56 protein-coding genes and 3 tRNA genes (2 of these 59 only partly in view) are annotated in these 57671 nt (G+C 33.5%); 26 read left to right on the forward strand and 33 right to left on the reverse strand.

Annotation, left to right across the window (positions count from 1 at the left end; genetic code table 11):
- From murD to ASE21_RS16340, 10 genes are all read left to right on the forward strand, one after another.
- Positions 1–220, forward strand: the 3' end of a protein-coding gene (murD, locus tag ASE21_RS16295) for a UDP-N-acetylmuramoyl-L-alanine--D-glutamate ligase (protein WP_057123755.1). 1112 nt of this gene lie to the left of the window's left edge; 220 of the gene's 1332 nt are visible here — the last part of the coding sequence; its start codon lies off the left edge, out of view; the stop codon is at positions 218–220.
- Positions 221–310: 90 nt separating this feature from the next.
- The gene (locus ASE21_RS16300; protein WP_057123756.1) at positions 311–1630 is read left to right on the forward strand and encodes an FtsW/RodA/SpoVE family cell cycle protein; all 1320 of its coding nucleotides are present in this window, start codon (positions 311–313) and stop codon (positions 1628–1630) included.
- A 12-nt stretch (positions 1631–1642) separates the two neighbouring features.
- Positions 1643–2731, forward strand: a complete 1089-nt coding sequence (gene murG / locus ASE21_RS16305) for an undecaprenyldiphospho-muramoylpentapeptide beta-N-acetylglucosaminyltransferase (protein ID WP_057123757.1) — start codon at positions 1643–1645, stop codon at positions 2729–2731.
- Between the two features lie 194 nt (positions 2732–2925).
- Positions 2926–4275 (forward strand): UDP-N-acetylmuramate--L-alanine ligase, encoded by a 1350-nt coding sequence (murC, locus tag ASE21_RS16310; RefSeq protein ID WP_057123758.1) that lies wholly within the window; start codon positions 2926–2928, stop codon positions 4273–4275.
- Positions 4262–4984, forward strand: coding sequence for a cell division protein FtsQ/DivIB (locus tag ASE21_RS16315; protein WP_057123759.1), 723 nt, complete (start codon positions 4262–4264; stop codon positions 4982–4984). Before murC ends, ASE21_RS16315 begins: the two co-directional genes overlap by 14 nt.
- A gap of 6 nt (positions 4985–4990) precedes the next feature.
- Entirely contained in the window at positions 4991–6397 is a 1407-nt protein-coding gene (gene ftsA, locus ASE21_RS16320; protein ID WP_057123760.1) for a cell division protein FtsA, read from the forward strand.
- 80 nt (positions 6398–6477) lie between these two features.
- Positions 6478–8457 carry a cell division protein FtsZ gene (ftsZ, locus tag ASE21_RS16325; RefSeq protein WP_057123761.1) on the forward strand — a complete coding sequence of 660 codons (1980 nt, stop codon included), beginning with the start codon at positions 6478–6480 and terminating at the stop codon, positions 8455–8457.
- Between the two features lie 201 nt (positions 8458–8658).
- Positions 8659–9108 carry a GatB/YqeY domain-containing protein gene (locus ASE21_RS16330; RefSeq protein WP_057123762.1) on the forward strand — a complete coding sequence of 150 codons (450 nt, stop codon included), beginning with the start codon at positions 8659–8661 and terminating at the stop codon, positions 9106–9108.
- A 70-nt stretch (positions 9109–9178) separates the two neighbouring features.
- Positions 9179–9252, forward strand: a tRNA-Arg gene (locus ASE21_RS16335).
- A 122-nt stretch (positions 9253–9374) separates the two neighbouring features.
- Entirely contained in the window at positions 9375–9575 is a 201-nt protein-coding gene (locus ASE21_RS16340; RefSeq protein WP_199858513.1) for a YqaE/Pmp3 family membrane protein, read from the forward strand.
- 58 nt (positions 9576–9633) lie between these two features.
- Here ASE21_RS16340 and ASE21_RS16345 read toward each other — a convergent pair whose 3' ends face one another.
- The 15 genes from ASE21_RS16345 to ASE21_RS16415 all read right to left on the reverse strand — a co-directional run bounded on the left by ASE21_RS16345 (position 9634) and on the right by ASE21_RS16415 (position 21553).
- Positions 9634–9825: a hypothetical protein gene (locus tag ASE21_RS16345; RefSeq protein WP_057123764.1), complete on the reverse strand. Its 192-nt coding sequence runs from the start codon at positions 9823–9825 to the stop codon at positions 9634–9636.
- Positions 9826–9840: 15 nt separating this feature from the next.
- Positions 9841–10443, reverse strand: coding sequence for a dihydrofolate reductase family protein (locus ASE21_RS16350; protein WP_057123765.1), 603 nt, complete (start codon positions 10441–10443; stop codon positions 9841–9843).
- A gap of 61 nt (positions 10444–10504) precedes the next feature.
- On the reverse strand, positions 10505–11359 hold the full coding sequence (locus ASE21_RS16355; RefSeq protein ID WP_057123766.1) for a hypothetical protein: 855 nt from the start codon (positions 11357–11359) through the stop codon (positions 10505–10507).
- Positions 11360–11483: 124 nt separating this feature from the next.
- Entirely contained in the window at positions 11484–12332 is an 849-nt protein-coding gene (locus ASE21_RS16360) for an alpha/beta fold hydrolase (RefSeq protein ID WP_057123767.1), read from the reverse strand.
- Positions 12333–12481: 149 nt separating this feature from the next.
- On the reverse strand, positions 12482–13162 hold the full coding sequence (locus tag ASE21_RS16365) for a metal-dependent hydrolase (RefSeq protein WP_057123768.1): 681 nt from the start codon (positions 13160–13162) through the stop codon (positions 12482–12484).
- A 72-nt stretch (positions 13163–13234) separates the two neighbouring features.
- Positions 13235–13981 (reverse strand): hypothetical protein, encoded by a 747-nt coding sequence (locus tag ASE21_RS16370; RefSeq protein ID WP_057123769.1) that lies wholly within the window; start codon positions 13979–13981, stop codon positions 13235–13237.
- Positions 13982–14090: 109 nt separating this feature from the next.
- Complete coding sequence (locus ASE21_RS16375) at positions 14091–14555, reverse strand: DUF962 domain-containing protein (protein WP_057123770.1); 465 nt, start codon at positions 14553–14555, stop codon at positions 14091–14093.
- A 46-nt stretch (positions 14556–14601) separates the two neighbouring features.
- Positions 14602–15117, reverse strand: coding sequence for a DUF2199 domain-containing protein (locus tag ASE21_RS16380; protein ID WP_057123771.1), 516 nt, complete (start codon positions 15115–15117; stop codon positions 14602–14604).
- 29 nt (positions 15118–15146) lie between these two features.
- Positions 15147–16376, reverse strand: coding sequence for a TMEM143 family protein (locus tag ASE21_RS16385; RefSeq protein WP_057123772.1), 1230 nt, complete (start codon positions 16374–16376; stop codon positions 15147–15149).
- A 383-nt stretch (positions 16377–16759) separates the two neighbouring features.
- On the reverse strand, positions 16760–17224 hold the full coding sequence (locus tag ASE21_RS16390) for a hypothetical protein (RefSeq protein ID WP_057123773.1): 465 nt from the start codon (positions 17222–17224) through the stop codon (positions 16760–16762).
- A gap of 171 nt (positions 17225–17395) precedes the next feature.
- Entirely contained in the window at positions 17396–18619 is a 1224-nt protein-coding gene (locus ASE21_RS16395; RefSeq protein ID WP_057123774.1) for a hypothetical protein, read from the reverse strand.
- Between the two features lies 1 nt (position 18620).
- Complete coding sequence (locus ASE21_RS16400; RefSeq protein ID WP_057123775.1) at positions 18621–18998, reverse strand: hypothetical protein; 378 nt, start codon at positions 18996–18998, stop codon at positions 18621–18623.
- A gap of 66 nt (positions 18999–19064) precedes the next feature.
- A complete protein-coding gene (locus ASE21_RS16405; RefSeq protein ID WP_057123776.1) occupies positions 19065–19526 on the reverse strand; it encodes an energy transducer TonB in 462 nt (153 codons plus the stop codon).
- Positions 19527–19871: 345 nt separating this feature from the next.
- On the reverse strand, positions 19872–20582 hold the full coding sequence (locus ASE21_RS16410; RefSeq protein WP_057123777.1) for a LytR/AlgR family response regulator transcription factor: 711 nt from the start codon (positions 20580–20582) through the stop codon (positions 19872–19874).
- Entirely contained in the window at positions 20555–21553 is a 999-nt protein-coding gene (locus tag ASE21_RS16415) for a sensor histidine kinase (protein WP_057123778.1), read from the reverse strand. Before ASE21_RS16415 ends, ASE21_RS16410 begins: the two co-directional genes overlap by 28 nt.
- A 197-nt stretch (positions 21554–21750) precedes the next feature.
- On the opposite strand from ASE21_RS16415, the gene ASE21_RS16420 reads away from it, so the two are divergent.
- The 4 genes from ASE21_RS16420 to ASE21_RS16435 all read left to right on the forward strand — a co-directional run bounded on the left by ASE21_RS16420 (position 21751) and on the right by ASE21_RS16435 (position 25806).
- Positions 21751–21963 carry a hypothetical protein gene (locus ASE21_RS16420; protein WP_057123779.1) on the forward strand — a complete coding sequence of 71 codons (213 nt, stop codon included), beginning with the start codon at positions 21751–21753 and terminating at the stop codon, positions 21961–21963.
- Between the two features lie 241 nt (positions 21964–22204).
- Positions 22205–23734, forward strand: coding sequence for a SulP family inorganic anion transporter (locus ASE21_RS16425; protein WP_057123780.1), 1530 nt, complete (start codon positions 22205–22207; stop codon positions 23732–23734).
- Positions 23735–23966: 232 nt separating this feature from the next.
- Positions 23967–24875 carry a helix-turn-helix domain-containing protein gene (locus ASE21_RS16430; protein WP_057123781.1) on the forward strand — a complete coding sequence of 303 codons (909 nt, stop codon included), beginning with the start codon at positions 23967–23969 and terminating at the stop codon, positions 24873–24875.
- A gap of 91 nt (positions 24876–24966) precedes the next feature.
- Positions 24967–25806, forward strand: a complete 840-nt coding sequence (locus ASE21_RS16435) for an oxidoreductase (protein WP_057123782.1) — start codon at positions 24967–24969, stop codon at positions 25804–25806.
- A gap of 317 nt (positions 25807–26123) precedes the next feature.
- Here the strand turns inward: ASE21_RS16435 and ASE21_RS16440 are convergent, their stop codons facing one another.
- The 9 genes from ASE21_RS16440 to miaB all read right to left on the reverse strand — a co-directional run bounded on the left by ASE21_RS16440 (position 26124) and on the right by miaB (position 35805).
- On the reverse strand, positions 26124–27323 hold the full coding sequence (locus tag ASE21_RS16440) for an ectonucleotide pyrophosphatase/phosphodiesterase (RefSeq protein ID WP_057123783.1): 1200 nt from the start codon (positions 27321–27323) through the stop codon (positions 26124–26126).
- A 265-nt stretch (positions 27324–27588) separates the two neighbouring features.
- Positions 27589–29220, reverse strand: coding sequence for a chaperonin GroEL (groL, locus tag ASE21_RS16445; protein ID WP_057123785.1), 1632 nt, complete (start codon positions 29218–29220; stop codon positions 27589–27591).
- Between the two features lie 85 nt (positions 29221–29305).
- The gene (gene groES, locus ASE21_RS16450; protein ID WP_012023920.1) at positions 29306–29581 is read right to left on the reverse strand and encodes a co-chaperone GroES; all 276 of its coding nucleotides are present in this window, start codon (positions 29579–29581) and stop codon (positions 29306–29308) included.
- A gap of 146 nt (positions 29582–29727) precedes the next feature.
- On the reverse strand, positions 29728–30066 hold the full coding sequence (gene secG / locus ASE21_RS16455; protein ID WP_057123787.1) for a preprotein translocase subunit SecG: 339 nt from the start codon (positions 30064–30066) through the stop codon (positions 29728–29730).
- Between the two features lie 4 nt (positions 30067–30070).
- Positions 30071–31765 carry a tetratricopeptide repeat protein gene (locus ASE21_RS16460; RefSeq protein ID WP_057123788.1) on the reverse strand — a complete coding sequence of 565 codons (1695 nt, stop codon included), beginning with the start codon at positions 31763–31765 and terminating at the stop codon, positions 30071–30073.
- Positions 31766–31890: 125 nt separating this feature from the next.
- Positions 31891–32394: an LptE family protein gene (locus tag ASE21_RS16465; protein WP_057123789.1), complete on the reverse strand. Its 504-nt coding sequence runs from the start codon at positions 32392–32394 to the stop codon at positions 31891–31893.
- Between the two features lie 124 nt (positions 32395–32518).
- Complete coding sequence (locus ASE21_RS16470; RefSeq protein WP_057123790.1) at positions 32519–33778, reverse strand: sigma-54 interaction domain-containing protein; 1260 nt, start codon at positions 33776–33778, stop codon at positions 32519–32521.
- A 125-nt stretch (positions 33779–33903) separates the two neighbouring features.
- The gene (locus tag ASE21_RS16475; RefSeq protein WP_057123792.1) at positions 33904–34275 is read right to left on the reverse strand and encodes a GxxExxY protein; all 372 of its coding nucleotides are present in this window, start codon (positions 34273–34275) and stop codon (positions 33904–33906) included.
- Between the two features lie 84 nt (positions 34276–34359).
- Positions 34360–35805, reverse strand: a complete 1446-nt coding sequence (miaB, locus tag ASE21_RS16480) for a tRNA (N6-isopentenyl adenosine(37)-C2)-methylthiotransferase MiaB (protein ID WP_057123794.1) — start codon at positions 35803–35805, stop codon at positions 34360–34362.
- 315 nt (positions 35806–36120) lie between these two features.
- Between miaB and topA the strand changes: the two genes are divergently transcribed.
- From topA to ASE21_RS16520, 8 genes are all read left to right on the forward strand, one after another.
- The gene (gene topA, locus ASE21_RS16485) at positions 36121–38637 is read left to right on the forward strand and encodes a type I DNA topoisomerase (RefSeq protein WP_057123796.1); all 2517 of its coding nucleotides are present in this window, start codon (positions 36121–36123) and stop codon (positions 38635–38637) included.
- A 3-nt stretch (positions 38638–38640) separates the two neighbouring features.
- Entirely contained in the window at positions 38641–39792 is a 1152-nt protein-coding gene (locus ASE21_RS16490) for a formimidoylglutamase (RefSeq protein WP_057123797.1), read from the forward strand.
- A 263-nt stretch (positions 39793–40055) separates the two neighbouring features.
- Positions 40056–41453, forward strand: a complete 1398-nt coding sequence (gene gldK, locus ASE21_RS16495; RefSeq protein WP_057123798.1) for a gliding motility lipoprotein GldK — start codon at positions 40056–40058, stop codon at positions 41451–41453.
- Between the two features lie 72 nt (positions 41454–41525).
- Positions 41526–42170: a gliding motility protein GldL gene (gldL, locus tag ASE21_RS16500; protein ID WP_057123799.1), complete on the forward strand. Its 645-nt coding sequence runs from the start codon at positions 41526–41528 to the stop codon at positions 42168–42170.
- 52 nt (positions 42171–42222) lie between these two features.
- Entirely contained in the window at positions 42223–43764 is a 1542-nt protein-coding gene (gene gldM / locus ASE21_RS16505; RefSeq protein ID WP_057123800.1) for a gliding motility protein GldM, read from the forward strand.
- Positions 43765–43807: 43 nt separating this feature from the next.
- Positions 43808–44797 carry a gliding motility protein GldN gene (gldN, locus tag ASE21_RS16510; protein ID WP_057123802.1) on the forward strand — a complete coding sequence of 330 codons (990 nt, stop codon included), beginning with the start codon at positions 43808–43810 and terminating at the stop codon, positions 44795–44797.
- Between the two features lie 292 nt (positions 44798–45089).
- Positions 45090–46082, forward strand: a complete 993-nt coding sequence (gldN, locus tag ASE21_RS16515; RefSeq protein WP_410503569.1) for a gliding motility protein GldN — start codon at positions 45090–45092, stop codon at positions 46080–46082.
- A 75-nt stretch (positions 46083–46157) separates the two neighbouring features.
- Positions 46158–47231 carry an NAD(P)/FAD-dependent oxidoreductase gene (locus ASE21_RS16520; RefSeq protein WP_057123805.1) on the forward strand — a complete coding sequence of 358 codons (1074 nt, stop codon included), beginning with the start codon at positions 46158–46160 and terminating at the stop codon, positions 47229–47231.
- Here the strand turns inward: ASE21_RS16520 and ASE21_RS16525 are convergent.
- A complete protein-coding gene (locus tag ASE21_RS16525; RefSeq protein ID WP_057123806.1) occupies positions 47212–47595 on the reverse strand; it encodes a DUF983 domain-containing protein in 384 nt (127 codons plus the stop codon). The two genes, ASE21_RS16520 and ASE21_RS16525, sit on opposite strands and share 20 nt — an antisense overlap.
- Before the next feature lie 66 nt (positions 47596–47661).
- On the opposite strand from ASE21_RS16525, the gene ASE21_RS16530 reads away from it, so the two are divergent.
- Entirely contained in the window at positions 47662–49575 is a 1914-nt protein-coding gene (locus tag ASE21_RS16530) for an ABC-F family ATP-binding cassette domain-containing protein (protein WP_057123808.1), read from the forward strand.
- Between the two features lie 126 nt (positions 49576–49701).
- On the opposite strand, the gene ASE21_RS16535 is transcribed toward ASE21_RS16530, so the two are convergent.
- Positions 49702–50664: an App1 family protein gene (locus tag ASE21_RS16535; RefSeq protein WP_057123810.1), complete on the reverse strand. Its 963-nt coding sequence runs from the start codon at positions 50662–50664 to the stop codon at positions 49702–49704.
- Positions 50665–50729: 65 nt separating this feature from the next.
- Here ASE21_RS16535 and ASE21_RS16540 point away from each other — a divergent pair, with 65 nt between their 5' ends.
- On the forward strand, positions 50730–51599 hold the full coding sequence (locus tag ASE21_RS16540; protein ID WP_057123811.1) for a diacylglycerol/lipid kinase family protein: 870 nt from the start codon (positions 50730–50732) through the stop codon (positions 51597–51599).
- Between the two features lie 32 nt (positions 51600–51631).
- On the opposite strand, the gene ASE21_RS16545 is transcribed toward ASE21_RS16540, so the two are convergent.
- Together ASE21_RS16545 and ASE21_RS16550 are read right to left on the reverse strand one after the other, a co-directional pair.
- Positions 51632–52777 carry a GNAT family N-acetyltransferase gene (locus ASE21_RS16545; protein ID WP_057123812.1) on the reverse strand — a complete coding sequence of 382 codons (1146 nt, stop codon included), beginning with the start codon at positions 52775–52777 and terminating at the stop codon, positions 51632–51634.
- Positions 52778–52896: 119 nt separating this feature from the next.
- On the reverse strand, positions 52897–53385 hold the full coding sequence (locus ASE21_RS16550) for a DUF1761 domain-containing protein (protein WP_057123814.1): 489 nt from the start codon (positions 53383–53385) through the stop codon (positions 52897–52899).
- Positions 53386–53567: 182 nt separating this feature from the next.
- Here ASE21_RS16550 and ASE21_RS16555 point away from each other — a divergent pair, with 182 nt between their 5' ends.
- Both ASE21_RS16555 and ASE21_RS16560 read left to right on the forward strand, forming a co-directional pair.
- Complete coding sequence (locus ASE21_RS16555; RefSeq protein WP_057123816.1) at positions 53568–54425, forward strand: Two component regulator three Y domain protein; 858 nt, start codon at positions 53568–53570, stop codon at positions 54423–54425.
- A 158-nt stretch (positions 54426–54583) separates the two neighbouring features.
- Positions 54584–54889: a hypothetical protein gene (locus ASE21_RS16560; RefSeq protein ID WP_057123818.1), complete on the forward strand. Its 306-nt coding sequence runs from the start codon at positions 54584–54586 to the stop codon at positions 54887–54889.
- A 372-nt stretch (positions 54890–55261) separates the two neighbouring features.
- Here the strand turns inward: ASE21_RS16560 and ASE21_RS16565 are convergent.
- From ASE21_RS16565 to ASE21_RS16585, 5 genes are all read right to left on the reverse strand, one after another.
- Positions 55262–55333, reverse strand: a tRNA-Glu gene (locus tag ASE21_RS16565).
- Positions 55334–55832: 499 nt separating this feature from the next.
- Positions 55833–56012, reverse strand: a complete 180-nt coding sequence (locus ASE21_RS16570) for a GIY-YIG nuclease family protein (RefSeq protein ID WP_242410290.1) — start codon at positions 56010–56012, stop codon at positions 55833–55835.
- A gap of 57 nt (positions 56013–56069) precedes the next feature.
- Positions 56070–56142 (reverse strand) — tRNA-Met (locus ASE21_RS16575).
- A gap of 126 nt (positions 56143–56268) precedes the next feature.
- Positions 56269–56793, reverse strand: a complete 525-nt coding sequence (locus tag ASE21_RS16580) for a DUF4269 domain-containing protein (protein ID WP_057123820.1) — start codon at positions 56791–56793, stop codon at positions 56269–56271.
- Positions 56793–57671 carry the 3' portion of a glycosyltransferase family 39 protein gene (locus ASE21_RS16585; protein WP_057123822.1) on the reverse strand. The gene runs 633 nt beyond the window's last position, so only the last 879 of its 1512 coding nucleotides appear in the window; the start codon falls outside the window, past its right edge; it ends in the stop codon at positions 56793–56795. The genes ASE21_RS16580 and ASE21_RS16585 overlap by 1 nt, the downstream gene beginning before the upstream one ends.

The following is a 57671-nucleotide window of genomic DNA, read 5'->3' on the forward strand; positions in this document are numbered from 1 at the left end:
ATGCTTAGGAATTGACAACCGTAAAATTATCGATGCTTTTGGAGCTGTAGTAGATATCATGGTTGAAGTTAATAATATGAACGATGCTGTAAAAACAGCTCAAAAATTAACAGAAAAAGGCGATGCCGTTTTATTGTCTCCAGCCTGCGCAAGTTTCGATTTATTCGAAAACTACGAAGACAGAGGAAAACAATTTAAACAAGCGGTTCATAACTTGTAAAAGTTTTGTTTCAAGTTTCAGGTTTCACGTTACAGCAACTTGAAACCTGAAACTTGAAACAAAAAGAAGCAAACCTGAAACAAAAACATTATGAAAGAACTAGTAAACAAATTAAAAGGAGATAGGGTAATATGGTCATTTGTGGCTTTATTGGCGTTATTTTCATTTATGCCTGTTTTTAGCGCGAGTAGTAATCTGGCTTATATAGGTCACGGTACCGGAAATACATTAGGTTATTTGGTAAAGCATTTGGCTCACGTATGTATTGGTTTCCTGATTATTTACTGGGTTCATAAAGTGCCATATCATTATTTTAGGGCGATTTCAAAAATTGCGCTTCCGGTGGTTTGGCTTTTATTACTTTATACTTTATTAAAAGGAACTGTAATTGCCGGGGCAAATGCAAGCCGTTGGATTCAGGTGCCGTTTATTGGAATCACGTTTCAGACATCAACATTAGCGGCAAGCGTATTATTTATTTATGTAGCGCGTTATCTGTCAAAAACCAAAGAAGAAAATGAGCCTTTTCAAACATCATTTATTCAGCTTTGGATTCCGGTTTTTATCACTTTGGCATTGATATTACCAGCCAACTTTTCGACCACGGCGTTGATATTTGCAATGGTAATGATGCTGACTTTTATTGGTAAGTATCCTTTAAAATATATTGCTTTTATTATTGGTTCCGGAGTAGTAATGCTGGCATTTTTCCTTTTAATAGCGAAGGCATTTCCTGATTCAAGATTTTTCAGCAGGGTATCTACATGGGAAAGTCGTATTATGAACTTTACGACAGATAAGCCGGATGAAGATGACTATCAGATTGAAAAAGCAAAAATTGCAATTGCATCCGGAAGATTGGGCGGATTAGGACCAGGAAAAAGTGTTCAGAAGAATTTTTTACCGCAATCTTCTTCAGATTTTATTTATGCCATTGTAGTGGAAGAATATGGTTTGGTGGGCGGAGTTTCAATTCTTTTATTGTATTTATTACTGCTCTTCCGATTTGTTATTGCATCACATAAAGCCAATACATTATTTGGAAAATTAGTCGTCGTTGGACTCGGTTTCCCGATGATATTCCAGGCAATGATTAATATGGCGGTTGCGGTTGAATTGCTTCCGGTAACGGGGCAGACACTTCCGTTGATAAGTTCAGGAGGTAGTTCAATATGGATGACTTGTTTTTCACTTGGAATTATTATTAGCGTAACCAAAAAAGACGAAGAAATCGCCGAAGAACAAGAAGAAAAAGAAAGAAGAAAAGAAGCACTTCAAAGATTAATAGATAAAGAACTGGCGGAGGAAGATCTTCCGATTGATGAAAGAGAAGAAATTTACGAAGAAGAAGCGATGTATTCAATTCAGGATAATTCGAGAAACCCGATGAATGCAGTTTTGAATAAATAATTAAAAACAAAAATGACAAACTATAAATTCATATTAAGCGGAGGCGGAACAGGAGGACATATCTATCCTGCGATTGCGATTGCAAATGAATTAAAATTACAGTTTCCTGATGCGGAATTTCTTTTTGTTGGTGCCAAAGATAAAATGGAAATGCAGAAAGTGCCTCAGGCAGGTTATGAAATAAAAGGTCTTTGGATTGCGGGTTTGCAAAGAAAATTAACCCTGCAGAATATGATGTTTCCTCTGAAACTGGCAACAAGTTTATTGGAATCCAGAAGAATTATTAAAAAATTCAAACCTAATGTAGTCATAGGAACGGGCGGTTTCGCAAGCGGACCATTATTGCAGGCTGCAGGTGCTGCGGGAATTCCAACCGTAATTCAGGAACAGAATTCTTTTCCGGGGATTACAAACAAATTGCTGAGCAAAAAAGCAAATGCTATTTGTGTCGCTTATGAAAATTTAGAAAGATTTTTTCCAAAAGAGAAAATCGTTTTGACAGGAAATCCGGTTCGTCAGGATTTAATTGATATTGATGATAAACGAGATGAAGCAATTGCTTTTTATGGTTTAGATCCAAATAAAAAAACATTACTGGTTTTAGGCGGAAGTTTAGGCGCGAGAAGAATCAATCAGTTAATCGAAAAAGAACTGCAAAATTTCCTTTCGCAGGATGTTCAGGTAATCTGGCAGTGCGGAAAATTATATTTTGAAGATTATAAAAAACACAATCAGCAAAACGTAAGAGTTGTTGATTTTATAGAAAGAATGGATTTTGTTTACGCTGCAGCCGATGTCATTATTTCAAGAGCAGGTGCGTCATCTGTTTCAGAATTGTGCATTGTGGGGAAACCGGTAATTTTTATTCCGTCGCCCAATGTAGCCGAAGATCATCAAACCAAAAACGCACAGGCCATTGTAGAGGCAAAAGGCGCGATTTTGTTGAAAGAATCAGAATTAGACAATGAGTTTAGCATTGTTTTTGAAGCGCTGCTGAAAGATGATGGAAAACAAAAACAATTAAGTGCAAATATTAAAAAATTAGCAAAACCAAAAGCAACACAAGATATTGTAGCGGAGATTGTGAAGTTAATTAAGTAAAGAGTGGACAACAACTATTTTTATCGAGGTATGATTTTTATTTTGATAGGTGTTGTAGTTATTTGTTACATTTTTTACAAAAGAAAAAGAAATAAGAATTATAACGATTTGAAAGGCTATATAGGAGGATTTGGATCAATTATTTTGGGATTGTATTTAGTCTTTCAGTCATTCACTGATCAATTTTAATAAAAATGAATTTAAATCAAATACAAAACGTTTATTTTATTGGTATCGGAGGAATCGGAATGAGTGCTTTGGCCCGCTATTTTAAATATATCGGAAAACAAGTTTCAGGTTACGATAAAACGCCGTCAATGCTTACTAGTGAATTAATCGAGAGCGGAATTGATATTCATTTTGAAGATAATATTAGTCTGATTCCGAGTGATTATTTTGTTGAGAATACACTGGTAATTTTTACACCCGCGGTTCCAAAAACACATTCTGAGTGGAATTATTTTATCGAAAGAAATTATGAAATTAAAAAGCGTGCCGAGGTTTTAGGAATTATCACCAAAGACACTTTTAGTTTCGCGGTTGCAGGAACGCACGGAAAAACAACAACATCAAGTATTTTAGGTCATATTCTATACGAAAGCGGAGCAGATGTTACAGCATTTGTGGGCGGAATTGTAGAAAATTACAATTCAAATTTAATTGGAAACGGAAAAACGGTTACTGTTGTAGAAGCAGATGAATTTGATCGTTCATTTTTACACCTGCATCCAAATATAGCCTGCGTAACGTCTATGGATGCTGATCATTTGGATATTTACGGAACCAGTGATGCAATTCAGGCTTCATTTGTTGAATTTGCCTCAAAAGTTGAAGATAAAAGCAAATTGTTTATTACAAAAGAATTGCCTCTTGAAGGTGTTCAATGTGCTATAAATGAAGATGCAGTTTATAAAGCATATAATGTTCGAATAGAAGACGGAAGTTATGTTTTTGATGTGCAGACGCCATCAGAAATTATGAAAGATCTTCGTTTTGGGCTGCCGGGAAAACATAACTTAATGAATGGGTTAATGGCTATTGCGATGGCAAAAACTTTTGGCACCCCAACCGATGCCATTGCAAAAGCTATTGCCTCGTTTAACGGAATCAGAAGACGTTTTTCTTATCAGATTAAATCTGAAAAGTTAGTTTATATAGATGATTATGCACATCATCCAACAGAAATAAATGCTGTTCATCAGGCAGTTAGGGAATTGTATCCGGGGCGTAAAGTTTTGGCAGTTTTTCAGCCGCATTTATTCAGCAGGACAAGGGATTTTGCCAATGGATTTGCAGAAAGCCTCTCTCAGTTTGATGAAGTATTTTTAATGGATATTTATCCGGCACGCGAATTACCGATGGAAGGGATTACATCAGAGTGGCTGTTGGGTAAAATGACAAATTCGAATAAAAAAATTGTTGCAAAAGAAGATTTATTAGCGGAAATCAAAGCCAGTGATGCGCCAATAATTGTAACAATAGGAGCTGGTGATATTGGTGAATTGGTACCGTCAATCAAAAAAATGCTAAATGAAAATATTTAATTGGACAAATATTCGATTAGTACTCATTTTAGGGCTTGTTCTTTTTTTATATTCTTTCGCACAACACCGAAATGGAGATAGAAAATTAAAAAAATCTATGGTTGTTTTTGTAGGGGAAAATACGCTTTTTGTAAAGCCGGAAATGGTTAATAAATTGTTGATAGAAAATAAAAGAGACGCTTCCAGTATTAGAAAAGATGAAGTAGATTTGAATAAGATAGAAAAAAACCTTGATACGCAGGACATGATTGAGAAGTCAGATGTTTTTGTAAGTATCGATGGTGTTCTGAAAGCGGTAGTAAAACAGAAGACACCAATAGCGCGAGTTTATGATGGTGATCGCTCTTTTTATATTGACTATGAGGGAAATAAAATGCCTTTGTCAGATAATTTTACGGCGCGTGTTCCGCTTGTTTCAGGGACAATAAATGGAAAAAATAACGAAGATTTAGCTGCCCTATTTCGCACAATTTATGACGATGCGTTTTTGAAAAAAAACATCATTGCAATACAAATTATGCCTAATGGCAGCCTAAAAATGTTTAATCGAAACTATGATTACTTCATAGATTTTGGTCGTACAATGAATGTTGATAAAAAATTTAGAAACTATAAGGCCTTTTTTCAAAAAGCAGTTTTAGATAGTTCGTTATATAAATACAGTAAAATTGACCTTAGGTTTACGGAACAAGTAGTTTGCACAAAATAATAGAAAATGGAAAAAGATAACATTGCAGTAGGTCTAGATATTGGAACGACAAAGATAGTTGCCATGATAGGCAAGAAAAATGAGTATGGAAAATTGGAAATTTTGGGTATTGGTAAATCCAAAAGTCTGGGAGTTGCAAGAGGAGTTGTAAACAACATCACGCAGACTATTCAATCTATCCAGCAGGCAATACTTGAAGCAGAAAATAATTCAGGTTACAAAATAAAAGATGTTGTTGTAGGGATTGCCGGGCAGCACATCAGAAGTATTCAGCATACAGATTACATCAGCCGTAATAATCCGGAAGAAGTAATTGGAGAGAAAGATATTCAGCTTTTGATCGATCAGGTAAATAAACTGGCGATGTTACCGGGAGAAGAAATCATTCACGTTTTGCCGCAGGAATTTAAAATCGACGGGCAGTCTGAAATAAAAGAACCAATCGGAATGTACGGCGGAAGATTAGAATCCAGTTTTCACGTTGTTGTCGGACAGGCTTCTTCTATCAGAAACGTTGGAAGATGTATTCAGAGTTCCGGAATCGAATTATCAGGATTGACATTAGAGCCATTAGCATCTGCAGATGCCGTTTTAAGTCAGGAAGAAAAAGAAGCTGGTGTTGCGCTTATCGATATTGGAGGCGGAACAACAGATTTAGCCATTTTTAAGGACGGAATTATTCGTCATACGGCTGTAATTCCTTTTGGAGGAAATGTAATTACAGATGATATTAAAGAAGGCTGTTCGATTATCGAAAAACAGGCTGAGCTTTTAAAAATAAAATTCGGATCAGCATGGCCGGGAGAAAATAAAGACAACGAAATTGTTTCTATTCCGGGTTTAAGAGGAAGAGAACCAAAAGAAATTTCATTAAAAAATCTTTCTAAAATTATTCACGCGCGTGTTGTGGAAATAATAGAACAGGTTTTTGCAGAAATCAAAGCTTACGGACACGAAGATCCCCGCAAAAAATTAATTGCCGGAATCGTTCTTACAGGTGGTGGAGCACAATTAAAGCATATTAAGCAGTTAGTGGAGTACATCACAGGTATGGATACCAGAATTGGATATCCAAATGAACACTTAGCCGGAAACTCAAGCGAAGAAATTTCAAGTCCGTTATTTGCAACAGCTGTTGGTTTAGTAATGAACAGTATTGAAAACAGTACACAGAGCGCCATTAGAATGGAGGTAGTAAATGAACAGCCAAAAGTTGTTTACAAAAATGTCCCTCCGCCGGTGCAGCGATACGAAGTTGAAGAAAACTACGTTGAGAAAGTAGAAACTATTGAAGAGCCCAGAGAATTGAAAATAAACAAAGGCGCAGCAGAATCTACAGAAACAAAAATTAGAAGATCATTTTTTGATAGATATGTCGATAAAATCAAAGATTTTTTAGACAACGCAGAATAATAAAAGAGAAGGATTACTTTTTGCCCCAAGTCAAGAAGTAAAAAATGTACTAAATAAGAATTTTCAAAAAAACCAAAAAGATGATGAGCAACTCAGAATTTGGAAGCATTTCATTTGATTTACCGAAAAATCAATCAAATGTAATCAAAGTAATAGGTGTAGGTGGAGGAGGAAGCAACGCTATTAATCACATGTTTAAGCAAGGTATTAAAGGTGTTGATTTTATAGTTTGTAATACAGATTCACAAGCACTACAGAACAGTTCAGTGCCTAACAAAATTCAGTTAGGAGTAAATTTAACAGAAGGTCTTGGAGCAGGAGCAAATCCTGACGTAGGACAGCAGTCTGCTATTGAAAGTATCGCCGACATTGAAAAAATGTTAGACCGCGGTACTAAAATGGTATTTATTACAGCTGGTATGGGTGGAGGAACCGGAACAGGTGCTGCTCCCGTTATCGCACAATTAGCAAAAGAAAGAGAAATCCTTACCGTTGGTATCGTAACAATTCCGTTTCAGTTTGAAGGGAAAGTACGTCAGGAGCAGGCACTTTTAGGAATCGAAAAATTACGCAAACAAGTAGACTCTTTAATTGTAATCAACAATAATAAATTAAGAGAAGTTTACGGGAACCTTGGTTTTAAAGCAGGATTCTCAAAAGCAGATGAAGTTTTAGCAACAGCCTCAAGAGGTATTGCTGAAGTAATTACACACCACTATACTCAAAATATCGATTTACGCGATGCTAAAACAGTTTTGGCAAACAGCGGAACAGCTATTATGGGATCTGCTGTGGCAGAAGGAGAAAACAGAGCAAAAGATGCAATTGTATCTGCATTAGATTCTCCATTATTAAATGATAATAAAATAACAGGAGCCAAAAACGTATTGTTGCTTATCGTTTCTGGATCTAACGAGATAACACTTGACGAAATCGGAGAAATCAACGATCACATTCAGGCAGAAGCAGGTTATAATGCAAATATCATCATGGGGGTTGGAGAAGACGAAAGCCTTGGTGAAGCTATTGCCGTAACTATTATTGCTACTGGTTTTGATGTTGAACAACAAAACGAAATTGTTAATACAGAGCCTAAAAAAATCATTCATACGTTAGAAGATGAGCAGAGAAGTGTTCATAATTTAACAAACAGACCTCTTACCTCTTTTGATTTAAATGCAGAAACACCTGTAGCAAAATCTGAAGAAAAGGTTATTTTTGATTTAATGGAAGATACGGCTGCTCCCGTACAAGCGCCGGCTGTTACGGTAACGACACCAACAATTAATCAGGAAGAATTGGTTGTAATGTCTGAATTTATTAAAAATCTGGATGTAACTTTTGAAATCGTTTCACCAATTACTGATATCGATTTTAAAATTTCAACTCCGGCAGCACAAACAGTTCAGGAAGTAAAACCTGTACAGCAAAGAACTTTTGAAAGAGAAGAACAAACAACTTTTTCATTTGATCTGCCTCTTTTTAAGTCTGAACCAGAAGTTAGAAAAGAGCCTGCTGCAGAACAGGATAATAAGATCATGTTTGAATTGACAAACGAAACCCGTAACATAAAAGTAAACGATCCGGTTTCATTTGTGCCTGTAACAGAACTTTCTGAAAACGGAATTATTAAATATTCGCTGGAAGAATACATGGAAGTTGAAAATGATTTAATGACTTCTAAACCAGTTGAAAAGGTTGTTGAGGACGTTGTTCCGGAGGAATTAAACATTACGTTGAAACCAAAAGTTGATTTTGCAAGTCAGCCGGATTTTACAACAACTTCTGAAGTTTCTCCATTAGAATTAACAATTGAGGAAACTTTACGTTTAAGAGCTGAAGAAAGAAGAAAGAAACTAAAAGAATTTAATTATAAATTTCACAATAACGTTTCAAGAATCGATGAGCTTGAAAAAGAGCCGGCTTACAAAAGATTAGGAATTGATTTGTCAAATTCTCAATCTAACAATACAAATTCGAGAATTTCGGTTGGAACAGATAGTAACAATGATTTGCAATTGCGTTCAAACAATTCATTTTTGCACGACAACGTAGATTAATTTTTACAATCATAATATAGAATAGCCCGAAAATTGGATTTAATTTTCGGGTTATTTTTTTTATCTTCGCACAGAATTTAGAAATTTGACTTCTTAACTTAACTTTTAAAGTTAATTCTGTTGTCAGTTTGAATGAAGTGGAAGACAACTTTCAATACAATATCAATTTTATAAGCAAAGCTTATTCAAATAAAAATAAAGATGAGTTTACAAACAAAAATCATGGACGAGATTAAAACGGCCATGAAAGCAAAAGATACAGTAGCATTAGAAGCATTAAGAGCCGTTAAATCAGAATTATTATTGGCTTCTACCGCTTCAGGATCTAAAGAAGATTTAAAAGAAGACGAAGAAATTAAATTACTTCAAAGATTAGTGAAGACCCGTAAAGAAAGCGCAAGAATCTTTACAGAACAAAATCGTCCTGATTTAGCTGAACCGGAATTAGCTCAGGTAGCAATAATCGAGAAATTTTTACCAGCTCAGTTAAGCGAAGAAGAAGTAGAAGCTGTAATTGCAAAAATTATTGCAGAAACAGGAGCTTCAGGAATTGCTTCTATGGGAAAAGTTATGGGATTAGCCTCTGCACAATTAGGCGGAACTGCTGAAGGAAAAACTATTTCTACAATTGTAAAAAAGTTATTGTCTTAAATAATTTTAGATTTTAGAGTTCAGATTTTAGATTAATCTGAATTCTAAAATCATAAATCTAAAATAACCTGACCGCGTAGTTCAACTGGATAGAATATCAGATTTCGGCTCTGAGGGTTGGGGGTTCGAACCCCTCCGCGGTCACTATCAAATTAAAAGCCTGCATAATATAATTTTGCAGGCTTTTTTATTGGTTTGAGAAAACTTTGTTATATTGAAACTTGAAATAGTATAAAACTTTAATCAATGACAAACAATAATTATTTATGATGACACTAATTGCAATATTTTTTCCGTCCCTTTCTTTTTTATTAAGAGGTAAAATTTTTACTGCTATTATATGCTTAATTTTGCAGATTACTTTGATTGGCTGGATTCCTGCTTCAATTTGGGCTGTAATTTCTCTGCAGAATTCAAGAGCAGATAAACGTAATGAAAAATTGATTAAGGCAATGAAAGCCAGGTAAATAAACTTCTGTTTGCAAAGTTTTACTCTTAAGTGGCTGCACTCTCACAACGTAATTATTACTCAGTTCTTTTTTTAAGACCTTTAATTAGAACGATAATTGAAAAAACAAAAACAATTAAATATACAATCGCCAGTGCCGGTTTTTCAAATGTTAGTTTTTCAAAATCGAATTGCTTATACAGTGCTGCGCCTACAATGATAGCTATAATGCTAAAAGTAAATACTGGTACGTTATTTTTATTCTCCATATTTGGCTAAATGGGTTACTTAATAGTTTCTCCTGCATTTCCTGTTTGTACCTCTCCTGCACGTTTATAACTCGCTAAAATTACCCCGGTTGTGGTTACATTACTTTCAATTAATTCGAATCCTGAAGGATGTGCAGCATTATCAAAAAGTTTTTTCCCTTTGCCAAGCAGCAACGGATGAATTTTTAATCGGAGTTCATCTACCAGATCATTTTTAAGAAGTAAGTGGATAAGTTCACTGCTTCCCCATACCTGAATATCCAAACCTTCAGAATCTTTTAGTTTTTTTATGTCAGCCAGGGTTTTTATGAAAGTAGAATTTTTCCAATCTGATTTTTTTCTGGTCCTGGAGAGAACATATTTATTACCTTCATTAATTCCAGGCCAAAATTCTGTGTTTTTAGGCCAGTAATCTTCCCATATTTCAAAAGTTTTTCTTCCCAAAAGATAATCTGCGGGTTTAAGTTCGTTTTGTACAGCCTTACTGTAAGCTTCATCACCAAAAGGTGCTGTCCAGCCACCAAATTTAAAGTCGTCTGTTTTGTCTTCTTCCGGGCCGCCGGGAGCCTGCATTACGCCATCTAACGAAATCATAGATAAAACAATTATTTTTCTCATAGTAATATGTTTTATGATTAGTATAAATTAAAGAAGAATGTGAGGTATAAATATTTATAACTTATAATTTAGCCTGTTCAGTCGTTATCATATCATAAAGCTTCTCATTTTTAAAATTCTCCTTCAATAAATATATTAAAGGAACGGTCGGGCTTTTTGGATATTTTGCTATAAAGCGGTCAAATTCCTTTATGTTTTCCGGATAGATATATTTTTCATCTGCTGCTTTTTCAAAAGTTGGCGTATTATCCTGACCTATTAAATAATCCATTTGATAACGTTTGTATTCGTCTTTTACGGAATTGATCAATTTTGAATCCGGATATTTGGTCATAAAATTTTCCCACGAAATTATTCTGTCGCCTAAATCCTTAAAAGTGATAATAAGTCCTGCATCTGCAGAATATAAGGATTTGTTTTCTTCACTTTTCAGGTATAAATAATCTTTGTAGTCTTTCGTCACGTAATCTTTAAAGATGTTGTAATAGAAATCATTTTTTGTTGTGATTTCGACATAGCCTTCACCAATTTCTTCTATTTCTAATTGATACTTTGAAAGTTTTTCTTCAAAAAGTTTCACATTTTTTTGGTCGACTGTATTTTCACTGTAGAAATTATCCAGTATAGCAGCTTGTTTTTCTTCTATTTTATGAAGAAGATAACCATTTTCCTCAAAATATTTTTCATATAATGCATTAGCATCTTTATCAGATATTGACTTTAATTTGAGAATAACTTCGTTTTTGTTTTTAGAAAACAACTCCAATAACTCTAAATCTGACAGCTTTGTTGTGGTAGAATCTTCAATTTTGATGCTGTCATTTTTAATGGCTTTTTTATCTAAAGCTGGTTTTTTAGTTTGATTACAGGAAGAAAATAAAACTGCGAAAGTTATGGCTATAAAGATTTTTCTCATGACTAAATTTGGTTTGTTTCGCTAATATATAAAATTATTCCGCACTATTTTTAATCATAAAAAAAGGACAAAAAATAAATCATTAATTGTCCTTTTCACTTTCTAAATTTAAATTTCCGGAAATCTATTTCGTGTTCTGTAGAAAATTATCAATGTAATTTACTACCAGTGGAATATGTTGGTGCTGAGGAGCATGCCCTGTTTTTGGCAGCACAATTAGCTGTGATGTTGGAAGCTGTTTGGTCAGCGTATACCAATTTTCTACATCAAAACTAATATCATGATCTCCGGAAATAATTAATATAGGTGTTTTGGTTGTTTTTAATTTTTCTCTAAAATTGTCTTTATCTGCAACAGCACCTTCGCCTCCTGAAAAATACAATTGAAAAACTTCCATAGTTGAAGGTATCTTAGATACGTCAATTCTTTTTGCAATTCGATCATGAGAAGCTTTTGCGGCTATTTTGCTTTGTTCAGATTCAGGTTCGAAAAACAAAATAATTTCATCATTAAAATCATTAATTGGTTTTAAAGCATGATCAAGAAAAGCCTGTTCCAGCGGGACAACTCTTTCACCAACCGGACCTGTGCCAAGCAATATGGTATGCGTGGCAAGTTCTGGATATAAAAATGTTGCGGCCTGCGTTACTAATCCGCCGTAGGACCAGCCCATTAAAGCTGCTTTTTCTATTTTCAGGTAATCGGCCAGATCTTTTACATCTTTGGCTACTTCTTTAATATCGGTTGGTAATTTTCCGGTTGAATAACCAATTCCCGAATAATCAAAAGTAACAACCTGATATTTTTCTGCAAGTAAATCCAGAAATAAAGGATCCCATGTATCAAGTGTTCCTCTGAATCGGTTAATTAAAATAATGGAATTTCCCTGGCCAATTGATCGGTAAGCGATTTTTCGATCAGAAAAATCAGCAAATTTAGTTTCCGAATTTGAAGCATCTATTTTAGTACTCATTGCTTTAAGTTTTTGGTTAATAATGAATTAATAAAACAATTTTAATGCCTTTAAATAAAGATTTGAAAAATCAGCCTTTGGAGAAAAAATGAAATATTTACTGTTTTTATTTCGCTAAAAAAGAAACATTTTACGAAATACCGAGAATATTATAAGTCGATCGTATCTCCAATTTTAGGCAGATAAAGATTCAGGTCTGCATTCTTAAAATCGGTTAAAGCTTTTTGATGATCCATCATAATGAAGCCAAAAGTATCGTAATGGACGCCTAAAATTTTATTGGTTTCAACAAGTTTTGATGCTTCAATTGCTTCTTCAATTCCCATTGTTAATCCGTCACCAATTGGAAAAACGGCAAAATCCAGTTTAGTAAATTTCGTAATCAGTTTCATGTCTAAAGTCAGTGCTGTATCTCCGCTGTAATAAAAATTTCCATCTGTGGTTGTCAGGACAAAACCAGTTGCAATACCGCCGTAACTTCCGTCCATAAAACTGCTCGGATGTTGTGCAATTACACATTTTACTGTTCCAAAATCGAAGCTGAATTTTCCGCCCGGATTGATTGGATGCGCATTTTCGATTCCGTTTTTTAAAAGCCAGTTGTAGATTTCAAAATTCCCAAGTACTTTCGCGCCCGTGTTTTTTGCAATTCTTTCGACATCGAGAATATGATCATAATGTGCGTGAGAAATAAAAATGTAATCGGCTTTTATTTCGTCGACATTGATATCTTTTGCTAATTCGTTTGGAGTAATAAAAGGATCAAACAAAAGGTGTTTTCCATTAGCATACACAGAAAAACAAGAATGGCCGTAGTACGTTACTTTCATGATATTTAAATTTTGAAATTAATAATAGTTTAATTTTTTAAGCCAAAAAACATACCAGCAGAATTAGGTATTTTATTCTTCAAATATTTTTTCAGTATCTAACGGATTGTTTTCCTGATATAATTTTTGACCAATTTTGCCCTGATCTCCCAAAACACGTCCTTTTATAAGCCACGCTGTTCCAAAGGCAAAAAGTGCCAGCGCCTCAAACACTAAAGTTGAGTAAGAAAACAGTTTTAAAGACTCTGAGACAGGAACCAGAACCACTGAAGCCAGAATAATATAACCACAGGCTCTGTAAATATTATTTTCGTGTAAAATACTTTTAGGTTCTCTGGGATCTTTTTCCTGACCAATTGTAAAAACATGAATTGCGAGTAAAGCCAGGATCAAAAAAAGCATGGCAGCAAACCCATAATGAAGCCAGCCGAGCCATTTTGCAGTTGAAGGAATAATGGTATAGATTTTTTGTGATATCTCTTCGGGATTTGTCGGGACGAGCGCAACGCCCAGCGCCATGATTCCGGCAACGTTTGTTAGTAAATTGTCATTTTTCCAAATTGATTTATTGCCGTGGCCTTTGTACCGAATTAAAAATAAACCTACGGCACATAAAGTTCCGGTAAAAATTTCCCGCAGGTTTGTATAGTAAAAATGACTTATTGAAGGCTGCGTTTTGGTTTGAAAAAAAGGGATTAAAGAAAATCCAACCAATAATATGGGCAGTAAAAATCCTAAATAGCCAATAGCACGCCTGATTCTTCTGTAAGTGAAAATATCATAGCTTTCAATTTTTATTTCCTGAGTATTTATTTTCATAACTTTTTATTTTTTGAAGAATAAAGTTATGACATTTTAAATTACTGAAAATTAATTATTTAATGAATATTTTGTATGATAAGATTTTTTCTGAATTAAAAAAAGGAAATTATTTTCTCGAAAACAAATTCTCTACAACCCAGGCCGGACCAATTAATAAAAACTGAAGATCTTTTAAGAATGAAGGTTTTTTACCTTCGATATTATGTCCGTAAAACTGGCCTATCCAGGCAATTACAAATACGCCGATTGAAAATATCCATAAAGGAAAAACCTGGCCTATGTAATAATTTATAACTAAACAAATTGCGGAAAAAATGGCAATTTTAACAGCCATTGCAATTGATAATCTGATATAGAAAACGAGAACAAAAAGCAAAACTACAAAAGCCCAGTTTTCGATAATGGGTAAATTCAGTTTTAGAGTATCCGCAATTATATTACTCGGAATACTCATTAATAAACCGACGATTGAAAAGTAGATTGCCGGCACGCAAATGTAATGTATCGCTTTGTTTTTTGGGTTTTGATGACTTGCGGCATATTCTGCAAACCATTGGTCTAATGTTCTCATTTTTGTGGTTTTAAGGTTAGTTAGCGTAAATCTAATAAATTTTTCTTTAGGTTTTACCGTGCTGTATTTTCATGATTTGATCCACAATAGAAATGGCTTTTTCAAATGTTATCCCGTTTTGCTGATCGATTGTCAAAGGATGATTTTCTTCGATCAGTTTTATTTCGGGAATCAATCCTAAATTTTGTTCAATGGCAATACTTTTTAATGATATTGTTTTGCCATAAGTAGGTACATCTGTCTGCATCCAGCCAAAATAAGGTTCCTGATTTATCCTCTCCGGATCTTCCCATAGATCCATTCGCAGGCAGAAATTGTCTTCGCTGATTGTTGTCCAAACATTAAAAACTAAATCTTCATGGTAATCAATTATCGGAATTGTTAATCTTCCGCGATGAAAAAAATGTTCTTCATCAATATAACACCAGCTTTCCCCATATTCAATTCGTTGTTCCCTTTCATCAGGTAGAACAGAAAAATAATATGCCGGAAATTCACTTCCAAAACATAGCGGCATTTCATCAAAAATTTCTCCGCAGCAGGAACATTTATAATGGTACATTTTTGGTTTTTTAGGTAAAATAATGCGAACTATTTTTGATTATAATCAAAAACATTATCCCATAGTTCATCAATTTTTATAAGTGCTTCATTTAGCGGAATAACTTCCCATTTTCCATTAGTTTCTATTCCAAGACCAATGACTTTTAATTTTAATAAAGCGTCGTTAACGTCAAAATCTAATTCGGTATTTAATTGTGATGCAAACCAGGATTCGATTTGAGAATCCAGTTCCTGAGCGGTAAGTGGGTTTTTGCTTTTATTTAAAAAAGTATAGGCTAAAATAGTTTCTTTTAAAGCTTCTTCTTCAGATGAATTTAAAAGGGAATAAAAAGCCCCGCTGTTGTTTCCGACATTTTTAAAATACAAACTGTCTGAAAGCATTTTAGAATATCTGATTTTCTTGTTTATAAAATTATTGTATTGTCTGAAACAGTATGCAGCCAGAATTCCTAATGCAATTAATCCCTGATTTAAGGAGGTTTTGCTGTTTAATAAATCGATCGTTTCGCCTGTTTGATACGCATTGTACATATTAAGCAACGCCGGAATTACTTTGGCACTTAATAATGAAATGCCGCCAAAAATTCCCGGAACCCAAAGCAGCATTTTGTCTTTTAAGGACATTTTTGGAACTGCATTTGGAAAAATGGTTTCAAGATCGTTTTTAGGTACCCGCTTAAAAATTTTCAAAGCAATCGAGCCCGGATCAATAGGCATTTTTCCTAATTTGACTTTCTTTTGAGTCAAATAATCGGCGTCGCTGTAATTGAGGTAAATAAGAACGCGGTCATAATATTCAATTTCAACTTCTTTTTTCCAGAAATAATATTTCTTAACTTTTTCTTTTGCTGTATGATGTCCTCTTGCATACAATTCATAATCTTTAAAAGCATTAAAATCAATCGCAAGATTTAAACCTATCAGATCTGACTGCTTAATAGCTTCTTTTAAAGTTTCCTGATCAATTTTATGATAATTGCCACGGTCCAAAACAGCAAGCAGCGTCTCTTTAAAAACAGAAAAGTCACTTTTGCCAATAAAACCTTCACGTTCTTTTTCGCTCAAATCAGGATCATACAAGGCATAGTGCTGTTTTAGATTTCGGTTAAGATTAAACGATTCGTAATGATAATAATGTTCGATAATATCGAACAGCTTTTTAAAATTATCAACCTTTTGTTTATCTTCGGCGAAAGCTGCAATTTGTTGCTCGAGTAAGAATTCCTTGTTGAAGGGAATATAATGTTCTCGTATCATATTGATATCAGGGCTTTAATTTGTTTTTTGGCGTGGAGGGGCAAAGGTACAAAGGTTGAAAATATTTTACTTATCGATTTTGCTAAAAGAACTATAAAATTCAATAAACCAAAATCCGAAAAAATTTTCTTTAGGATTTAATTTCGGAAGTAAGGCATTGATTATTAGGATTGTATGAAATAAAAATAAAAAGTGAGATTTCGAATCGTTACCAGCGATAGGAAATCTCACTTTTTGTGTTCCAAAAAATAGACAAAATTTACAAGTTTTCCTTTCGGAAGACTATATTCTAAAAGAAAAAATTATTCACAGCAATTTTACTACTTATTAAAATTCTGGCAATACGTATTTATACCTGTTTTTTATTTTTTTTGAAATATTTTTTACTTGAATTCAGATTTTTTTAATTCGATTATTTCCTGAATATATTGTATCAGGTTTTCTCTTTCAATAGAAAATAAAGCATTTTCACTTTCTGTGCGCAAATATAAGTCTGCAATAGTCTCAGCATCCATGTTATTTGCATATTGATCCTGAACATATTTTATCAGATGATCTAAAAAAAGTTCTTTTTGTTTTCCTTTTTCGAGTGTTTCCTTATCGCCATTTTTTATTTTTTCGATTTCAGATTCGGGTAAATCGATAGTAAGATAAGTAATGTCGACGGGAACTTTTGAAAGCATTTCTTTTGTAGTTTTTCCAGATCCGTTGCAGTATGCGCAGGGTGCGGGTACCCATTTTAATTGTTTTTTTAAACGTCGGATATCGTCGCGGTCGACAAATCCTTTACCCAGACATCTGGGACATTCTAAATCTGATTTTTTAAATAGGAAATTAAGAATGGACATTTTCTAAAAAATTATATTAGCACTTCTTAGTCAGCGAAGATAATTAATTATTTATGTAAGAAAATTATTTTGGTTGAGGATTTTTTTTCGAAAAATTAATATTTATGTGAATAAAAAAGCTGTACAAATGTTTTTTATTTTTTGTACAGCTTTTTTAGACGATAGATTATCTTATTTTTTATTTCCAAATCCGGCAATAAGGGTTAAGGCTGCAATTAAATTCCCGTCTTTATGAATCGTTCCGTCAAAATCCCTTCCAAAAGAAAAAGTCAGTTTTTGATTTTTAAGAATAGAATAATCGGCGTTAATGATCATTTTCCACGAAGGATCTATTGCATTTCCATTCAGTACACTTCTGTAAATAGCCTCTACGCTGCAGCTAAATTTAGATTGTGATTTAGAATAGGCAATTCGGCCTCCGGTATCTAATGTTGAAAGATCTGTTACTTGATTGACATTATTATCCAGAGCCAGAATTTTATCAGGATTGTACAAGTATCTTAAAAGCCCCAGAAAAGCAAATCCTTTACTATTGGTATAACCAAAGTTTGTCCAGATTCCGGCATTGTAAACTTTACTGTTTTCAAAATTCCTGTTTCTGAATTCGCTGCTGATACCTCCATTTACATCCCATGAAAAACCAATTCTTTGTGTCTGAAATTTTGAAGCTATAGCACTTATTTCATCGTGTAATTGTTTTTCTTTGTCCGATTTTTTGAAGTTCGTCAGCATATCGCTTAACTGAGATTCTATTTTTTTATATTTATCACTTTCCATAACTTTCTTAATATCATCTGGATTTGTGATGCCTTTCATTAAATCTTCTCTTTGTTTCAAAAGCGATCTGTAATGTTCATCATTATTGTTAAGCCATTCTTCCATGGCCTGCATAGAAAGTTTGTTGATTTTATCCTGTCTTACAATTATCGAATCCAGATTTGCTTTTGTAATAGAATCGTATTCACCTCTGGCGATAGAAAATTTAAAACCTAATCCGCCGTAGGTACTTTTATAATTGAAAGAAGTATTGGTCGAATCCGGATTTGAAATGGCAAGTGAAATAATAAAAGTCTGCTTGAAAATGCTTTTAAAATCTTTGTCCTGTAAACCTTTTGTCGTAAAATCGGTTGAGCCTTTTGCAAATAAATAATAAGGTGAAAGATCGATTCCGTAATTAGAAGGAAACGCTGTAAAAGAATTACTCGCCGATTGTACAGAAACCATAAAAGACGAAATATCGGTAGGTTTATCAATATCGGTTGTTGCAATGCCTAATAAATTGGATGCCGGAGACGACGGTGCTCTTAAAACATCTAAGTCAATTCCTTTGTCCTGCGAATGCAACTGTACTGATAATAAACAGATAAGAGCTGATAATAAGAGTGATTTTTTCATATTATGAAGGATTAAAGAAACGAATAACACAACGATAATTTACCGTATCGCCTTCCTTTTCTACATTGGCAAATAATGGATATTCGAGAAACATAATTCCGCCATTTAACCGTATTCTTAATTCGGTATAATTGGTGTCTTTTGATGTATCCGTAATTGTGCAGGAAAGAATTAAAACTTTTCCTTTTAAGCTCTTATTATCAGTGATAATAGTGGGCGGAAGATTGCCATTTATTTTTTGAAGATCTAAAATGCCGTCTATTTTAGCATCAAAAGTACTGGTTTGACCCAATCCTCCTGTGATAACTTCCAGCGATACTTTTTTGTTAGAATCGTTTACGAAGTATAAAGTGTCTAAAGCGGTTCTTTCTTTGTTCATAGTTTTGTGGGGTTAGTTAACGTTTTAAAGCTATGTTAATCGGATAAGGAAATACTAATCGAAGTATCAATTAGTATTAGGCTTAAAAACTAAAATGTAAGAGCTTCTAACGATTTGGTTGTTTTGCTTTGCAGGTTTCCATTTTGGCATTTTTTTAAGCGCTTTGGTAAATTCTTCAGATAATTCAGTGCTGCTGCTGTTTAAAACTTTAATATCGCTTAAACTGCCATTTTTTTCGATAACAAACTGAGCGTAAATTTTTTTATTACCTTGTTTTTCAAGTTCTTCTTTGCTCACTTTAATTTTCTTTTTAAGGTAAGTGTCAACAGCTTCTGGTCCGCCGGGATATTCAGGATTTATTTCGATACTTCCGTCGCGAAATATTTCATTTTCATAATCAACTATTCGTTGTGTTGCCTCCATTTTGTCTTCAACGGTTCTTGTTTCTTCTCTGTTTACTTGACTTTCAGTTTGAGCAAATGAAATTGTGGTAATTAACAATGTCAAAAGTAGGATTAGGTTTTTCATTTTGGCAGTTTTTGGTAGTATTTTAATGATGCTAATGTAAGAATTTTATGGTTTTACAGAGATTTTTGAGATTAAAAAACTTTTAATTTTTTGCTAGTAATTCTTAAATGTTTCTTTCGTTTTAGTTAAAGCTTGAGCAGATTTTTTGTTCAAAATATCCCTTAAAATTGACTACAATAGTATAATGAGAGCTGTTATTGCCTACATCTCAATTTGCAATTTGTTGAAACAAGATTACCAAAATTTCAAAAAACCACATTACGTATTTATACGGTATTTTATTACTAAAAAAAAATCCTCAACTAATTTAAGTTGAGGATTTTAAAGTTATATTTCTGATAAGAATTATTTAGGAAAGCTATCCAGTAAAATCTGGTATTTGCGTCCAACAGGAATAACTTCTCCGTTAGACATAGTAAGGTTTTTAAATGTTACGGCAGAGATTTTATTCACGTTTACAATATAAGATCGATGAACCTGGACAAAACTGGAACTGTCGATTTCGCAGGCAATACTGGAAAGCGAACCATAAACAATATGAGGCAAATTGAATTTGGTGCAATACAATTTCATGTAGTTGCCAAGACTTTCAATATATATGATATCACAAAGCGGCATATCAATATTTTGTCCGTTTAGGCGGTAAGAAAGTACTTTTGCGTCGGCATTATTTTCTTTTTTGAGGTTATTTCCGGAGAAATAGGTTTTGGCTTTTTCAATTGCTTTGGCAAATTTCTCGGGAGAAATAGGCTTTAGCAGATAATCAATCGCATCGTTTTGGTAAGCCGAAAGTGCAAAATCAGAGTAAGCAGTGGTCACAATCGTGAGCGGCCGGTTGGGCTGCATCTCCATTAATTCGACACCCGAAATTACAGGCATATTAATATCGAGAAAAATAATATCGTATTGGTTGGCATTGAGCATCTTGAGTGCTTCCATTCCGCTAAAAGCACTTCCGGAATGTTCCAGTTCTTCAAACTTTGAAATATGTGAAGCAAGCGCCTTGTGTGCCGGCGATTCATCGTCGACTATAAGACAGCGGTAGGTAAGTGCCATATACTTAATTTTACAACAAACATATTTTTCTCTTTTTTACAGCTCAAATCATGTTTTAAACGGTAAACTTCTAAACGCCTTTTTAGGTTTTCGATTCCAATTCCGGTGCTAGAAACACGCGATCCGGAATCTATACAGTTGTTTTTTATAGTAAAAACCAAATTTCGGGATTTTACTTTTAAATCTAATATGATATAAGGTTCTGTAGTTTCGGCAGAAAATTTAACCGCATTTTCGACCAAAGGTAAAAAGAACAAAGGCGGAATCTCAATTTCGTCCAGATTACCTTCGAAATTTTGAGTTACTTTTAAGCGATCATTTCTAAAAGTATAATATTCAATATATTTTTTTACGAAAGCAATTTCTTCTTCAACCAAAACATAATCTTTTTTGGTGGCTTCGATTTGATAACGCAGCATATCAGAAAGATTCAGGATTCTGTCCGGAACTTTATCCGGTTCAGACAAGGCTTCTCCATAAAGATTATTCATGGCATTTAACAGAAAATGCGGATTGAGCTGCTGTTTCAAAAATGAAAGTTCAGACTTGAAATTCATTATATCTTTATCAGCATCCATTATTTTTTTGGTGATCACAACATGGATAAAATAAAAGAACATTCCGTTGATAAGAAGCGATAATATCTGGAGTGTTTTGAAATTTCCAAATCCAACCAAAGGGAAAAACCAATTGATGAAAAAGTAAAAAGAAGTCCAATACGTTAAAAACAGCAGAAAAAATACTTTTACTTTTCTTTTGAATAATAACTTTTTGATTATAAAAAGATTAAAAACGGTAATCCAGATAATACATGGGAAATATCCTATTGCAATTTTACTGATTACATAACAAAAGTCATGACCCGCCAAACGAAGTTCATCATACACGCAGGCAAAAATCACCAGTAATATGAAGGTATGCACGATGAGGTTTCTGAAAAAGAAGTTTTGGTAAATTTTGAGAATTTTCATGTCGGCAAAAATAATCTAATATTGTAGTTTATAGCTATTTGTAAATAATAATTTATACAAACGCCATTCGTATAAATCATACGCCATTAGTATAAAAATTCTATAATATTAAAGATTTGTAATTTAATTTTGACAGAGATAAGAAGTATTTTTTTGGTCAGAAGAAATTCAGATTAAAGGATTAAAAACGTATAGTTATGGTTGTTGAGATTTTTAAAACAAATGTTCAGAAAGAAACAGAAACCAATTATATTATTGCAGTAATTAAGAGACAGTTTCCTTCATACAAAATTAATTTTGATTTAGAAGACTGTGACAAAATCCTTCGTGTTGAAGGTTTAGAATTGCAATGTGACAATATTATTTATTATGTAAACCGTCTTGGTTATACGTGTATTCGTTTAGATTAACATTTTATTACAATAAAACAGGTAAAAATACGCAGCTAAATATATCAGTTTATAGGTAGTTTTGCGTAATAATTTCTTCTAAATAATTAAAACACTTAAAATGATAAGTTTTATTCTTTCGGTTTTCGTTTTGCTTCTAAAACAGTTTTGCTAGTTTACTGTTTCAGTTTATTGCTGTAACTTTTCTAATCTCAGGAAATGTTAATTTTCTTTTGGCCATTATTTTCTACATTTGTGGCTTATGAAAAAAGCTTTCCAACTCTTCGATTTTACTCAAAAGGTCAATTATAAAAATGAAATTTTAGCCGGTTTGACGGTTGCAATGACCATGATTCCTGAATCATTATCATTTGCTATTCTGGCCGGATTTCCTCCTCTTGTTGGTTTGTATGCGGCTTTTATCGCCGGATTGGTTACCGCTGTTTTTGGCGGAAGACCCGGTATGATTTCAGGCGGAGCGGGAGCAACAGTAATTGTCTTAATCGCTTTAATGAAATCGCACGGAATAGAATATGTATTTGCTGCAGTTGCACTTGGCGGTGTGGTACAAATTTGTATCGGACTTTTTAAACTCGGAAAGTTTATCAGACTTGTTCCGCAGCCGGTTATGTTTGGTTTTGTAAATGGTTTGGCGGTAGTGATTTTTATGTCGCAGCTCGAGCAATTTAAAACCATTGTAAATGGTCAGGTTTCATGGCTTCAGGGAACTCCTTTATATATTATGCTGGGTTTGGTTGCTTTGACAATTGGTATTGTTTTGGTTTTTCCTAAAATTACAAAAGCAGTTCCGGCATCTTTAGTGGCTATTATGGTGGTTTTTGCCTTGGTAATTGTTTTTAATATTGAAACTAAAACAGTCGAAGATATTGCCTCCGTTCAAGGCGGATTTCCTCCGTTTCATATTCCCAATATTCCCATTTCTTTTGAAATTTTAAAAGTAATATTTCCGTATTCGGTTATCGTGGCAGCGGTTGGTTTAACTGAGGGTTTGCTTACGCTGAATTTAGTCGACGAAATTACCGGAACCCGTGGAAACAGCAACCGTGAATGTATTGCACAAGGAAGTTCGAATATTTTAAATGGTTTTTTCTACGGAATGGGCGGCTGTCCTATGATTGCGCAGACTTTAGTAAATCTTGGTGCTGGTTCACGTGCCAGACTTTCCGGGATTATTGCTGCTTTGACAATTTTAATTATCATACTTTTTGGAGCGCCCGTAATTGGAAAATTGCCAATGGCTGCTTTGGTCGGTGTGATGATGATGGTTGCGATTACCACTTTTGAATGGGCAAGTTTCAGAATAATTAATAAAATGCCTAAACACGATATTTTTGTTGGAATTTTAGTCGCTTTAATTACTATTGTATTGCATAATCTGGCTTTGGCGGTTTTAATTGGAGTGATTATTTCAGCTTTGGTTTTTGCCTGGGAAAGTGCAAAAAGAATTGGGGCCAGACATTTTATTGATCAAAATGGTGTAAAACATTATGAAATTTTTGGCCCTTTATTTTTTGGCTCCATAACTCCTTTTTTAGAAAAATTTGATGTGCAAAACGATCCAAATCATGTTATAATTGATTTTAAAGAAAGCCGTGTTGCAGACATGTCGGCCATTGAAGCATTAAATAATCTGACCAAAAAATACAGTCAGGCAAATAAAATTATAGAATTGCAGCATTTAAGCCCAGACTGCAGGCAGTTGCTTAAAAACGCCGACGCAGTGATTAAGGTAAATGTGATTGAGGATCCTAATTATAAAGTGGTTTCTTGAGATTAGAGAATGTGGTAATTAGTCAATTAGATAATTAGATAATGAATTTAGATGATATGTATTTGTAGAGACGCACAGCAGTGCGTCTAACATAAAGTTAAGTCAATAGCCTTCAGCTAAAAGCAGAAGTCAATTCATATAATTTGGAATAATTATCTCATTGACTAATTGTCTAATTGACTAATTATCCAATTCTCTAATTAAAGTAATTTGATTTTCGTAACTTTACAAAATGAAACTCACAGAAACCTTAGAAGATTTTTACACTATTAAAGTAAATGGAATGCCCGAGAATCTTAAAAAAGAAATCGGACACTTTAATGTTTTTAAATTAGATGATTTTGTTGGAAGTATTTGTAAGCCATTTCCATACACCCGAAAAGACTTTTATAAAATTAGTTTAATCATCGGGAAAAACAAAGTTCATTATGCTGATAAAGTTGTGGCAATTGAAGATCAGGCTTTGTTTTTTGCCAATCCGCAGATTCCGTATAATTGGGAACAAATCGATGAAAATCAAACCGGATTTTTCTGCATTTTTACCGATGCTTTCTTCAGTCAGTATGGAAATTTAAAAGAATATCCTTTATTTCAGCCAGGCGGAAATCCTATTGTACCTATTTCGACAGAATTGGCCGAATCTTTAAAAGCAGTTTATTTAAGAATGTTTGATGAAATTAATTCAGATTACGCTTTTAAATATGATGTACTTCGAAATCTTGTTTTTGAAATTATCCACCTCGCACTCAAAACACAAACTGTAAGTACTTCATTATACAGTAAATCAAATGCAACAATTCGTATTTCATCTTTATTTTTGGAATTATTAGAACGTCAGTTTCCTATTGAATCGATATCACAGCAGGTTAATTTTAGATCGCCTTCTGAATATGCAAGTCAGTTAAATGTACATGTAAATCATTTAAATAAAGCTTTGAAAGAAACCACCGGAAAAACAACTTCTCAGATTATTTCGGAAAGAATTATGCAGGAAGCGATGATTCTGCTCAAACAAACGAATTGGAATATTAATGAAATTGCGTGGTGTTTAGGTTTTGAAGAATTGTCTCATTTTATCAATTTTTTCAAGAAAAATGTTCAGGTGTCTCCAAAAAATTATCGCTTGGCAGAAATTGTTTGATTTTTGCAACTTCTTGCTTGATTAATTTAATTTTTGAGAAGCACTTCGCCAATACCTTTGTCCTGTAATTAAAACGTAAAAATTTAAAATCATGGGAAATAACAAAGTTTGGTTTATCACAGGTGCTTCAAAAGGACTTGGATTAGAATTAGCTAAAAAATTACTTGCAGAAGGTTATAAGGTAGCAGCAACATCAAGAAGTGAAGCGGCTTTAGTAAAAGTATTAGGAAATCCGTCTGAAAATTTTCTTCCTCTTGAAATGGATTTGGTTAATGAAAAAAGCGTTAAAAATGCAATCGAATTAGCTGTAAGCCATTTTAAAACAATTGATGTTTTAGTAAACAATGCCGGTTATGGTTTATTAGGAACGCTGGAAGAATTAAGTGATGCTGAATCCAGAAAAAATTACGAAGTAAATGTTTTCGGGTTATTGAATGTAATCAGAAATACTATGCCTTACATGCGTGCCGCAAGATCAGGACATATTTTTAATATTTCTTCTGTTGGAGGTTACTACGGAGAATTTCCGGGCTGGGGAATTTATTGCTCTACAAAATTTGCGGTAGCAGGTTTGACCGAATCATTGAATGCAGAAATTAAACCTTTTGGAATACATGCCACTATTGTATATCCGGGTTATTTTAGAACTGATTTCTTAAAAGATAGTTCTTTATTACTGCCTGAAAATCCAATTACAGAATACAAAAATGTAAGAGAATCTGAAAGTACTCACAAGGATGACATTAACGGAAATCAGCCGGGAGATCCTGTAAAATTAGCAGAAGCTTTAATAAAAGCAAGTCACGATCAGAATCCGCCGCTGCATTTGTTTTTAGGTGAAGATGCCTTCAATATGGCTAACCAAAAAATAGCAAGTGTTCAGAAGGAATTAGAAGAATGGAAGGAGGTTTCAATTTCGACGAATTTCTAATTCGATGATAAATATTACATCCCAATTTTCTGTAGAGACGTATTGCTATGCGTCTAAGGTTATAGATTATTAAAGGTTATGGTTACGTTGTGTTAGACGCAAGACAGTATGCCTCTACAGATATGCTGTTATGAATATTTTGTTCAATTGCCTTCAGCTTAAGCTGGAGGAATAAAAATGAATCGTGCGAAAAGGCTTTAGCCGAACTATAAAGTTTGGCTAAAGCCTTTGACTATATCAATAACCTCCAGATTTAGCTGGGGGCAATTAATTCCAATAATAAATTTTTCTAATTATTACATTTCCAAATTGACACATTATTTAAGCATTGCATCAACATCACTTAATTTTCCATCGACTGTGTCAATTTGCAAGCCTAAAATGTGGGCAATTAAAGGGTAAACTGAAACGTTTTGAAATGTTTTAACGGTTTTATCGACTTTAAAGGACGGACCTTTTGCGTAAAAAATAGCATGCATATCCTTTTCATTATTGTCATAACCATGTGTTCCGCCTTTTATATTTTGAGATTTCTTATTTACTAAACTCCATCCTTTATCTGCTTCAATAACAAAATCATGCACACGAGGATTGGTTCCGTAGTGCAGTCTTTTAGGAACTTCAGAGGATTTCCAAAATTTTATATGCGGGACTTTTTTCAATGCTTTCGCAATAGAATCCTGAAATCCAGTTTTTGCCTGCAGACTCATAATAGGATTAATTACATCTTTATATCCAAGCCATTCCGGTTTTAGATAATCCAGGACAGCAACTTTTTTATCATTGCTGATGTTAGCCATTCCGTGATCTGACACGATGATTAAATTGATTTGTTTTCCAATTGTCAGTTGATCCAGTTTGCGGGACAATTCTCCCATAATTGAATCCATTTTAATAACCATTTTTTTGTTTTCAGGAGAAAGCGGTCCGAAATTGTGCCCAGTATGATCGGGTTCATCAAAATATAAAGTCACTAAATGCGGTCTTTGTTTTTCAGGAAGCTGCAGCCACTTTAAAATTGTATCAATTCTGGCACCATACGGAATTTTATTATCGTAATTTTTATAATAACCCGGATTCCTTTTGTCAATATCAGATCCCGGCCAAAAGAAAGAACCTGTTTTTACTCCCTGCTGTTCGGCAACATTCCAGATAGGATTTCCGCCATAAAATCTGGAATCATTTTTTGCACTTGATGATAATGAAAAAGATTCATTTAAAGTGCTGTCGTAAAAAACATTATTGATAATTCCGTGATGATCAGGATAAAGACCCGTTACAATCGAATAATGATTTGGAAAAGTTTTACTTGGATAAGAAGGTTTCATTGATTTGGCATGAACTCCTTGTTTTGCTATTTGTTTTAGATTTTGCAGTTTAAATTGTTTTTGATAATCCCAGCGAAATCCATCCATAGAAACTAAAACAACATAATTTTCTTTGTTTATCTGGGCATTTGAAAAAAAGGTAAGAAGTAAAAATGCAGATAGTAAAAGGTGAGTTGGGAATTTTCTCATTGTGTAATTTTAAAGAAAACAAAGTTAGCACTAAACCATTTTTAAATGAAGAAGAGAATGTTAAACTAACGAAAAAAGTTTGTCGTAATGTTTGAAAAAAGCTGCCGCGAGTTACACGAATTTCCACTAATTTTTAAATATAATTCATCAAAAAACAATTCGGCAAATTCGTGTAATTCATGGCAAAAAAACTTTTGATGTGAATCTATGTTAAAAAAAAGCGCCGGATTTTATCCGGCGCTTTAAGTTTTAAGAAGGGAACAAATTACATCATTCCAGGCATTCCGCCGCCCATTGGCATTCCGCCTCCGGCATTTTCTTCTTTAATATCGATCAATGCACATTCTGTCGTTAAGATCATTCCAGAAACAGATGCAGCATTTTCAAGAGCTACACGAGTTACTTTTTTAGGATCGATAATTCCGGCAGTAAGCATATCTACATATTCGTCAGTTTTTGCATTGTATCCAAAATCACCAGAACCTTCAGTAACTTTAGCAACAACTACAGAACCTTCAAGACCTGCATTTTCAACAATAGTTCTTAATGGAGACTCAACTGCGCGAGAAACAATCTGAATTCCGGTTGCTTCGTCAGCATTATCTGCTTTAAGTTCTGATAAAGCAGTTTTTGCTCTTAATAAAGCAACACCACCACCAGCAACAATTCCTTCTTCAACAGCTGCACGAGTCGCGTGTAATGCGTCATCAACTCTGTCTTTTTTCTCTTTCATTTCGACTTCAGAAGCCGCACCAACATAAAGAACAGCAACACCTCCGGCTAATTTAGCCAAACGCTCTTGTAATTTTTCTTTATCATAATCAGATGTTGTAGTTTCCATCTGACCTTTAATTTGGTTTACACGGTTTTTAATGATATCTGCTTCACCGGCACCGCTTACAATTGTTGTATTGTCTTTATCGATAGAAACTCTTTTTGCAGTTCCTAACATTTCGATCGTTGTATTTTCAAGAGTATAACCTCTCTCTTCAGAAATTACAGTTCCGCCAGTTAAGATTGCGATATCTTCTAACATTGCTTTTCTTCTGTCTCCAAAACCTGGAGCTTTTACAGCAGCAATTTTAAGAGCACCTCTTAATTTGTTTACTACTAAAGTAGAAAGAGCTTCTCCGTCAACATCTTCAGCAATAATCAATAATGGTTTTCCTGATTGTGCAACCGGTTCTAAAACTGGAAGTAATTCTTTTAAAGAAGATACTTTTTTATCATATAATAAGATGTATGGAGAGTCTAATTCAACTTCCATTTTCTCTGGGTTTGTTACAAAGTAAGGAGAAAGATATCCTCTGTCAAACTGCATTCCTTCAACAACATCCACAAAAGTGTCAGTTCCTTTAGCTTCTTCTACAGTGATAACTCCTTCTTTTCCAACTTTAGCAAAAGCTGTAGCAATTAATTCACCAATAACTTCATCATTATTTGCAGAGATAGAAGCAATTTGTTTGATTTTGTCAGAATCGCTTCCAACAACTTTAGCTTGTTTTGCCAGATCAGCAACGATAGCTTCAACAGCTTTATCGATACCACGTTTCAGATCCATTGGGTTAGCCCCTGCGGCAACGTTTTTAAGACCTTCTTTTACGATAGCCTGAGCTAAAACTGTAGCAGTTGTAGTTCCGTCTCCTGCTAAATCATTGGTTTTAGAAGCAACTTCTTTTACCATTTGCGCACCCATATTTTCTAATGCGTCTTTTAATTCGATTTCTTTTGCAACAGAAACACCATCTTTAGTAACGGTTGGTCCACCAAATGATTTTCCAATAATTACATTACGACCTTTAGGTCCAAGAGTTACTTTTACAGCATTTGCTAATGCATCAACACCACGTTTTAATCCGTCACGTGCTTCAATATCAAATTTTATATCTTTTGCCATTTTTTTTAATTTTTGTTTAAAGTTTGATTTGTTTCAACTTACTTTAGTCTTAAATATTAATACTCAGAGTACTTAATACTATTTTTTAGATTATTGCTAAGATGTCATCTTCACGCATAATCAGGTAATCAGTACCTTCCAGTTTTAGTTCTGTTCCGGCATATTTACCGTACAAAACAGTATCACCAACTTTTACAGTCATTGTATGATCTTTAGATCCGTTTCCTACTGCTACTACAGTACCTTTTTGCGGTTTTTCTTTGGCAGTATCTGGAATAAAAATACCCGAAGCAGTTTTAGTCTCAGCTGCAACAGGTTCAATAAGTACGCGGTCTGAAAGCGGTTTAATGTTTAAAGCCATGATTTTGTATTATTATTAAGTTATACGTTTTTTAATGTTCAATAGACTTTCAGAAATTGTGCCATGGTAGAAAAACTGACATTATTTCTTAAAAAAAATGCCAGCTTTGACAGGCTGGCATTTCAATTATAGTATATCTGAAAATATTATTTTGCTGCAGGTGCTGCCGGAGCAGGAGTTTGTTGAGCAGGAGCAGCTGGCGTAGATGCAGGTGCTTCTGTTTTATCAATAATTTTAGATCCAGTATCACCAAGACTTCCTGTAAAACTTAAACTTGAAAGTAAGATTAAGGCAATCAGGATAGTAGCTAATGTCCATGTACTTTTATCTAAAAAGTCAGTTGTTTTTTGTACACCGCCTAACATTTGAGTTCCGCTGATAGTAGAAGATAATCCTCCTCCTTTTGGGTTTTGTACCATAATCACTACGATCAATAGAAAGCAAACTATTGTGATTAAAACTAAGAAAATTGAAAATGTGCTCATTGTATTAATTGTTATTGTTATTTTGTTGTAAAATCTTTATATCCGAAATGCGGTCTGCAAAGAAACTAATTTTTTCTGGATATTTCAAAATTAATATTTCATATGCTTGTATAGCCTTTGTATATTTTTTTTGTTCCAAATATACTCGGGCTAAAGTCTCTGTCATTAAGTATGAATTCTCCTCTTCATTAATATTAAACTGAATTGGAGGATTTGACATTGTTGGTTTTATGGGAGAAATTTTTGGATTTGCTTCAATAAAACGATCAATTATTTGTGCTTTTTTCTTTTTCTCTTCTTCTACAGACACTATTTCAGTCGTTTCAGTTGTTTTTTTTTCAGCATTATTTTCTTTTGAGCGGTCAATAGGTTCAGCTCTCGATAATTGAAGCCATTCCTGAAAAGAATGTTTTTCATTTAGAGAAAAATCTATAGGTTTTCCTATTCCTAAATGTTCCGCAGCTTCTTTTACTGTTTCCGGGATTTCGGCTTTAGGTGTTTCAGTTTCAGAAAAATTAACCTCTGCCGGTTCTTCATTATTTTTTGTTTCTTCAATAGATTCTGGTTCTTCTGCAGCTGCCGGTTCTTCAAAAGTAACTTCTGCGGCTTCTTTAATAGAGATCAATATAGATTCTTCAATCGGGTCAATATCTGATTCCGTGATTTCATCATCTACAAATTCATCAAAGAAAGTTGCTTTAATAACAGGCTTTTCAGCTGTCTTTTCTTCAGCCGGATTGACTTCCTTAAATGTATTTAATATTTCTTCTTCGCTCGGAGTCAGAATTGATTCTTCTGCTTCCGGTTCAATTTCTTTTTCTTTAGTTTCCGGAACTTCTTTAAAAATATCCAATATTTCTTCTTCGCTCGGCGTAAGCACAGACTCATTGACAATAGCTTCAACTTTTATTTCTTCAATTTCTGTTGTGTCGATATTGATATTATCTGTTCTTTCTTCTTCAGGAGCAGAATGTACATCTGATGTAATTAATTGCTCAAAGGTTTCTTCAACTTCATTTACTTCCTGAAAAGAGTTGAATATTTCTTCTTCATTAATAATAGTTACCGGCTGCTCAGTTTCTAAATCTATCTCTTCAGTTTCAGTTACTTCTTTAAAAGTACTTAATATTTCTTCTTCACTAGGAAGCACAATTGATTCTTCTGTAACTGGTTCAATTGTTTGTTCTTCGGTTTTTAAAGGTTCTTCAGTACTATTTAATTCGATATCTTGGCTTTGTGTTGAAATTGCCTGTGCAACAGATTCTTGTTGAATTTTAGAAGGTTCTTCAAAAACAACTGTTGTGGCTTCTTTTATTGATTTTAAAATTGACTGTTCAATTGGGTCAATTCGAATTTCGGGCATTTTTACAACAGGCTCGGCAGAAACAACTTCGCTGTCAAATACTTTTATTTCTAAAAGATCTTTTAATTTTTGGTCATAAAAATCATTCTGAATCGAAACAAAATTTTCTGAAGTAATAAAATCAAATAAAACCGAACGATCTGAGGTATGTGCCGCAGTAACCTTTAAAGCATAATTATACTTAAAGCTGTTTTGTTTGTAAAGTCCTTTTAACCGAAGAGCTCTTGCACTTTGAAAATACGGAAATTCATTTAAAACACCTCCTAACGCTTCTGCCTGATTTTCTGTAATAGCATCAGGTTTGTTCATTAAGTATGTATAATCAGTAACGTTCATTGTTTTTTTTGTTTAATCGTTTAATCGGTTAACTGTTTAATTGTTTGGTTGTTTGGTTGTTTGGTTGTTTGGCTGTTTTTTTGAGAATCGATTAAACGGTTAACCGATTCAACCAATAAACATTCTTACCATTTTGCCAGGGAATCATTAAAGATATCTTGCGTAATTCTTTCGAAAATTGTTTTAATAGCTTCATTTAGAACACTTCCTGTAGGAAGATCTCGTCCCGGAAAATCATAATAAAATTCGAAAGGTTTTTCAAAATCATCTGTTTCTTTCTTTTTATTGGTGAACCTTACATTAATACGGATTGTCAAACGGTTTTGTGCTGCCTGCTGATCTGCTGTTGCAGTCATTGGTGTAATTCTGTAATCAACAATTTCTCCTTCATAAACTAATTCTCCACCATTGCTTACAAGGTTTAAATTGGTTTGGTTCATGATCAAATCCTGCAATGCGAGTGTAAATTCTCTGTCAATTCCGGGTTCCACTAAATCTGCATTGTTATGGAAAAAGTTAACCTGAAAGGTTTTTGCATCAACAGGTTTTGCGCCGGTAAAGTTGTAGAATTTGCAGCCACTTAGCATAAAAAGACTAAAAAAGGCGATTAAATAATATGTTTTTTTCATAAATTTTTTAGAGAATCCTGATGTTTAAAATTGCTTCGCGCATTTGCTGTTGTCTGGGGCCGATTCCAATTTTTTCCAAATATACTAATTTGAAATTTGGAATTTTATTTTTGGAATTTACTATCTACAGATCAAATTGTTTAATTTTTCGATATAAAGTTCTTTCAGAAATTCCCAGTTCATCTGCGGCAGCTTTTCGTTTTCCTTTGTTTTTTTCTAATGATTTTTTGATCATTTCGATTTCTTTTTGTTCCAAACGTAAAACTTCCTCTTCTTCAATTGTTTCGGCAAATAAATAATTATCTTCCGGAATCTGGTAATTTTCTTCACGTACTGCAGGCGTCATAACCGCAGTTCTTGGTTCTTCTTCAAAATCAATTTCGCTGTCATTTTCCTGCGAACCGTATATTTTCTGAATTAAATTCGGATTAATGTCCTGCATTTTGGAGCTTCCTCCATTTTTCATTAATTCCAAAGTTAGTTTTTTGAGATCATTCAGGTCGCTTCTCATGTCGAAAAGCACTTTGTATAAAATATCTCGTTCTGTACTAAAATCGGAGTCTTTTTTCTTATCATTAATTACAGAAGGCAGATTGCTTCCTTCAACAGGCAGATAAGATTGAAGCGTTGCCAAAGTAATATCGCGATTTGTTTCTAAAACAGAAATCTGCTCAGCAACATTTCGAAGCTGGCGAATATTTCCGCTCCATCTGAATTTTTGCAAGAGCTGAACAGCGTCGTCATCCAGTCTTAAAGGCGGCATTTTGTATTTATGAGCAAAATCGGCGACAAATTTTCTGAACAATAGATGAATATCGTCATTTCGCTCGCGCAATGGCGGCAATGTAATTTCGACTGTGCTTAAACGATAATACAAATCTTCACGGAATTTTCCCTTTTCGATTGCATTAAATAAGTTCACATTTGTTGCCGCAACAATACGAACATTTGTTTTTTGAACCTGGGATGAACCCACTTTAATGAATTCCCCATTTTCAAGAACACGCAGCAGTCTCACCTGAGTTGTTAAAGGTAGTTCACCAACTTCATCAAGAAAGATAGTTCCGCCGTCTGCTACTTCAAAATAACCTTCACGCGTGCTTGTTGCACCTGTAAAAGCACCTTTTTCGTGTCCAAAAAGTTCACTGTCAATCGTTCCTTCCGGAATTGCTCCACAGTTTACAGCGATATATTTTCCATGCTTTCTGTGCGAAAGCGAATGTATTATTCTGGGAATATTTTCTTTACCAACACCACTTTCACCCGTTACCATAACCGAAATATCAGTTGGAGCAACCTGAATGGCTTTTTCGATAGCACGATTTAATTTTGGGTCATTTCCAATAATCTCAAATCGTTGTTTTATTGCCTGAACTGTTTCCATGTATATTTTTGTTTCAAGTTTTTGTTTGTTTCAGTTTTCAGATTTTGCCTGAAAGCTTAAAACTTTGGCTTATATTCTATTTTCTTTTGCCACAGATTAAAGTGATTAACACAGATTACCTAAAATTATAAAATGTATCTCTTATATTGAAGAGATTTTGTCTGAAAATTAACTAACAGCCCAACTTCTGAATTTGATAATTTTATATAATTTAAAATTTGGGCAACATGTTCGTTGGAAAATTCTTTTATTGCTTTAACTTCTAATACAATATCTTCATTTACAATAAAATCAGCATAAAATTTATGAGCTAAAATTTTTCCTTTATATTCAATAGAGTATTCTTTTTCTCTTTCAAATAGAATATTATGTTCTTTAAATTCTAATTCTAAAGCATCTTTGTAAATAACTTCTAATAAACCTGGACCAAGATTTCGATGAACTTCCATACAAATGCCAATAATCTTGTAGGTTTCATTTTCTCTGTAATGTTGCATAAATAATTTTTTTTGCACAAATTTAAGTAAGAAAAATAATTCAAAAAATCATTTCAATCCTTTTAGTCTGTGGCAAAAAAAAAATTAATTCATTGCACTCAAACCAACCGCTTCACCTTTTAAAGTTCCACTCGTACAGCTTGTGATTTTTACATTTACAAAATCGCCAATTTTATAATTTTCTTTTGGAAAAACTACTGTAATACTTTGGGAGTTTCTTCCTGAAAATTCGGCTGCCGATTTTTTTGAAACCTTTTCTACTAAAACTTCCACTGTTTTTCCAACAAATTCCTCACTTCTAAACCAGGCATGTTTTTGCTGTAAATCGACAATTTCCTGTAATCGTCTGGCTTTGGTTTCTTCCTCTACATCATCTTTCATTTTTCTTCCGGCCAAAGTTCCCGGACGTTCAGAATACGAATACATATAACCAAAATTATATTTCACATATTCCATCAAACTCAATGTATCCTGATGATCTTCTTCTGTTTCAGTTGGGAAACCGGCAATCATATCCTGCGAAATAGAAGCTTCCGGAACAATCGCTCTGATTTTATCAATCAAAGCCATATATTCTTCACGCGAATGCAGACGATTCATTTCTTTTAAAATTCTGTTGCTTCCGGATTGAACCGGTAAGTGAATGTGTTTACAGATATTTGGATATTTCGCAATAACATGCAAAATGCTTTCGTGCATATCCTGCGGATTAGAAGTCGAAAATCTGATTCGCATTTTAGGAAAACCAACAGCCACCATTTCAAGTAACTGATCAAAATCTACTGCAGTGGCTTTTTGCATTTCAGAGGCGTTTACGAAATCTTTTTTCAAACCGCCGCCATACCAAAGATAACTGTCAACATTTTGTCCTAAAAGTGTAATTTCTTTAAAACCTTTGTTACATAAATCCTGAATTTCGGCCATAATACTCTGCGGTTCACGGCTGCGCTCACGTCCGCGGGTAAAAGGTACAACACAAAATGTACACATATTATCGCATCCGCGCGTAATAGAAACCAGGGCAGTGATTCCGTTGCTCATTAAACGAACCGGCGAAATATCTCCGTATGTTTCTTCTTTTGATAAAATTACATTGATAGCGTCCCGACCTTCTTCAACTTCTGCTAATAGGTTGGGCAGATCTTTATAGGCATCAGGACCCACAACAAGATCTACTATTTTTTCCTCTTCCAGAAACTGACTTTTCAAACGCTCGGCCATACAGCCCAGAACACCCACTTTCATTTTTGGATTTGTACGTTTTACCGCATTGTATTTTTCAAGACGCTTACGAATAGTCTGTTCTGCTTTGTCCCGGATAGAGCAAGTGTTTACCAAAACCAAGTCGGCTTCTTCTAAAACTGAAGTTGTATTATATCCTCCATCAGACAAAATGGATGCTACGACTTCGCTGTCTGAAAAATTCATTGCACAGCCGTAACTTTCTATAAATAGTTTTTTAGTATTCTCAGGTTTATTTTCTAAAACAAGACTTTCGCCTTGCTTGCTTTCTTCAATAATCTTTTCCATTGTAAAATTTCAAAGTGCAAAGATAACGCAAATACGATCAATATGACAAGATGGCAGAAAAGAATTTTATATTTCTAATTTTAGTTTATAAGCCGGAAGTTTGAATAATCCAAAATCTGCAATCCAAAATCCATGATCTAAAATAATAGAATTTCGCTGTCATAAACGATTAAAAGTTATACCTATATATATAATACAGAATATTACAGATAAATCTGCAATTTTAAGTTTCATAATATCAAAATACCTCAAAAATTCACCGACAAGGTTAATATTTAAAAAAAATAAATACTTTTGTTGCAGAAAATAAGAGCAATGGCAAAGAATTTAGTAATAGTGGAGTCACCTGCAAAGGCGAAAACGATCGAGAAATTTCTTGGGAACGATTTTCAGGTGGAGTCAAGTTATGGTCACATAGCCGACTTACCATCAAAGGAAATAGGAGTAGATGTAGAGAATGGGTTTAAACCAAAATATGAAGTTTCTCCAGATAAAAAAGCCTTGGTAACGAAACTAAAATCACTATCTAAAAATGCCGAAACGGTTTGGTTAGCAAGCGATGAGGACCGCGAGGGAGAAGCTATTTCATGGCACTTGGCGGAAGAATTAAAACTGGATACTAAAAAAACCAAACGAATTGTTTTTCACGAGATTACAAAATCTGCGATTCTTAAAGCAATTGACAATCCAAGAGAAATAGATTATAATTTAGTTAATGCACAACAGGCGAGGAGAGTATTAGATCGTTTGGTGGGTTATGAATTATCTCCTGTTTTGTGGAGAAAAGTTAAAGGCGGACTTTCTGCAGGTCGTGTACAATCTGTTTCTGTACGTTTGATTGTAGAAAGAGAACGTGAAATTCAAAATTTTAATGCAGTTGCAACCTATTCAGTTGTTGCAGAATTTGTAAACGAAAGCGGAAAAGCTTTTAAAGCAAAACTGCCAAAAAACTTCAATACAAAAAAAGAAGCCGAAGATTTCTTAAATCAAAACCTCGGTTCTAAATATAAGGTAGCCGATTTAGAAACTAAACCTACCAAAAAATCTCCAACAGCACCTTTTACAACTTCTACTTTGCAGCAGGAAGCAGCAAGAAAATTGTATTTGCCAGTTGGAATAACAATGCAGTTAGCGCAACGATTATATGAGGCGGGACTCATTACTTATATGAGAACAGACAGTGTTAATCTTTCAAAAGATGCAATGGATGCCGCTGAAGCAGAAATCATAAAATCTTACGGAAAAGAATTCTCAAAACCGAGAACTTTTGCCACCAAAAGTAAAGGAGCACAAGAAGCGCACGAAGCAATTCGTCCGACTGATATGTCCCGTCATACCGTAAATATTGATCGTGATCAGGCTCGTTTGTATGATTTGATCTGGAAAAGAACTCTGGCATCTCAAATGAGCGATGCACAGTTAGAAAGAACAAACGTAAAAATTGAAGCAGATAATCACAGCGAAATTTTTACTGCTTCAGGAGAAGTTTTGCTTTTTGAAGGTTTTTTAAAAGTTTATTTAGAAGGTCATGATGATGACGAAGAAGAACAAGAAGGAATGCTTCCGGCTCTAAAAGTAAACGAAAAACTGGTTAACAACTATATTACGGCTACAGAACGATATTCAAGACCGCCGGCACGTTATACTGAGGCATCTTTAGTAAAAAAACTGGAGGAGCTTGGAATTGGGCGTCCGTCAACATATGCACCGACTATTTCGACCATCATCAACAGAAATTATGTTGAAAAAGGGACACTCGAAGGTCAGGAACGCAATTATACACAGTTGACTTTACAAAATAGTAAGGTAGGGGAAAAGCTTTTAAAAGAAAATACAGGTTCAGACAAAGGAAAACTGGTTCCAACTGATATTGGGACTATTGTAACAGATTTCCTTGTTAAGAACTTCGGAAATATTTTAGATTATAATTTTACTGCAAAAGTAGAACAGGATTTTGACGAAATTGCCGAAGGAAATATTGACTGGGCAATCATGATGCAGGATTTCTACAATAAATTTCATCCAAATGTTAAAGAAGTAGAAGCAAATGCTGAACGTGAAAGCGGGGAGAGAATTTTAGGAAAAGATGCTGACGGAAGACAGGTTTCTGTTCGATTAGGAAAATTTGGACCAATGGCTCAAATTGGAGAAGCAGACGATGAAGATAAAAAGTTTGCCAGCTTGATGGCAGATCAGAATATTGGAAATATTACACTGGAAGAAGCTTTAAATTTATTTTTACTTCCTAAAAATTTAGGAGAATATAAAGGAGAAGAAGTAGAAGTAAGTAATGGTCGTTACGGACCGTATGTACGTCATGGAAGTGTGTTTATTTCGTTGCCTAGAGGAGAAGATCCTTTAAGTGTCACAAAAGAAAGAGCAAAAGAGCTAATTGATGAAAAAGCACTTGCAGATGCACCAATTGCCGTGTATAAAGGCGAGGGAGTTCAAAAAGGAGTGGGGCGTTTTGGTCCTTTTATTAAATGGAACGGCCTTTTTATAAATGTGAGTAAAAAATACAATTTTGATAATTTATCTCAGGCAGATGTTGAAGAATTAATCGAAGATAAACTTCAGAAGAATATCGATAAGGTAATTCATAACTGGGAAGAAGAAGGAATTGTAGTAGAAAAAGCTCGCTGGGGAAGATCAGTAATTCTGAAAGGAAAAATTAAAATTGAATTAAGTAAAGATGTTGATGCTTCAAAATTAACACTGGATCAGGTTCAGGAAATGATTGCGGCAAAAACACCAGCGAAAAAAGCCCCTGCAAAGAAAGCTGCAACGGCAAAAAAAGCACCGGCAAAAAAAACAGCAGCAAAAAAGAAATAAACAATGGAATTTGATTTTCTAGAGCCTTTAAATGACGGAATTTTAAAATTCATTAGTTCATTGTCTTCACAAGAACTGGGAAGCAAAATTGCTTTGCATACTCAGGATCAGTTTCCGGATATCGATAAAATTAATATTGCAATTGTTGGAGTTTTAGAAGATCGCCGTAATATTAATATAGTTAACGAAGTTAATTTAAACGCTGTTCGTAAAAAGCTGTACGGAATGTTTCCCGGTAATTGGGATGCTTCCATTGCTGATTTAGGAGATATTCTCGCAGGAGATTCTGTAGAGGATACTTATTTTGCAGTAAAAAAGGTAACCGCTGCATTAATTAAGAATAAAGTCATTCCGATAGTTCTGGGAGGTTCACAGGATTTGACATACGCTTTATATCGTGCTTATGATGATTTAGAGCAAATGGTAAATATGGTTTCTGTAGATAACAGATTTGATTTTGGTAAAGAAAATGAAGCTGTTTCGGCTAATTCTTATTTAACAAAAATTATAATTGACGAGCCGAATAATCTTTTCAATTACTGTAATATAGGATACCAGACCTACTATAATTCACAAGAAGAAATTGATTTAATTGAAAAGTTGTTTTTTGACGCCTACCGATTGGGAGAGATTTCAAACAAAATTACATTGGCAGAGCCTGTTTTTAGAGATGCTGACTTAGTAAGTATTGATTTGAATTCGGTAAAGTCTTCAGATTCAGGAAATACAATTTCATTTGAACCAAATGGATTCAATGGAAAAGAGATTTGTTCATTGGCAAGATATGCAGGAATAAGTGATAAAGTGTCTTCTTTTGGAGTGTTTAATCATAACAGTACCGTACAGGAGTCGCCAATTATTGCTCAGATCGTTTGGTATTTTATTGAAGGATACCATTATCGTTCAAAAGAATATCCATTTGGAAGCAGAACAAATTATTTAAAGTATATTGTTCCGTTGGAAGAAGAAGAACTGGTATTTTATAAAAGTGATAAAACAGATCGCTGGTGGATTGAAATTCCGTTTGAAACAAACGGCAGCAATAAACTAAAAAGAAATACGTTATTACCGTGTTCTTATGAAGAATATTTGAGTGCATGTAATCAGGAATTGCCAGAAAGATGGTGGAAAGCACAGCGAAAAAACGCTTTGTAAAAGAAAATTTTATTGAAAATCTTAAAATTTTCAGTTTTTTTAAATTTTAGTTAAAAAATTTAGTAAGATAAGGTTTATATATTGTAAAATTTAACGTTTTACGTCGATTTTTTTAATCAGTTTGTCGATGAAATATTTTTTTTTTATTTTATTTAACATTATTTTTGAACGGTAAAATAAATTTCGCAAGTAGTATTGTTTTTTAGATAAATAATAAATACGTTTACGGACTTTTAATAATGAATAGATAATCCCAAATTTATATGAAGAAGTTTATTGCATTTGCAGCAATGTTAACACTAGTAATCGGCTGTGGTAAGTCAGGTGACAAAGGTGAATTAGTTGGTGTTACAGGAGGGAAATGGCATCCCGAGAAGCCTTATGGAATGACATTAGTTCCTGGTGGATCTTTTATCATGGGTAAATCAGATGCTGATTTAGCTAATGTAGAAGACGCTCCAACTAAAACAGTAACAGTTCGTTCATTCTATATGGATGAAACTGAGATTACTAACAGTGAGTACCGTCAGTTTGTGGAGTGGGTAAAAGACTCTACAATGAGAGTTCGTCTTGCTATTTTAGCTGATGAAACAGGACAAAAAAGTACTGGAGGTAAAGGTAGTAAAGGTGGTAGTATCGCTGATTATGCATTTAATGACTCTGAGCCGGATAAAATGACGGCTTATGATAAATACATGTATGATAACTACTATAGCGTAGGAACAAAAGATGATCCTTATGCTGGTAGAAAATTAAACAAAAAAGTTAAATTAATTAGAGATACTAAAGCTTATCCGGATGAGTATTATGCTGAAGTAATGGATTCTATGTATTTGCCAATTGAAGAATCATATAATGGTTTAAGAACAATTGATGTAAATAAATTGAAATTCCGTTATTCTTGGATGGATATTCAGGCTGCTGCAAAAGCCAAAGTTGGAAAAAGAAAAGACTTCGTTAAAACTGAGCAGGTTAGTGTATATCCAGATACTACAGTTTGGATTAAAGACTTCTCATATTCATATAATGAACCAATGCATAATGATTATTTCTGGCACAAAGCTTATGGAGATTATCCTGTAGTGGGTGTAACTTGGAAACAAGCAAAAGCATTCTGTGCATGGAGAACTTTAAATAAAAACAGCTACATTAAATCTAAGAAAAAAGGACGTGATTTAGTTAACGCATTCAGACTTCCAACGGAAGCAGAATGGGAGTATGCTGCAAGAGGTGGTCTGGAGTCTGCTACATACCCATGGGGAGGTCCTTACACGAAAAGTGACAGAGGATGTTTCATGGCAAACTTCAAACCTAACAGAGGAGATTATGCTGCCGACGAGGCTTTATATACAGTTGAAGCTAAATCTTACGAACAAAACGGATACGGATTATACAACATGGCAGGAAACGTTTCTGAGTGGACAGATTCAGCTTATAATCCAAATGCCTATGAGTATGTTTCTACAATGAACCCTAACGTAATTGATGGAAACAACCAAAGAAAAGTTGTTCGTGGAGGATCTTGGAAAGACGTTGCTTATTTCCTACAAGTGAGTACTCGTGATCACGAATATGCTGATTCAGCAAGAAGTTATATTGGTTTCAGAACTGTACAAGATTACATGGGAACTCAAGTAACCGGAAGCGGAAAAAAGAAATAGTAATTTATAATTAAATCAATACAATAACCAAATCGAATCTATTTTAAAATTAAAACCTAAAAAAAAATTATTATGGCATTATTAAGTAAAAAAGCAATGAATTTCGCTTATGGTATGGGAGCGGCAGTAGTAATCGTTGGAGCTTTATTCAAAATTACTCACTTTGAAATTGGACCATTAACAGGAACAGTTATGCTTTCAGTAGGTTTATTAACTGAGGCGTTAATCTTCGCGTTATCTGCTTTTGAACCAGTTGAAGACGAATTGGATTGGACTCTTGTTTACCCAGAATTAGCTAACGGACAAGCTAGAAAAAAAGAGGAGAAAGTTGAATCAACTGATGCCCAAGGTTTATTATCTCAAAAATTAGATGCTATCTTAAAAGAAGCTAAAATTGACGGTGAATTAATGTCAAGTTTAGGAAACAGCATCAAAAATTTTGAAGGAGCTGCAAAAGCAATTTCTCCAACTGTAGATTCTATCGCAGGACAAAAGAAATATGCTGAAGAGTTATCTCTTGCTGCTGCACAAATGGAATCATTAAACAGTTTATATAAAGTTCAGTTAGAAAGCGCTTCAAGAAATGCTCAGGCAAATACTGAAATCGCTGAGAACGCATCTAAATTAAAAGAACAAATGCAATCTATGACTGCAAACATTGCTTCTCTAAACAGTGTTTACGGTGGTATGCTTTCTGCAATGAGTAACAAAGGATAATTAGTTTTTAACTATTATATTAAAATTATTAATAAGAACTAATTAGAAAAAAATGGCAGGAGGAAAATTAACCCCTAGACAGAAGATGATCAACCTGATGTATCTGGTTTTCATCGCGATGTTAGCAATGAACGTATCAAAAGAAGTAATATCAGGTTTTGGTTTATTTAACGAAAAATTTGAGGCTTCTAATGTTACATCAATTACAAACAACACTTCTTTGTTAGCAGCTTTAGATCAAAAAGCAGCTGAAGCAAAAGGAGAATTTGCAGTGGCAGCATCTACTGCTCATAAAGTTGAAGCAATCTCTAAAGATTTTTACGCTTATCTTGGAACTTTAAAAACTCAGTCTATTAAAGGATTTGAGGTTGATAAAGAAACTGGAAAACTTCCATACGAAGCGATGGACAGAGGTGATAACATCGATGACTGGTTTACAGGAGACGGTTACACTAAAAAAGGTAACGAAATTATCGCTAGAATTCAAAAGTATAAAGCTGATTTAAAAGCTGCTTTAGGTACAGATAAAAAATATGCTAACATTATTGCAGAAATTGAAAAGAAATTTGACGTTTCTGATGTAAAAAACAAAGAAGGTATAAAAGAAAAATACTTAGCTTACCACTTTAAAGGTTTCCCTGCAATTGCTTCAGCTGCAAAACTTTCAGCTTGGCAGAATGACGTTCAAAAAGCAGAAACTGATGTTTATAACAGTGCTTTAGGAAAAGCTGCAGTTCAGGCTGCGTCTTACAGCAACTATCAAGCGATTGTTGTTTTAGATAAAAATGCTTATTTCCAAGGAGAAAAAGTTACAGGTAAAGTAGTTTTAGGTCGTTATGACGAAAACACAAAACCAACTTCTTTCCAAGGTCCTGGACAAATCGTAAACGGACAAGCGGTTATCTCTTTAACTGCAGGTGGTGTTGGAGAACAAAATATCAACGGACAATTTACGTTCTTAGAGGATGGAAAAAACATCCCGTTGAAATTTGCTGGAAAATACGTTGTAGTACCAAGACCAAATTCAGCTACAATTTCTGCTGATAAAATGAATGTAGTATACAGAGGTGTTGTTAACCCAATCTCTGTATCGTTCGCAGGTGTTGCAGATAACAAAGTTCAGGCAAGTGCTCCTGGGTTATCTTCAGCTGGTAAACCTGGAAAATATAATATGAGCCCTGGTTCAGGTACAGAAGCTACAATTTCTGTTACTGGAACATTACCAAACGGGGATAAAGTTACAGATAAGAAAACATTCAGAATTAAAGGTATTCCTGGACCAACAGGTACAATTAGAGGTGAGATGGGAGTTGTTAAAGGTCCTAGATCTAACTTAGAGATTGCTACTATTGGTGCTAAATTACTTGATTTTGATTTTGAAGTTGGTTTAGATGTTGTTGGATTTAACATGAAAATTGCTGGACAGCCTACAGTTGTTGTTACTGGTAACAGATTAAATGCACAATGTAAACAAGTTCTTTCAAGAGCTGGTAAAGGAGACCAAGTTACTATTTCTGAAATTAAAACTAAACTTGTTGGAGCTGGTAGTTATTTATTGCCAAGAACTGCTCCGGTAATTTACGAAATACAATAATTTGTAGTGAAAACTACGTTCAATATCTTATAATGATACCACGATGAAAGTAAGAAATTTTTTAATAGCTATTGTCTGTATTGCAGGAGGTTTTGCTTCTAATGCGCAATCGAATTTGCTAAATGCAAAAACACCAGCTCAAATTGGGCTTAAAACACCTGCGCAGCTTATCTCAGATAATGACAAACCATTAGCATATGGTTATGTAGATGACAGGGATATCTTAATGGGAAAAACTACTTGGGAGATTATTGACTTAAATGAGAAAATCAATTTTCCACTTTACTTTCCGGTAGATACTGCTAATATTGGTTCTGACAGACGTTCTCTATATGACGTTTTGACGAAAGCCGTTAGAAAAGGCAAAATAACTGAAGTTTACTCTGATAGTTATTTCAATACTAAAAAATCTATGAAAGACATCGAAGGTGCATTGTCTCGTATTGATACAACAGATGCTGGTAGAGAACTTATCAACCAATATCCGGATGACTATAAAGCTCGTGTAGTAAAGAAAAAAGTAGTTACCGGTACTGGTAAAAAGAAAGTTGTTACTTATGTTGACGAAACTGTTGGACCAACAAGAACAGTTCCTGCTGAATATATCTTAAAGCAAGATCTTACTGCTGCGGATGTTACTCAGTATAAAATTAAAGGATACTGGTATTTTGATAAACGTCAGAGTGAATTAAAATATCGTTTACTTGGAATTTGTCCTGTAACTCCAGACGTTTACACAATGAATAGTGACGAAAAGGATTATATTGAATTGTTTTGGGTTTTCTTCCCAAATTCACGAGAAGTATTGCATGATGCAAAAGCTTTTAATGACAGCAATTCAGCACTTCCAATTTCATTCGACCAGATTTTAAATTCAAGACGTTTTAATGCAATTGTTTACAAAGAAGAAAACTTGTATCAAGATCGTGAGATTAAAGATTACATGAAAGACAATGCACAAAATCAATTGTTAGAATCTGAAAGAGTAAAAGAGAAGATCCGTAACTTCGAACAGGATATGTGGAACTACTAAGTTCTGATTATTTAAAAATATTAAAAACTCTTACTACATAGTAGTAAGAGTTTTTTCTTTTATATATATTTTAAATTTTAAAATAAGTCTTAAGATTCTTCATAAGTTCGGCTGAGTAAAAATTGATCAATATTTTTTTAAATAATTACTTTTTTTTGTAACTTTCTGTTCTGTAGCTAATTATGTAGTATTTGGCTCGTAAATCATTATTTTAAATTTACTAAAGCATTAAATTGTAGGAAAATTACAATAAAAAATAATATCTTGCGTTTGTTTTATTATAAAAAATAGTATGATGAAAGTGAAAGTTTTTTTAATGATTGTTGTTTTTGTCGCTTGCTCTATAAATGCAAATGCTCAGTCTAATCTGCTTAATGCAAAAACTGCAGATCAAATTGGACTAAAGACGCCGGCGCAGTTAATTTCTGATAATGATAAGCCTCTGGCTTACGGTTATGTAGACGATAGAGATATCCTGATGGGTAAAACTACTTGGGAAATTATTGATTTAAATGAAAAAATCAATTTCCCTCTATATTATCCGGTCGATACAGCCAATATTGGTTCTAACAGACGTTCACTTTATGATGTATTAACTAAGGCTATCAGAGCTGGGAAAATAACAGAGGTATATTCAGATAGTTATTTCAATACTAAAAAATCTTTGAAAGATATTCAGGGCGCTTTATCCAGAATCGACACTACAGATGCCGGAAGAGAACTTATCAACCAATATCCGGATGATTACAAAACTCGTGTAGTAAAGAAAAAAGTAGTTACCGGTACAGGGAAGAAAAAAGTAGTTACGTATGTTGACCAGACTGTCGGGCCAACAAGAACTGTTCCTGCAGAGTATATTTTGAAGCAAGATCTTACTGCGGCAGATGTTACTCAGTATAAAATTAAAGGATACTGGTATTTTGACAAACGTCAGAGTGAATTAAAATATCGTTTACTTGGAATTTGTCCAGTAACACCGGATGTATATACAATGAATAGTGACGAAAAGGATTATATTGAGTTATTCTGGGTTTTCTTTCCAAATGCACGAACGGTTCTTCATGAAGCAAAAGCTTTTAACGATGTTAATTCTGCACTTCCAATTTCATTTGATCAAATATTAAATTCAAGACGTTTTAACGCCATAATTTATAAAGAAGAAAATATGTATGGCGATCGTGAGATTAAGGATTACATGAAAGATAATGCGCAAAATCAGCTATTAGAATCGGAAAGAGTGAAAGAGAAGATTCGCAACTTTGAAGAAGACATGTGGAACTACTAGACATCTAAATTAAATTATAAGAAAAACTCTTGCTACCTTTGCAGCAAGAGTTTTTCTCATTTATCTATATATACAATGCTTGATTATTTAATCGTCGGATCTGGATTGGCTGGTATTTCTTTTGCAGAAGCTGCCCTTAAAAACAATAAAACTATTTTAGTAATTGATAATGAATCGCAAAACTCATCGCGAGTTGCAGGTGGTTTATATAATCCTGTTATTTTAAAGCGTTTTAGTGAGGTTTGGAAAGCAAAAGAACAATTGGTTTTAATGAATGAATTTTATAATAACATTGAAAATAAATTAAATGAAAAGTTCAATTTTAAAATGCCAATTTTAAGGAAGTTCTTTTCTATTGAAGAACAAAACAATTGGTATGCTGCTTCAGATAAAATAAACTTAGCTCCTTTTTTATCGACCAAATTAATTACTAAGAAATATAATAGTATCGATTCACCATATGATTATGGGGAAGTTTTACATACTGGTTATGTGAATACAGGTTTATTGCTAGAAGCGTATAAAAAGTACTTAATTTCAAATAATTTATTTCTGGAAGAATCTTTTCAGAGTAGTTATATAGAATTTTTAGATTCAGGAATTCAATATAAAAACATACAGGCCAGACATATCATATTTGCAGAAGGTTTCGGTTTGCACAAAAATCCTTTTTTCAATTATCTGCCATTGGATGGAACTAAGGGAGAATTATTTATTATAAAAGCTCCTAATTTAAATCTGGATGTTATTGTTAATACAAGTGTTTTTATTTTACCAATGGGAAATGATTTATTCAAAGTTGGCGCGACGTACAATTGGTATGATAAAACTGATTTGCCGACCGAAGAAGGAAAACAAGAACTTTTAGATAAAATTAAAGAGATTATTACCTGTGATTTTGAAATTGTAAAACACTTTGGAGGAGTTCGCCCTACCGTTGCAGACAGGAGGCCGATTATTGGAACTCATGAAATGTATAAGTGCCTGCATCTTCTTAATGGTTTAGGAACTCGTGGTGTAATGCTAGGTCCCACACTTGCTCAAATGCTTTACGATCATATCGAAAACGGAACTCCAATAGACAAAGAAGCTGATATTAAAAGATTTCATAAAAGATATTTAAAATCTCTTATTCCCGACCGGCCTTAGGATCGTATGAGACAAACATATTGATGTATAAGTTTCTGGAAAGACGTAAAACAAAAGGGAATAAAACAATTAGTGTAATTACGATTGCTATAAAAGACTCTCCAATAGTGGTTCCAAAAAACACAAAAGAAACAATAAACGCTGCAATTCCGACTGCGACATTTAAACCATAACTGACATACATTGCACCATAAAAAAATGATGGTTCAATTTGATATTTCAAACCACAATGACTGCAATGATCGTTCATTTTTAGAACTTTAGTCAAATGAAACGGATTTTTGTCTGAATACATGCTCTCTTTTTGGCATTTTGGACAACTTCCTGTTAAAATACTATTTAGTTTGGATCCTTTTTTTAACATTTGCAAAAAATTTAAACAAAGGTACATTTTTCCCACCTTTTCTGCTCATAACAACAGTTATAAATTATGCTTAATATACACAATCTTTCAGTTTCTTTTGGAGGAACATATTTATTTGAAGAAGTTACTTTTCGTTTAGGTGCCGGCGACCGGGTAGGTCTTGTCGGTAAAAACGGAGCAGGTAAATCGACAATGCTAAAAATGCTGGCAGGAGATTTTGCTCCGGATTCTGGCGTTATCTCACAAGAGAAAGATATCAAAATGGGTTTTTTACGTCAGGACATTGATTTTGAGCAGGGAAGAACTGTATTAGAAGAAGCGTATGAAGCATTTACTGAGATTAAAATTGTAGAAAAAAAATTAGAACAAATCAATCACCAATTAGTTACCAGAACTGATTATGAAAGTGAAGAATACAGCCAGATAATTGAAGATTTGTCTGATTACACCCATCGTTTTGAATTACTTGGAGGTTACAATTATGTGGGTGACACAGAAAAAATTCTTTTAGGACTTGGTTTTAAAAGAGAAGTTTTCAATAATCAGACCGAAACATTTTCTGGTGGCTGGAGAATGCGTATTGAGCTTGCAAAGCTTTTATTGCAGTCAAATGATGTGCTTCTTCTGGATGAGCCTACGAACCACTTAGATATTGAGAGTATCATTTGGTTAGAAAGTTTTCTTCGTAATTATCCCGGGGTTGTAGTGATTGTATCGCATGATAAAATGTTTTTGGATAATGTTACCAATCGTACAATCGAGATTTCTTTAGGAAAAGCATACGATTTTAATAAACCATATTCTCAATATTTAGAACTTCGCCATGAAATTCGCGAAAAACAATTGGCCACTCAAAAGAATCAGCAGAAAAAAATTGAAGAAACAGAAAAATTAATTGAGAAATTCCGTGCCAAAGCATCAAAAGCTTCAATGGCGCAGTCGTTAATTAAAAAACTGGATAAAGTAGAAAGAATTGAAGTTGATGAAGACGACAATTCTGTAATGAATATTTCGTTTCCGGTTTCAAAAGAACCAGGAAAAGTGGTAGTAGAAGCGGAGCATGTTACAAAAGCTTATGGCGATAAAACTATTTTAAAAGATATAAGTTTATTGGTTGAACGTGGAAGTAAAATTGCTTTTGTCGGGCAAAACGGACAAGGAAAATCTACTTTTATTAAAGCCATCGTAAACGAATTTGAATATGAAGGAACAATAAAATTAGGCCATAATGTACAGCTGGGTTATTTTGCCCAAAATCAGGCTGAGTATCTGGATGGCGAAATCACTTTACTTCAAACAATGGAAGATGCTGCAACCGATACCAACCGAATGAAAGTTCGCGACATGCTGGGTTCCTTTTTGTTTCGTGGAGATGATGTTGAGAAAAAAGTAAAAGTGCTTTCAGGAGGCGAACGTAACCGTTTGGCACTTTGTAAATTGTTATTGCAGCCAATCAATGTTTTGGTAATGGATGAGCCTACGAACCACTTAGATATAAAATCTAAAAACGTTCTGAAAGCAGCACTTCAAAAATTTGGCGGGACTTTATTATTGGTTTCTCACGACAGGGATTTTCTTCAGGGAATGTCGAATATTGTATACGAATTTAAAGATCAGAAAATTAAGGAATATTTAGGCGATATTAACTTTTTCCTGGAACAGCGTAACTTAGAAAACATGCGTGAAGTTGAGAAAAAAGATATTGTAAAAGCAGCAGCGCCAAAAGAAGCAAGTAAAACATCATACGAAGACCAGAAAAAAGGAAAAGCGCTTCAAAACCGTTTAAGTAAAATCGAAAGTCAAATTCAGCAATTAGAAAAAGACATTCAGCATGATGATAAACTGCTGGCTTCTAATTATGACAAACATATTGAAGATGCTTCGTTTTTTACCGCATACAACAAAAAGAAACAAGATCTGGATCAATTACTTACAGACTGGGAAGTTGTTCAGGAAGAGATTGATAATTTTAATTCTTAATCAGTTTTCAGTCGCAGTCGCAGTTTTCAGTACTGAAACTTATATGCTAACCTTTGTTAAAGTTTAAAACTTTGACAAAGGTTTTTTAGTTAAGGATTTTAAGTTTCAAAACCCAAAACTTATAACTCATTTTATAATTCCAATAGATTTAGAATGCTGAATTGCTTCACTGCTTTCTTTAAAATAACAAACGGAAACATTGAGGGATTCTAAATTTCTCATAATTTTATTTACTTCATTTTTTTGACTTTTTCCGGTCTGTCTTATGTAAACTGCTATGACAGTAACCGGAAATATTTTGCAGATTCGCTCATATAAAACAGGATCGTGCTGCGAATCATCACCTAATAAAACATATTTCAGATTAGGATAAAATTCCAGAACGTGTTTTATTTTTTCAAATTTATGATCGTGATTTCCGCGTCCGCTCATAAAGAAATCTGTAATTCCTCTTCGAATATCTTTCAATAAAAGAACGGCGCGCGGCAAATTGTGTATTTTGGTAAACTCCACAATAAATTGATACAAATTCCATTCGCTGCTTGAAACGTAAAAAAAAGCATTTTCCTCACCTTTATTATACCTTCCTGCCGAACTCAAAGCTTGATAATGTGGTACAACATCTTTAAAAACTTTTCTGTCATTTACGTTTTTGAAAAGCAAAATATACATTTTTCTGAAAATATTGCGCGTGTGCGAAATCAAAAAAGTGTCGTCAATATCAGAAATGATTCCTAAATTTCCTTTGTGCGGACGTATAAAACTTCCTTTTGAAGTAATAGTTTTTCCGCCATATTTTATACTCACTTCATATTCCATCCATCCAAAATGAATTTCTTTTTCGAGTGGAATACAAAATTTAAAATAACCATCATCTAATGTTTTTGTATGAATCTCCTGATTGTTGCATTTTAAATAAACATCAAAATTTTCAATAGTTTTTATCCTGAACTGATTAACAACCGAGCGTGCATTTTTTAAGCTTTTCTTCTGAAAATCATAATCATACGTTCTTTTGAAGACATGCCCCATTACAATTAATTCTTCTTCATTTGCATAACCTCGATATAATTGTAAAATTGGTTTCATTAATTCCGTATATTTATATTACTATGTAAATTAATTATTTTAATTGATTTTTAAAAATAAAAACGTTGAAAAAGAATATCATATTTGTTGTAAATCCTATTTCGGGCGATATAGATAAATCAGATTTAATTGAATCTGTCCAGGAATTTGCAGCTACAAACCATTTTGATTTGGAAGTTTATGAAACTACAGGCAAAAATGATTTGAAAGAAATACAAATCTTATACAATCAATATCAGCCAGAACGAATTATTGTTGCAGGCGGAGACGGAACTATAAAAATGGTTGCCGAAGCAATGGAAGACCATGATGTAATTATCGGGATTCTGCCGGCAGGATCTGCAAATGGACTTTCGGTCGATTTAAATCTGCCGGCCGGAATTGAAGAAAATCTTAAAATCGCCTTTCTGAATCATTATATAGAAATGGACATGATTTGCATTAACGGTAAAAAAAGTATTCATTTAAGTGATCTAGGTTTAAATGCCAAACTGGTAAAAAACTATGAAAATAGCGATGTAAGAGGTTTTTGGGGCTATGCCCTGCAGGCTTTTACGACATTAACAGAAGCTGACGAACCTTTTGCCGCTACAATTTCTGCCAATAATAAAACGGTCAATCATGTTGCAAGAATGATTGTAATTGCCAATTCTCAAAAATATGGAACAGGAGTCATTATTAACCCGAATGGAACGATGAACGACGGGAAGTTTGAATTGGTCATTTTAAAAAGTCTGGATCTACTATTAATTGGTAAAATTATTACCGGAAATATGCCAATCGATTCTGAAGATATTGTGATTATTTCGACTGATAAGGCAGAAATTAAAACTGATATTCCGGTTCATTTTCAAATTGACGGTGAATATTGCGGAGCCCAAAACTCGTTAGAAATTCATATTCTGCACAAACAGATGAAATTTGCAGTTCCTTAATCTTAGACAAAGTTTTAACTTTGTCAAAGTTATTATTTAAATGGATTGCGTTCCTGCCATTCTGTTTTTGGTTCCAGATAATTAAAAAATCTCGCAATATTGTGATTGATTAGAGCATTGCTATGCGTAATTAATCCGTACATTTTTACGGGTTTTGCGCCAACAGAGCTTTTGATTTCCAGAGCAGTTCTGGCAAAAACAATTTCTTTAAATCCTTTTTTGACAGAATAAGCAATCATGTCGTAGAGCATATTTAGATAAAGCATTTTTTCACGCTGAATACTTTCGTCATAACCTAGAAAATATGTGTCCATAACTTCGCCATTTTTTATGAGTGTATTAAAACCAATTAGTTTTTCATCTAGAAAATAACCATAAAGTAAAAAGTCATCTTTCATGATTTCTTTAAAAAAACTAAAATGATTTCTGGCTAAGAAAAAAGTATTGAAAGGCGCATTTTTGGCAACATGAAAATATAAATCGTAAATATCATCTTCATATTTTCGAATGTCAGATAAAGACATTTGCTGTTTTTGAATGCCTTCAGATTTTTTGCGGGCACGTTTGTATTGATCCCGATATTTTTTGGATAAAGCGTCAATATAATCCTGTTCACTTTTCCAGTTTTCTTTGATTTCGAAAACCATATTGGGCTGTATAGAAAACGTATAATTGTTTTTAAATTCAGCTTGCAGAGGTTTAATCTCCTGTGCGGTAAAATCTTTTATACTGGTTATATGAACTTTTTTTCCACTTTCTTTTAAAACCTTTTTTAACTGATTTATTGCTTTGTGAAGTGTTTTGAATGCTTTTGATTCGATTACATTTTTGTCAAAAATAAAAGCATTTTGTCCGGTTAACATATTGTTTCCCACAAATAATACATGAGAAGCAAAATTCTTTAGAGCAAAATTACGAACGGATGTTTTTAAGCATTGATCGCGTTCTCCAAAAGATTCCAGCTTTTCGGCAAATAAAAATTGAGTTAAAACAATTCCTGTGAGTTTATCTTCTGCAAAAATTCCGATAAAATGACAAATCATATTTACAGGACAGGAATTTTCCAGTACTTCAAGATATTCCCGTGTTAAAAAGACATTCCTTACGGCCAGCGAATTCCACTCCAGAGGAAGTAACGATGCGCTGTTATAGATTTGAAAAGAATAAGTTGTATTCAAAAGTCTGAGCTAATTTCTTCAAAATTAGATAATATTTATAATAACTTTTTTTCTTTAAGTTATTATTAAGAAAAACCCGTTTGAGTTTTTGGTTTCAAACGGGCCTGTATGTTTGTAATTTATGCAAAAGCACAGACAATTCCGCCCATCAAAGTAAGCGTAAGTGCCCAGTAACCTGCATGAATAAAAATGTATTTCCATGATTTTCTTTCGAATAAACCATTGATGCCTACAATTGGCAAAGCAAAAAACAAACCTGAGATAAAACCGTGTAATGCTCCATGTTTAAAGGTGCGGTAAGCATTTCCATAATCAGCCATAAAAGCGGCAAAAGAAGGTTTTGCGGCATCTATTAAAGGCGGTCCGCCAACCATTCCCACTGCTCCCGATTGATGAATAGTTAATGACATCAGCGTCATAGTGATCATTAAAGAGAAAATATACGTAAAGCCAAAAATCTTGAGCATACTTCCTTTTTTTAAATCTTCTTCAGTGAAATTGTTTTCTCTCATCCAGATTGTTCCAAATACTTTTGGATGATACCAGGCAAAGCCAACAAGAAGGGTTACAACTGCGGCGGCCAGCAATGCGTAAAAGTTAATTTCCATACTATTAGGTTTTTTGTAATTAGTTGTTTCAAAAATAGTTAAAAAACTATAACGATTTCGATATTTTTATAAAGAAGAAAAGTATTATATATTTTTTACTTATTAACACTTTATCGACATAATGTGCTTTATATCTAGTAATTACCTAATTTTGATACCAGAAAAAATACCCCAAATCTGTTATGAAAAGCTTTGCAGCACTTTTTTTAGCACTTGTTTTTTCTCTAAATACTTTTGCAGACACTGTTTCAGAGAAGGAGAAAAACGCGCTGATAAAATTATATTATGCGACGAATGGTTCGCAGTGGAAAATAAATTGGGACCTGTCACAGCCGGTTTCAACCTGGTATGGAGTTCGTACCGAAAAAGGAAAAGTAAAATCCCTTGCTTTATCTGATAATAATCTACAGGGTGAACTTCCCCAGGAGTTTTTCGAACTTGTAAATTTGGTTACGATTGATCTTCATAAAAACAATCTTCGAGGACAGTTATCAAATTCAGTAAGCAATTTTAGAGAATTAGAATCTCTGAATATTTCTAATAATCAATTTACCGGAGTAATCCCAACAGCTATTTGCGATTTAAAAAAGCTAAAAGATTTAGAACTTTTTAAAAATGATATTTCAGGAGAAATTCCGGCAGAGATTGGAAAGCTAAACCAATTAGAAATTCTTTGTTTATTTGAAAATAAGATTGAAGGCACACTGCCAGTTTCTTTATATAAGATTTCAACTTTAAAAATTTTACTTTTAAATGATAACAAATTATCAGGAAGTTTAAGTTCTGATGTTTTGAATTTTAATGATTTAGAAAACTTAAGTTTATGTAATAACAGTTTTGAAGGAAGTATTCCGAAAGAAATTGAAAAACTTTCTAATTTATCTGAAATGAATCTTTCCTATAATAAATTTAAAGGATCGGCTTCAAGAAAAATGATTTTGTTAGATGCCTTGAATATGACAATGTTAGATGAAAATGGAAATCTGTTTTTATTGGATGTTAACGAAGAAGGCAAGTCTGAAAACAGTATTCTGAATTAAACTTACTTTTTCAGTATTTTGATTTATCAAAGTTGTTTAACTTTGTATGAATAAATTTTAGTGTAAGTCTTTAGGAAAAAGATTTTTTTTATAACTTTAAATTAGATTCAATTTCTAAAAAGACAAAACAAAAACATTAACCTTTTTACTATAAAATTATGACACTACAATATCAAGGTGAACAATACGGAAAATCGACTACATTTACCCTAAGAATTATTGGTAACAATCTATCAAAAAGCAGTTCTAACTACCAAATTGATCTTTTAGTCGGCGACAAAAAAGTACCAACTTTTACAAGTGAAATCCACCAAAGTCTTTCAAATTGCTTAAAAGAAATTTATTTATTTAGAAAATACAACGGAATCAAATTTGACGAATCTTCAGAGAAAATTGTTTCTCTGTATGTTCCTTATGACAGGGTTTTGTTTAATTATAATAAATATGCTTTGTTTAGAGCTTAGGTCATTATTTTATCGAAATATATTTATATAACCGTCCCTTTTTTAGGGACGGTTTTTATTTGTTTAGATTTATGCTATTAAAGATATCGTAATGCATCAGATCTGTTTGGCTATAAGTATGAAGACAAAGTCTAGTAATTAAGATATATGTCCAAGAGAATGAGGGAAAACTATAGTTGAAAATTATATGTATATCTAACTTATAAAATAGATATAAAACAGAATATTCCATTAATTAAAGAAGGTTTCGGAATATGAAGCACTGAAAATATCAGTCGCAACATTATTAAAAGAATAGTTTCAATTACATAAAAATCTCAATATCTTTTATAAAAAAAAGCTCCAGAGAAATCTGAAGCTTTTTGTTTTTAGTAGTCCGTGGGGGAATCGAACCCCCCTTACCAGGATGAAAACCTGGCGTCCTAACCGATAGACGAACGGACCTGTTTCCTTAATGCGGGCGCAAAATTGCAATTAATTTTAGAAAAACACAAAAATAATTAGATAAACTTTTTTGGTTTTTCTGAGGGAATATCAGATGAGCGGAAGCTTAATCATAATCTAATTTAGCTAAGTACAATGTATTTGTTTGATTGATAATTGATTGTCTTGGTCGTGCAAAAACAAATTGAGATATTTTTTTCTTTTTATTAAAATGAAAAAATTTCAGCAAAATTTAATTTTTTTAGTTTTGAAAGAATATTCTTTTGTCTAATTGAAGTTTTTTGAAAAACGCTTTTTAATTTTTGATTTGACAACTGCTAAACTAATTCAAATAAAAAAAGCTCCAGATTTCTCTGAAGCTTTACTTAATAGCGGGAACAGGACTCGAACCTGTGTCCGCCGCGGCGGATATGAACCCGTTAAACTATAATTTAAAAATGAGCTCTTTAATAAATTCTCTTCCTGTTCCTGTTTTGAGATATTTTTCTTTTTTCATGGCTTACGATTTTGAAGAAAAGGATTCTACATAAATTACTTCCCAAGGTCTAAACTTTATAGTATATCCATTTGTTTCCAGAAAATTATGAGATTTGAATCTTTCGATTAAATTAGAAGTAAATCCGGTATAGGTTTTTTTGAATTTTTGGGAATAAAGAATATAAACTACAAATTCATTCATATAGTAAGTATTACAAACAAAAAAACACCAGCTTTTTCAAGGTGGTGTTTTTCTTAGTAGCGGGAACAGGACTCGAACCTGTGACCTTCGGGTTATGAGCCCGACGAGCTGCCTACTGCTCTATCCCGCGATGTTTCGGGTGCAAAGATAAGCACTAAATACTGTTATCCAAAGAAATTAAGGAAATATTTTTCTTAAACTATTCTTAATTGTAATATTTTGATATTGAATCGAATATGATGTTGTGTTTTTTAAATTAAACTTTATAATCCAATAATTCTGAATAGGGATTAGTTTTTAAACCTAATAATCTGCCAAAAGCCGGCTCGGTTTTGTATCCGTTTCGTTTGAGTTTTATGATTTCTAAACGAAAGTTTTCGCCTTTTGCTTCTAGAATCTCATGTTCAATAATCATATGTTTATAAGCGTTTTGATCTTTGGTTGGAATATTTTGCCCAAAAATTTCAATTTCAAAATGTTCTATTTTAAAATTAGCAATTACAGATTCATATTGATTAATATTAGTTTCCCGAATTTTAAATTCGGTTTTATTCCCAAATGAAGAAGAAACTTTAGAAATAAATTCAGGCTTGTTTTTCCAATAACAAATAATATCCAGATCGCTGTTTTCGATATCGATATTAATTGGGATTGTGCCGGCCAAAATTGGATTAAACTCAGAAAGAACTTCAAAAACCTTATTTTGAATTAAGGTTTCGTAAGCCCGAATTTGTTTAGGATTTCCGGTTTTTAAATATTCAATACTGCTGAAATCGATCATTAATTTTCGTAATTTTTTTCTTCTTTGATTTCCTCTTCAAGTCTTTTGTTGATGTTGATTTTGGCTTTGGTAAAAACAAAAATTGTAGTTCCGTATTCACGTGCATATTTATTTGTGATTCCACCCCCAATAAAAGCAGATTCAAAAAATGGACTTGTCTCCTTAAATTCATTGCTGTTTTCTTCAAATTCTTTAATCCGAATCAAGTTTGTATAATACAGATTCAAATTAAACCAATTTATATAATCGGCATTAAAAGAAACCGCTTTAATTCCTTTTTTTGTGTAATAATTTATGGCCCCGGCCTGCCCGTAATTATCGCAAAGTACCAAAGTGTTTTCAGATTTTGGAAATAAGCCATAAACAGAATCTGTTTTTCTTGCAAGTTCTTTCCATCCCAGCATATCAGCAAAATCTTGTGATAAGTTATGTTCTTTTCCATCTTCCCAGCGATGAGTTTCCAGTTTTTCTGCAACGATTTTTTCGGGACTTTTATTTGGAAAAGCAAGGAAATACATCGGAATAAAAAATAATAACGGCAGCGCAATAAATACTGGTTTTAAAAAACGTTTCCAGCCATTTTGCAAAACATCTGAAAGATAAACTGAACCAAAGGCAATATAAATAGGGTACAAACCAATTGCGTAGTACGCTTTTGCTTTAAAATATAAAAAGACAATTAGAGTAAAGACCATCGAAGCAAAGAAAAATTTGAATTTTTCGAATGGTTTATAAAAAAGCAAAGCATAAAAAGAGGAAAGAATAACAAAAAATCCGCCAATGAAAAATAGAACCTGTTCTTTTGCAAACTCAGCGCGGTCTACATTTACTAATTGTGTTTCTGCTAATTCTTTCATATGATGTACAATTGGGAAATG

The organism is Flavobacterium sp. Root901 (assembly GCF_001429765.1).
GTDB lineage: Bacteria > Bacteroidota > Bacteroidia > Flavobacteriales > Flavobacteriaceae > Flavobacterium.

What these genes read in the sequence shown, in the direction of transcription:
- ASE21_RS16300 (WP_057123756.1), top strand. Translation starts at nt 311, where the DNA reads ATGAAAGAACTAGTAAACAAATTAAAAGGAGATAGGGTAATATGGTCA.
- murG (WP_057123757.1), top strand. Translation starts at nt 1,643, where the DNA reads ATGACAAACTATAAATTCATATTAAGCGGAGGCGGAACAGGAGGACAT.
- murC (WP_057123758.1), top strand. Translation starts at nt 2,926, where the DNA reads ATGAATTTAAATCAAATACAAAACGTTTATTTTATTGGTATCGGAGGA.
- ASE21_RS16315 (WP_057123759.1), top strand. Translation starts at nt 4,262, where the DNA reads ATGAAAATATTTAATTGGACAAATATTCGATTAGTACTCATTTTAGGG.
- ftsA (WP_057123760.1), top strand. Translation starts at nt 4,991, where the DNA reads ATGGAAAAAGATAACATTGCAGTAGGTCTAGATATTGGAACGACAAAG.
- ftsZ (WP_057123761.1), top strand. Translation starts at nt 6,478, where the DNA reads ATGATGAGCAACTCAGAATTTGGAAGCATTTCATTTGATTTACCGAAA.
- ASE21_RS16330 (WP_057123762.1), top strand. Translation starts at nt 8,659, where the DNA reads ATGAGTTTACAAACAAAAATCATGGACGAGATTAAAACGGCCATGAAA.
- ASE21_RS16340 (WP_199858513.1), top strand. Translation starts at nt 9,375, where the DNA reads ATGATGACACTAATTGCAATATTTTTTCCGTCCCTTTCTTTTTTATTA.
- ASE21_RS16345 (WP_057123764.1), bottom strand. Translation starts at nt 9,825, where the DNA reads ATGGAGAATAAAAATAACGTACCAGTATTTACTTTTAGCATTATAGCT.
- ASE21_RS16350 (WP_057123765.1), bottom strand. Translation starts at nt 10,443, where the DNA reads ATGAGAAAAATAATTGTTTTATCTATGATTTCGTTAGATGGCGTAATG.
- ASE21_RS16355 (WP_057123766.1), bottom strand. Translation starts at nt 11,359, where the DNA reads ATGAGAAAAATCTTTATAGCCATAACTTTCGCAGTTTTATTTTCTTCC.
- ASE21_RS16360 (WP_057123767.1), bottom strand. Translation starts at nt 12,332, where the DNA reads ATGAGTACTAAAATAGATGCTTCAAATTCGGAAACTAAATTTGCTGAT.
- ASE21_RS16365 (WP_057123768.1), bottom strand. Translation starts at nt 13,162, where the DNA reads ATGAAAGTAACGTACTACGGCCATTCTTGTTTTTCTGTGTATGCTAAT.
- ASE21_RS16370 (WP_057123769.1), bottom strand. Translation starts at nt 13,981, where the DNA reads ATGAAAATAAATACTCAGGAAATAAAAATTGAAAGCTATGATATTTTC.
- ASE21_RS16375 (WP_057123770.1), bottom strand. Translation starts at nt 14,555, where the DNA reads ATGAGAACATTAGACCAATGGTTTGCAGAATATGCCGCAAGTCATCAA.
- ASE21_RS16380 (WP_057123771.1), bottom strand. Translation starts at nt 15,117, where the DNA reads ATGTACCATTATAAATGTTCCTGCTGCGGAGAAATTTTTGATGAAATG.
- ASE21_RS16385 (WP_057123772.1), bottom strand. Translation starts at nt 16,376, where the DNA reads ATGATACGAGAACATTATATTCCCTTCAACAAGGAATTCTTACTCGAG.
- ASE21_RS16390 (WP_057123773.1), bottom strand. Translation starts at nt 17,224, where the DNA reads ATGTCCATTCTTAATTTCCTATTTAAAAAATCAGATTTAGAATGTCCC.
- ASE21_RS16395 (WP_057123774.1), bottom strand. Translation starts at nt 18,619, where the DNA reads ATGAAAAAATCACTCTTATTATCAGCTCTTATCTGTTTATTATCAGTA.
- ASE21_RS16400 (WP_057123775.1), bottom strand. Translation starts at nt 18,998, where the DNA reads ATGAACAAAGAAAGAACCGCTTTAGACACTTTATACTTCGTAAACGAT.
- ASE21_RS16405 (WP_057123776.1), bottom strand. Translation starts at nt 19,526, where the DNA reads ATGAAAAACCTAATCCTACTTTTGACATTGTTAATTACCACAATTTCA.
- ASE21_RS16410 (WP_057123777.1), bottom strand. Translation starts at nt 20,582, where the DNA reads ATGGCACTTACCTACCGCTGTCTTATAGTCGACGATGAATCGCCGGCA.
- ASE21_RS16415 (WP_057123778.1), bottom strand. Translation starts at nt 21,553, where the DNA reads ATGAAAATTCTCAAAATTTACCAAAACTTCTTTTTCAGAAACCTCATC.
- ASE21_RS16420 (WP_057123779.1), top strand. Translation starts at nt 21,751, where the DNA reads ATGGTTGTTGAGATTTTTAAAACAAATGTTCAGAAAGAAACAGAAACC.
- ASE21_RS16425 (WP_057123780.1), top strand. Translation starts at nt 22,205, where the DNA reads ATGAAAAAAGCTTTCCAACTCTTCGATTTTACTCAAAAGGTCAATTAT.
- ASE21_RS16430 (WP_057123781.1), top strand. Translation starts at nt 23,967, where the DNA reads ATGAAACTCACAGAAACCTTAGAAGATTTTTACACTATTAAAGTAAAT.
- ASE21_RS16435 (WP_057123782.1), top strand. Translation starts at nt 24,967, where the DNA reads ATGGGAAATAACAAAGTTTGGTTTATCACAGGTGCTTCAAAAGGACTT.
- ASE21_RS16440 (WP_057123783.1), bottom strand. Translation starts at nt 27,323, where the DNA reads ATGAGAAAATTCCCAACTCACCTTTTACTATCTGCATTTTTACTTCTT.
- groL (WP_057123785.1), bottom strand. Translation starts at nt 29,220, where the DNA reads ATGGCAAAAGATATAAAATTTGATATTGAAGCACGTGACGGATTAAAA.
- groES (WP_012023920.1), bottom strand. Translation starts at nt 29,581, where the DNA reads ATGGCTTTAAACATTAAACCGCTTTCAGACCGCGTACTTATTGAACCT.
- secG (WP_057123787.1), bottom strand. Translation starts at nt 30,066, where the DNA reads ATGAGCACATTTTCAATTTTCTTAGTTTTAATCACAATAGTTTGCTTT.
- ASE21_RS16460 (WP_057123788.1), bottom strand. Translation starts at nt 31,765, where the DNA reads ATGAACGTTACTGATTATACATACTTAATGAACAAACCTGATGCTATT.
- ASE21_RS16465 (WP_057123789.1), bottom strand. Translation starts at nt 32,394, where the DNA reads ATGAAAAAAACATATTATTTAATCGCCTTTTTTAGTCTTTTTATGCTA.
- ASE21_RS16470 (WP_057123790.1), bottom strand. Translation starts at nt 33,778, where the DNA reads ATGGAAACAGTTCAGGCAATAAAACAACGATTTGAGATTATTGGAAAT.
- ASE21_RS16475 (WP_057123792.1), bottom strand. Translation starts at nt 34,275, where the DNA reads ATGCAACATTACAGAGAAAATGAAACCTACAAGATTATTGGCATTTGT.
- miaB (WP_057123794.1), bottom strand. Translation starts at nt 35,805, where the DNA reads ATGGAAAAGATTATTGAAGAAAGCAAGCAAGGCGAAAGTCTTGTTTTA.
- topA (WP_057123796.1), top strand. Translation starts at nt 36,121, where the DNA reads ATGGCAAAGAATTTAGTAATAGTGGAGTCACCTGCAAAGGCGAAAACG.
- ASE21_RS16490 (WP_057123797.1), top strand. Translation starts at nt 38,641, where the DNA reads ATGGAATTTGATTTTCTAGAGCCTTTAAATGACGGAATTTTAAAATTC.
- gldK (WP_057123798.1), top strand. Translation starts at nt 40,056, where the DNA reads ATGAAGAAGTTTATTGCATTTGCAGCAATGTTAACACTAGTAATCGGC.
- gldL (WP_057123799.1), top strand. Translation starts at nt 41,526, where the DNA reads ATGGCATTATTAAGTAAAAAAGCAATGAATTTCGCTTATGGTATGGGA.
- gldM (WP_057123800.1), top strand. Translation starts at nt 42,223, where the DNA reads ATGGCAGGAGGAAAATTAACCCCTAGACAGAAGATGATCAACCTGATG.
- gldN (WP_057123802.1), top strand. Translation starts at nt 43,808, where the DNA reads ATGAAAGTAAGAAATTTTTTAATAGCTATTGTCTGTATTGCAGGAGGT.
- gldN (WP_410503569.1), top strand. Translation starts at nt 45,090, where the DNA reads ATGATGAAAGTGAAAGTTTTTTTAATGATTGTTGTTTTTGTCGCTTGC.
- ASE21_RS16520 (WP_057123805.1), top strand. Translation starts at nt 46,158, where the DNA reads ATGCTTGATTATTTAATCGTCGGATCTGGATTGGCTGGTATTTCTTTT.
- ASE21_RS16525 (WP_057123806.1), bottom strand. Translation starts at nt 47,595, where the DNA reads ATGTTAAAAAAAGGATCCAAACTAAATAGTATTTTAACAGGAAGTTGT.
- ASE21_RS16530 (WP_057123808.1), top strand. Translation starts at nt 47,662, where the DNA reads ATGCTTAATATACACAATCTTTCAGTTTCTTTTGGAGGAACATATTTA.
- ASE21_RS16535 (WP_057123810.1), bottom strand. Translation starts at nt 50,664, where the DNA reads ATGAAACCAATTTTACAATTATATCGAGGTTATGCAAATGAAGAAGAA.
- ASE21_RS16550 (WP_057123814.1), bottom strand. Translation starts at nt 53,385, where the DNA reads ATGGAAATTAACTTTTACGCATTGCTGGCCGCCGCAGTTGTAACCCTT.
- ASE21_RS16555 (WP_057123816.1), top strand. Translation starts at nt 53,568, where the DNA reads ATGAAAAGCTTTGCAGCACTTTTTTTAGCACTTGTTTTTTCTCTAAAT.
- ASE21_RS16560 (WP_057123818.1), top strand. Translation starts at nt 54,584, where the DNA reads ATGACACTACAATATCAAGGTGAACAATACGGAAAATCGACTACATTT.
- ASE21_RS16570 (WP_242410290.1), bottom strand. Translation starts at nt 56,012, where the DNA reads ATGAATGAATTTGTAGTTTATATTCTTTATTCCCAAAAATTCAAAAAA.
- ASE21_RS16580 (WP_057123820.1), bottom strand. Translation starts at nt 56,793, where the DNA reads ATGATCGATTTCAGCAGTATTGAATATTTAAAAACCGGAAATCCTAAA.